At 66.7% G+C, this 56,438-nt stretch carries 51 protein-coding genes and 1 tRNA gene (2 of these 52 only partly in view); 22 read left to right on the top strand and 30 right to left on the bottom strand.

The window, feature by feature from the left end:
• A protein-coding gene (locus tag QRM60_RS19380; protein WP_285446866.1) for a S41 family peptidase crosses the window boundary here: on the top strand, positions 1 to 658 show its 3' end. 695 nt of this gene lie to the left of the window's left edge; only the last 658 of its 1,353 coding nucleotides appear in the window; its start codon lies beyond the left edge, outside the window; it ends in the stop codon at positions 656 to 658.
• Positions 659 to 807: 149 nt separating this feature from the next.
• Here QRM60_RS19380 and QRM60_RS19375 read toward each other — a convergent pair.
• The 4 genes from QRM60_RS19375 to dtd form a co-directional block, all read right to left on the bottom strand.
• Positions 808 to 883: transfer RNA gene (locus tag QRM60_RS19375), tRNA-Ile, on the bottom strand.
• 293 nt (positions 884 to 1,176) lie between these two features.
• The gene (locus tag QRM60_RS19370) at positions 1,177 to 1,422 is read right to left on the bottom strand and encodes a hypothetical protein (protein WP_012439399.1); all 246 of its coding nucleotides are present in this window, start codon (positions 1,420 to 1,422) and stop codon (positions 1,177 to 1,179) included.
• Positions 1,423 to 1,679: 257 nt separating this feature from the next.
• The gene (rpoD, locus tag QRM60_RS19365) at positions 1,680 to 3,554 is read right to left on the bottom strand and encodes an RNA polymerase sigma factor RpoD (RefSeq protein ID WP_285446865.1); all 1,875 of its coding nucleotides are present in this window, start codon (positions 3,552 to 3,554) and stop codon (positions 1,680 to 1,682) included.
• A 107-nt stretch (positions 3,555 to 3,661) separates the two neighbouring features.
• Positions 3,662 to 4,102 carry a D-aminoacyl-tRNA deacylase gene (gene dtd / locus QRM60_RS19360; protein ID WP_042595206.1) on the bottom strand — a complete coding sequence of 147 codons (441 nt, stop codon included), beginning with the start codon at positions 4,100 to 4,102 and terminating at the stop codon, positions 3,662 to 3,664.
• Positions 4,103 to 4,201: 99 nt separating this feature from the next.
• Here dtd and QRM60_RS19355 point away from each other — a divergent pair, with 99 nt between their 5' ends.
• Positions 4,202 to 5,116 (top strand): lauroyl acyltransferase, encoded by a 915-nt coding sequence (locus QRM60_RS19355; RefSeq protein WP_285446864.1) that lies wholly within the window; start codon positions 4,202 to 4,204, stop codon positions 5,114 to 5,116.
• Positions 5,117 to 5,255: 139 nt separating this feature from the next.
• Here the strand turns inward: QRM60_RS19355 and QRM60_RS19350 are convergent, their stop codons facing one another.
• Entirely contained in the window at positions 5,256 to 5,777 is a 522-nt protein-coding gene (locus QRM60_RS19350; protein WP_014506404.1) for a GNAT family N-acetyltransferase, read from the bottom strand.
• Between the two features lie 247 nt (positions 5,778 to 6,024).
• Here QRM60_RS19350 and ribA point away from each other — a divergent pair, with 247 nt between their 5' ends.
• The 3 genes from ribA to QRM60_RS19335 are packed head-to-tail and all read left to right on the top strand — an operon-like array spanning position 6,025 to position 9,273.
• On the top strand, positions 6,025 to 7,158 hold the full coding sequence (gene ribA, locus QRM60_RS19345; RefSeq protein ID WP_228944549.1) for a GTP cyclohydrolase II RibA: 1,134 nt from the start codon (positions 6,025 to 6,027) through the stop codon (positions 7,156 to 7,158).
• A 37-nt stretch (positions 7,159 to 7,195) separates the two neighbouring features.
• Positions 7,196 to 7,774: a PH domain-containing protein gene (locus QRM60_RS19340; protein ID WP_042595214.1), complete on the top strand. Its 579-nt coding sequence runs from the start codon at positions 7,196 to 7,198 to the stop codon at positions 7,772 to 7,774.
• Positions 7,771 to 9,273, top strand: a complete 1,503-nt coding sequence (locus QRM60_RS19335; protein ID WP_285446863.1) for a PH domain-containing protein — start codon at positions 7,771 to 7,773, stop codon at positions 9,271 to 9,273. The genes QRM60_RS19340 and QRM60_RS19335 overlap by 4 nt, the downstream gene beginning before the upstream one ends.
• Positions 9,274 to 9,301: 28 nt before the next feature.
• Here QRM60_RS19335 and QRM60_RS19330 read toward each other — a convergent pair whose 3' ends face one another.
• Entirely contained in the window at positions 9,302 to 10,360 is a 1,059-nt protein-coding gene (locus tag QRM60_RS19330; RefSeq protein ID WP_080869886.1) for a CDP-glycerol glycerophosphotransferase family protein, read from the bottom strand.
• On the opposite strand from QRM60_RS19330, the gene QRM60_RS19325 reads away from it, so the two are divergent.
• Positions 10,361 to 11,185: a glycosyltransferase family 2 protein gene (locus QRM60_RS19325; protein WP_285446862.1), complete on the top strand. Its 825-nt coding sequence runs from the start codon at positions 10,361 to 10,363 to the stop codon at positions 11,183 to 11,185.
• Here the strand turns inward: QRM60_RS19325 and QRM60_RS19320 are convergent.
• From QRM60_RS19320 to def, 5 genes are all read right to left on the bottom strand, one after another.
• On the bottom strand, positions 11,170 to 12,459 hold the full coding sequence (locus QRM60_RS19320) for an O-antigen ligase (RefSeq protein WP_285446861.1): 1,290 nt from the start codon (positions 12,457 to 12,459) through the stop codon (positions 11,170 to 11,172). The two genes, QRM60_RS19325 and QRM60_RS19320, sit on opposite strands and share 16 nt — an antisense overlap.
• A gap of 149 nt (positions 12,460 to 12,608) precedes the next feature.
• On the bottom strand, positions 12,609 to 14,330 hold the full coding sequence (locus tag QRM60_RS19315; protein ID WP_014506398.1) for a glycosyltransferase family 39 protein: 1,722 nt from the start codon (positions 14,328 to 14,330) through the stop codon (positions 12,609 to 12,611).
• 21 nt (positions 14,331 to 14,351) lie between these two features.
• Complete coding sequence (rsmB, locus tag QRM60_RS19310) at positions 14,352 to 15,662, bottom strand: 16S rRNA (cytosine(967)-C(5))-methyltransferase RsmB (RefSeq protein WP_285446860.1); 1,311 nt, start codon at positions 15,660 to 15,662, stop codon at positions 14,352 to 14,354.
• Positions 15,662 to 16,585, bottom strand: a complete 924-nt coding sequence (gene fmt / locus QRM60_RS19305) for a methionyl-tRNA formyltransferase (RefSeq protein WP_042595220.1) — start codon at positions 16,583 to 16,585, stop codon at positions 15,662 to 15,664. The genes rsmB and fmt overlap by 1 nt, the downstream gene beginning before the upstream one ends.
• Before the next feature lie 395 nt (positions 16,586 to 16,980).
• The gene (def, locus tag QRM60_RS19300) at positions 16,981 to 17,493 is read right to left on the bottom strand and encodes a peptide deformylase (protein WP_014506394.1); all 513 of its coding nucleotides are present in this window, start codon (positions 17,491 to 17,493) and stop codon (positions 16,981 to 16,983) included.
• Positions 17,494 to 17,624: 131 nt separating this feature from the next.
• Between def and QRM60_RS19295 the strand changes: the two genes are divergently transcribed.
• The 9 genes from QRM60_RS19295 to QRM60_RS19255 all read left to right on the top strand — a co-directional run bounded on the left by QRM60_RS19295 (position 17,625) and on the right by QRM60_RS19255 (position 27,192).
• Positions 17,625 to 18,761: a LysM peptidoglycan-binding domain-containing protein gene (locus tag QRM60_RS19295; RefSeq protein WP_011038832.1), complete on the top strand. Its 1,137-nt coding sequence runs from the start codon at positions 17,625 to 17,627 to the stop codon at positions 18,759 to 18,761.
• Positions 18,762 to 18,833: 72 nt separating this feature from the next.
• The gene (gene dprA, locus QRM60_RS19290) at positions 18,834 to 19,970 is read left to right on the top strand and encodes a DNA-processing protein DprA (protein WP_285446859.1); all 1,137 of its coding nucleotides are present in this window, start codon (positions 18,834 to 18,836) and stop codon (positions 19,968 to 19,970) included.
• Positions 19,971 to 20,013: 43 nt separating this feature from the next.
• The gene (locus QRM60_RS19285; protein WP_011038834.1) at positions 20,014 to 20,487 is read left to right on the top strand and encodes a DUF494 family protein; all 474 of its coding nucleotides are present in this window, start codon (positions 20,014 to 20,016) and stop codon (positions 20,485 to 20,487) included.
• A 40-nt stretch (positions 20,488 to 20,527) separates the two neighbouring features.
• Positions 20,528 to 21,268, top strand: coding sequence for a pilin (locus tag QRM60_RS19280; RefSeq protein WP_042595226.1), 741 nt, complete (start codon positions 20,528 to 20,530; stop codon positions 21,266 to 21,268).
• Between the two features lie 26 nt (positions 21,269 to 21,294).
• Positions 21,295 to 22,440, top strand: a complete 1,146-nt coding sequence (locus QRM60_RS19275) for an RDD family protein (protein ID WP_285446858.1) — start codon at positions 21,295 to 21,297, stop codon at positions 22,438 to 22,440.
• A 180-nt stretch (positions 22,441 to 22,620) separates the two neighbouring features.
• On the top strand, positions 22,621 to 25,116 hold the full coding sequence (locus QRM60_RS19270) for a DNA topoisomerase I (RefSeq protein ID WP_011038837.1): 2,496 nt from the start codon (positions 22,621 to 22,623) through the stop codon (positions 25,114 to 25,116).
• Between the two features lie 8 nt (positions 25,117 to 25,124).
• Positions 25,125 to 25,688: a Sua5/YciO/YrdC/YwlC family protein gene (locus tag QRM60_RS19265; RefSeq protein ID WP_115555221.1), complete on the top strand. Its 564-nt coding sequence runs from the start codon at positions 25,125 to 25,127 to the stop codon at positions 25,686 to 25,688.
• 122 nt (positions 25,689 to 25,810) lie between these two features.
• On the top strand, positions 25,811 to 26,551 hold the full coding sequence (locus QRM60_RS19260; RefSeq protein ID WP_115555220.1) for a DUF4124 domain-containing protein: 741 nt from the start codon (positions 25,811 to 25,813) through the stop codon (positions 26,549 to 26,551).
• The gene (locus tag QRM60_RS19255; RefSeq protein WP_115539475.1) at positions 26,548 to 27,192 is read left to right on the top strand and encodes a DUF4124 domain-containing protein; all 645 of its coding nucleotides are present in this window, start codon (positions 26,548 to 26,550) and stop codon (positions 27,190 to 27,192) included. Before QRM60_RS19260 ends, QRM60_RS19255 begins: the two co-directional genes overlap by 4 nt.
• 30 nt (positions 27,193 to 27,222) lie before the next feature.
• Here QRM60_RS19255 and QRM60_RS19250 read toward each other — a convergent pair whose 3' ends face one another.
• On the bottom strand, positions 27,223 to 28,581 hold the full coding sequence (locus tag QRM60_RS19250; protein WP_238151367.1) for a diguanylate cyclase: 1,359 nt from the start codon (positions 28,579 to 28,581) through the stop codon (positions 27,223 to 27,225).
• Between the two features lie 50 nt (positions 28,582 to 28,631).
• Positions 28,632 to 29,408 carry an SDR family oxidoreductase gene (locus QRM60_RS19245; RefSeq protein ID WP_115555218.1) on the bottom strand — a complete coding sequence of 259 codons (777 nt, stop codon included), beginning with the start codon at positions 29,406 to 29,408 and terminating at the stop codon, positions 28,632 to 28,634.
• Between the two features lie 103 nt (positions 29,409 to 29,511).
• Here QRM60_RS19245 and QRM60_RS19240 point away from each other — a divergent pair, with 103 nt between their 5' ends.
• The gene (locus QRM60_RS19240) at positions 29,512 to 29,727 is read left to right on the top strand and encodes a hypothetical protein (protein WP_040941930.1); all 216 of its coding nucleotides are present in this window, start codon (positions 29,512 to 29,514) and stop codon (positions 29,725 to 29,727) included.
• A gap of 69 nt (positions 29,728 to 29,796) precedes the next feature.
• Here the strand turns inward: QRM60_RS19240 and sppA are convergent, their stop codons facing one another.
• The 4 genes from sppA to QRM60_RS19220 all read right to left on the bottom strand — a co-directional run bounded on the left by sppA (position 29,797) and on the right by QRM60_RS19220 (position 35,181).
• On the bottom strand, positions 29,797 to 31,698 hold the full coding sequence (gene sppA / locus QRM60_RS19235) for a signal peptide peptidase SppA (RefSeq protein WP_042595239.1): 1,902 nt from the start codon (positions 31,696 to 31,698) through the stop codon (positions 29,797 to 29,799).
• An 84-nt stretch (positions 31,699 to 31,782) separates the two neighbouring features.
• The gene (locus QRM60_RS19230) at positions 31,783 to 33,159 is read right to left on the bottom strand and encodes an MATE family efflux transporter (RefSeq protein ID WP_285446857.1); all 1,377 of its coding nucleotides are present in this window, start codon (positions 33,157 to 33,159) and stop codon (positions 31,783 to 31,785) included.
• A gap of 374 nt (positions 33,160 to 33,533) precedes the next feature.
• Positions 33,534 to 34,136 carry a DUF3106 domain-containing protein gene (locus tag QRM60_RS19225; RefSeq protein WP_285446856.1) on the bottom strand — a complete coding sequence of 201 codons (603 nt, stop codon included), beginning with the start codon at positions 34,134 to 34,136 and terminating at the stop codon, positions 33,534 to 33,536.
• On the bottom strand, positions 34,123 to 35,181 hold the full coding sequence (locus QRM60_RS19220; RefSeq protein WP_285446855.1) for a hypothetical protein: 1,059 nt from the start codon (positions 35,179 to 35,181) through the stop codon (positions 34,123 to 34,125). The genes QRM60_RS19225 and QRM60_RS19220 overlap by 14 nt, the downstream gene beginning before the upstream one ends.
• A gap of 459 nt (positions 35,182 to 35,640) precedes the next feature.
• Here QRM60_RS19220 and QRM60_RS19215 point away from each other — a divergent pair, with 459 nt between their 5' ends.
• Positions 35,641 to 37,863 carry a primosomal protein N' gene (locus QRM60_RS19215; protein WP_285446854.1) on the top strand — a complete coding sequence of 741 codons (2,223 nt, stop codon included), beginning with the start codon at positions 35,641 to 35,643 and terminating at the stop codon, positions 37,861 to 37,863.
• A 612-nt stretch (positions 37,864 to 38,475) separates the two neighbouring features.
• On the opposite strand, the gene QRM60_RS19210 is transcribed toward QRM60_RS19215, so the two are convergent.
• From QRM60_RS19210 to QRM60_RS19200, 3 genes are read right to left on the bottom strand one after another with little or no spacing between them, the layout of a single operon-like run.
• Positions 38,476 to 39,108, bottom strand: coding sequence for a glutathione S-transferase (locus QRM60_RS19210; RefSeq protein WP_274342160.1), 633 nt, complete (start codon positions 39,106 to 39,108; stop codon positions 38,476 to 38,478).
• Positions 39,109 to 39,134: 26 nt separating this feature from the next.
• Positions 39,135 to 39,962, bottom strand: a complete 828-nt coding sequence (locus QRM60_RS19205) for an NYN domain-containing protein (protein ID WP_076056924.1) — start codon at positions 39,960 to 39,962, stop codon at positions 39,135 to 39,137.
• A complete protein-coding gene (locus tag QRM60_RS19200) occupies positions 39,959 to 40,465 on the bottom strand; it encodes a hypothetical protein (RefSeq protein WP_227971728.1) in 507 nt (168 codons plus the stop codon). The genes QRM60_RS19205 and QRM60_RS19200 overlap by 4 nt, the downstream gene beginning before the upstream one ends.
• Positions 40,466 to 40,584: 119 nt before the next feature.
• Between QRM60_RS19200 and QRM60_RS19195 the strand changes: the two genes are divergently transcribed.
• Positions 40,585 to 41,871 (top strand): NAD(P)/FAD-dependent oxidoreductase, encoded by a 1,287-nt coding sequence (locus QRM60_RS19195; RefSeq protein ID WP_042595249.1) that lies wholly within the window; start codon positions 40,585 to 40,587, stop codon positions 41,869 to 41,871.
• Positions 41,872 to 41,923: 52 nt separating this feature from the next.
• A complete protein-coding gene (locus QRM60_RS19190) occupies positions 41,924 to 42,538 on the top strand; it encodes a trimeric intracellular cation channel family protein (RefSeq protein WP_042595338.1) in 615 nt (204 codons plus the stop codon).
• Between the two features lie 196 nt (positions 42,539 to 42,734).
• Here the strand turns inward: QRM60_RS19190 and rpoH are convergent, their stop codons facing one another.
• From rpoH to rhlB, 6 genes are all read right to left on the bottom strand, one after another.
• Positions 42,735 to 43,610, bottom strand: coding sequence for an RNA polymerase sigma factor RpoH (gene rpoH, locus QRM60_RS19185; protein WP_285446853.1), 876 nt, complete (start codon positions 43,608 to 43,610; stop codon positions 42,735 to 42,737).
• A 200-nt stretch (positions 43,611 to 43,810) separates the two neighbouring features.
• Positions 43,811 to 44,536, bottom strand: a complete 726-nt coding sequence (gene ung, locus QRM60_RS19180; RefSeq protein WP_115555210.1) for a uracil-DNA glycosylase — start codon at positions 44,534 to 44,536, stop codon at positions 43,811 to 43,813.
• Complete coding sequence (locus QRM60_RS19175; RefSeq protein ID WP_014506371.1) at positions 44,533 to 45,375, bottom strand: response regulator; 843 nt, start codon at positions 45,373 to 45,375, stop codon at positions 44,533 to 44,535. The genes ung and QRM60_RS19175 overlap by 4 nt, the downstream gene beginning before the upstream one ends.
• 8 nt (positions 45,376 to 45,383) lie before the next feature.
• Positions 45,384 to 46,334 carry a permease-like cell division protein FtsX gene (gene ftsX, locus QRM60_RS19170; RefSeq protein WP_011038856.1) on the bottom strand — a complete coding sequence of 317 codons (951 nt, stop codon included), beginning with the start codon at positions 46,332 to 46,334 and terminating at the stop codon, positions 45,384 to 45,386.
• A complete protein-coding gene (ftsE, locus tag QRM60_RS19165; protein WP_003484499.1) occupies positions 46,331 to 47,017 on the bottom strand; it encodes a cell division ATP-binding protein FtsE in 687 nt (228 codons plus the stop codon). Before ftsE ends, ftsX begins: the two co-directional genes overlap by 4 nt.
• 75 nt (positions 47,018 to 47,092) lie before the next feature.
• Positions 47,093 to 48,814, bottom strand: coding sequence for an ATP-dependent RNA helicase RhlB (gene rhlB / locus QRM60_RS19160; RefSeq protein WP_285446852.1), 1,722 nt, complete (start codon positions 48,812 to 48,814; stop codon positions 47,093 to 47,095).
• Positions 48,815 to 49,012: 198 nt separating this feature from the next.
• Here rhlB and trxA point away from each other — a divergent pair, with 198 nt between their 5' ends.
• Together trxA and rho are read left to right on the top strand one after the other, a co-directional pair.
• Positions 49,013 to 49,354: a thioredoxin TrxA gene (gene trxA, locus QRM60_RS19155; protein ID WP_011038858.1), complete on the top strand. Its 342-nt coding sequence runs from the start codon at positions 49,013 to 49,015 to the stop codon at positions 49,352 to 49,354.
• Between the two features lie 216 nt (positions 49,355 to 49,570).
• On the top strand, positions 49,571 to 51,430 hold the full coding sequence (gene rho, locus QRM60_RS19150; RefSeq protein ID WP_162470831.1) for a transcription termination factor Rho: 1,860 nt from the start codon (positions 49,571 to 49,573) through the stop codon (positions 51,428 to 51,430).
• Between the two features lie 225 nt (positions 51,431 to 51,655).
• Here rho and QRM60_RS19145 read toward each other — a convergent pair whose 3' ends face one another.
• The 3 genes from QRM60_RS19145 to QRM60_RS19135 are packed head-to-tail and all read right to left on the bottom strand — an operon-like array spanning position 51,656 to position 55,266.
• On the bottom strand, positions 51,656 to 52,528 hold the full coding sequence (locus tag QRM60_RS19145; RefSeq protein WP_161962558.1) for a hypothetical protein: 873 nt from the start codon (positions 52,526 to 52,528) through the stop codon (positions 51,656 to 51,658).
• 60 nt (positions 52,529 to 52,588) lie between these two features.
• Positions 52,589 to 54,328, bottom strand: a complete 1,740-nt coding sequence (aceK, locus tag QRM60_RS19140; RefSeq protein WP_285446851.1) for a bifunctional isocitrate dehydrogenase kinase/phosphatase — start codon at positions 54,326 to 54,328, stop codon at positions 52,589 to 52,591.
• An 8-nt stretch (positions 54,329 to 54,336) separates the two neighbouring features.
• Complete coding sequence (locus tag QRM60_RS19135; protein ID WP_103700415.1) at positions 54,337 to 55,266, bottom strand: LysR substrate-binding domain-containing protein; 930 nt, start codon at positions 55,264 to 55,266, stop codon at positions 54,337 to 54,339.
• A gap of 102 nt (positions 55,267 to 55,368) precedes the next feature.
• Between QRM60_RS19135 and QRM60_RS19130 the strand changes: the two genes are divergently transcribed.
• Positions 55,369 to 55,593 (top strand): hypothetical protein, encoded by a 225-nt coding sequence (locus QRM60_RS19130; protein WP_115555206.1) that lies wholly within the window; start codon positions 55,369 to 55,371, stop codon positions 55,591 to 55,593.
• 77 nt (positions 55,594 to 55,670) lie between these two features.
• Here QRM60_RS19130 and QRM60_RS19125 read toward each other — a convergent pair whose 3' ends face one another.
• Positions 55,671 to 56,438, bottom strand: partial view of an NADP-dependent isocitrate dehydrogenase gene (locus tag QRM60_RS19125; protein ID WP_285446850.1) — the 3' end only. It continues 1,464 nt past the right edge of the window; the window shows 768 of its 2,232 coding nt (coding positions 1,465-2,232); its start codon lies off the right edge, out of view — the gene reads right to left on this strand; its stop codon occupies positions 55,671 to 55,673.

The following is a 56,438-nucleotide window of genomic DNA, read 5'->3' as shown; positions in this document are numbered from 1 at the left end:
CGAGCGGCTGTTCCGCTGCGAAATGCGGGGTACAGGCGCCGTGCTGACAGTGAGCACGTTCTTCTGGCCAGACAAGGCCCGCTTTTTCGCGTTTACGGAAGCATGCTTTACGAAAATGGCCAAAGAACAGGTCCATCACCTAGTTATCGACATTCGCGAAAATGGCGGTGGGGATGACGACATGTGGCGCGACGGCATTCTCCGCTATATCGCCGATCAACCTTATCGGCACGGTTCGCATTACATCAAACGCGTGCTTACACCAGGGCCGGGCGAAGTCGCCGGGCAGCTTGTGGAAGGAACGATCGAATCCATCGTGCAACCAGCAACCGCGGAAGCGGCGCACTTCACGGGAGAGGTCAACGTGCTGGTCGGCCCACTGACTTACTCCTCCGCAGTGCTGTTCTCCAATGTCGTCCAAGACTACCGCTTCGGGAACTTGGTCGGTGTCGGTCAATCGGTCAGGACGCGACAGAGCGGCGGCGTCAGGACCCTGATACTTCCGAACTCCGGCCTTGTACTGTCCTATCCACGCTTCGTGCTGGATCGCCCGTCCGGAGCTCGGCGACCGACGTGGCTGACGCCTGACAGACAGATCGCTGATGATCCGCTCAATCCACAAGCGCCGATTGACGCGCTGCTTCAGACTAGCGATTAAAAAAGACGATCAGGTCTCGCCCACGACCACACAACGCTACGACCATTCGCCCGCCGTCGTAAAACCTCCCAAGCACCGCTAATGTTCCCTGGGATTTTTCCAAAGCCCACAAAAAAAGCGCTCAGCTCGCCACTAAGCGCCTGTCTTAATGGTGGGCCCACCAGGATTCGAACCTGGAACCAAAGGATTATGAGTCCTCTGCTCTAACCGTTGAGCTATAGGCCCTGCGTCGCGCGGCTCGTCGGTGCTGCATGCATCAGCTACCCCAGAGTCGGCAAAGTTTACCTGCCCACCCGCTTCGCTGTCTGCTGCGTCTGCGCTTACCTGCAAAAAGCACAACCGCCCGGCTGTGCCACGCCCACAAAAAAGCCCAGCGGTTAGCTGGGCTTCTCTGTTGCGCAGCGCACATTTGGCACCGGCCGCTTCAGGCCAGCACTACAACGCGCTCATTGCCGCACTCGCTTATTGCTGCACCGGTTGTTCCGCTGCACTCGTGGTCCTCGACAACAACCAACCACTCACGCATCGGCCACTTCTTGCTGCGCATCCACCAGCGCGCGGCCGGTACGAAAGCCGTGCGCGATGGCGTCCTGGTAATTGTCGTACTCCACGTTCTGCTCGCTGATCCGTGGCAACCGTTTGCCGCGGGCAACGTACACATCCACCCATAGCGTCCACTTCGCACCGACAGACGCCTGTTCCACACGCACGCGGATCTCGCTGTCGCGGTAGGTGGTGGTTTCGAATCGGCTTTGCCTGCTCATGGTGGCGCTCTCGTGTCCGTTCGATTAGCACGGTAGGGCGTGGCGCTAGAAAAATACGTGAGTAATCGGGAAACGCGCCCTTAATGTTGCGGGCCTGTGTAGCTTCGTGCGCGCGCCGTGAACACGCCAGGCAGCGTGATTGGTGTACTGCCTGCGTTGATTCCTGCGAACTGCAGAGCGTGGATGCCTACCCATAACGCAACAGCCCCGCATGAGCGGGGCTGTTGTGGAACCGAGGTGCGCTGACCGCTACGCGATCAGTCGATGTCCAAGAACGACCGCAGCTGTTCCGAACGGCTTGGGTGACGCAGCTTGCGCAACGCCTTGGCCTCTATCTGGCGAATCCGCTCACGCGTGACATCGAACTGCTTGCCGACCTCTTCCAGCGTGTGATCGGTGTTCATGTCGATACCGAAGCGCATGCGCAGCACCTTGGCTTCCCGCGGGGTCAGGCCGGCCAACACGTCCCGCACCGTCTCGGAAAGATTGATGTTGGTGGTGTTGTCGATCGGGGACTCCACGTTGGTGTCCTCGATGAAATCGCCCAGATGCGAATCCTCGTCGTCGCCGATCGGGGTTTCCATCGAGATCGGCTCCTTGGCGATTTTCATCACCTTGCGGATCTTGTCCTCGGGCATGTCCATTTCCTTGGCCAGTTCCTCCGGCGTGGCCTCGCGGCCGAACTGCTGGAGCATCTGGCGGGAAATGCGGTTCAACTTGTTGATCGTCTCGATCATGTGCACCGGAATACGGATGGTGCGCGCCTGATCGGCGATCGAACGGGTGATGGCCTGACGGATCCACCACGTTGCATACGTCGAGAACTTGTAACCGCGACGGTATTCGAACTTGTCCACGGCCTTCATCAGGCCGATGTTGCCTTCCTGGATGAGGTCGAGGAACTGCAGGCCACGGTTGGTGTACTTCTTGGCGATGGAGATAACCAGACGCAGGTTGGCCTCGACCATTTCCTTCTTGGCCTTGCGCGCCTTGGCTTCGCCGTAAGCCATCGCACGGCTGATCTCCTTGATCTCGCCCAGGGTCAGGTAGTTGGCCTTTTCCATCTCGATCGAGCCCTGCTGCTCAGACACGATCTGGTCCTTGACGTCGCGCAGCGCGGACGACCACTTCTGCTTGCGTTTGAGGGCGTCTTCCACCCATTCCAGGTTGGTCTGGTTGCCTTCCCATGAGCGGATGAAGTCCTTGCGCGGCATGCGTGCCACGGTGGTCGCCAGGTGCAGCACCTTGCGCTCGTGGTCCTTGATGCCGTTGACCACGCCACGCAGCTGGGTGACCAGCGCGTCGGTCAGCGGCAGCGGCAGCTTGAGCGTGGTGAAGATGGCGGCCATGTCTTCGCGCGCCTTGACCACCAGCTTGTGCTCGGCGCCGTTCTTGGCATAGATCTTCTTGAACTTGGCGTATTCGTTGGCCAGGTTCTCCATGCGCGTGGCGACTTCCACCGGGTCCGGACCGGTCGGGCCGGCCTCTTCCTCGGCAGCGTCGTCGTCGCCGTCTTCATCGGCGTCTTCGTCGACCGCATCTTCGTCGACAGCCACCGGGCCGGCAGCAGCCAGCGCTGCGGCGGCAGCGTCGGCTTCTTCGATCAGGTCGTTGAAGCCGACCACGATCTCGGCCAAGCGCTTCTTGCCTTCCTTGTGCGCTTCATAATCGGACAGCAGCAGCTCGGTCGACAGCGGGAACGTACCCAGTGCGGCCTGAACCTGGCTCAGGCCCTCTTCGATGCGCTTGGCGATGGCGATTTCGCCTTCGCGGGTCAGCAGCTCGACCGTGCCCATCTCGCGCATGTACATGCGCACCGGGTCGGTGGTGCGACCACCTTCGGTGTCCAGCGCGGTCAGCGCGGCGGCGGCTTCTTCGGCGGCGGTGTCGTCAACCTCGCGGTTGCCGGTGTTGCCATCGTTGAGCAGCAGGGTTTCAGCATCGGGGGCAACTTCATGGACATCGATGCCCATGCCGTTGATCATGCTGATGATGTCTTCGATCTGCTCCGGGTCGACCAGGTCGTCGGGCAGGTGGTCATTGACTTCGGCGTAGGTCAGATAGCCCTGTTCCAGGCCCTTGCTGATCAGTAGCTTGATGTCGGATTGCTGGGCAGGACGTTCGTTGGCCATGAGTGCTCGCGCCACCGGCTTTGAGATTGGAAAGAGAACCTAGCATTATACCAGCGTGAAGCCCGGTCTGCCGGAATCAAGACAGGCAGCTGGTTGAGTGAGGCGCGCTAGGGCCTGAGAAGGAAGGTCACCGGGCCGTCATTGACCAGGTCGACAACCATATGGGCACCGAAGCGGCCGGTTTCCACCCCGCCAGAATGTTTTTCGCGGCAGATCGCCACCAATTGATTGAACGCCCGTTCAGCCTCTTCTGGCGGCGCGGCGCTGCTGAAGCTCGGCCGCATACCGGCCTTGGTGTCGGCAGCCAGGGTGAACTGGCTCACCAGCAGCAGCCCACCGCCGGTGTCGGCGAGTGAGCGATTCATCTTGCCGGCCTCATCGGAAAACACCCGGTAGCCCAGCAGGCGTTCGGCCAGGCGGCGCAGCTGTGGCGCGGTGTCGCCGGGCTCGATACCGATCAGGGCCAGCAACCCGGGGCCGATCTGTCCGACCACCTGCGCATCGACCGCGACCGAGGCCCGGGTGACGCGTTGGATCAGTGCAAGCATAGGCAACACCTCAGTCAGTCGGGCGGCACGAGCATGCCGAGTGCGGCCAGTGCTGTCACGTACGGGTCATCGCCGGCCGCGCTGTTTAGAATTGCCCGGATGAAACCTGATGTCCGCGCCCGCTTGTTGTATGTCACCGCCGCCACCGTGGGCCGGCTGCCCTGGCCGTTGCTCAAGCGCGTAGCCGCCACGCTGGCCTGGAGCTGGCGCAAGCTCGATGCCCGCGAAAGCCGCGTGGCGCGGCGCAACCTGGAGCTGGCCTACCCGGAACTGGCACCGGCACAGCGCGCGCAGCTGCATGCGCAGATCCTGCGCTCCACCGCCCGACAGACCCTGGAAGTGCTGCGCACCTGGACCCGCCCGCCGGCCGAGAACCTGGCGCGGCTGCAGCGCAATGGGCAGGAGCTGTACGACGCGGCGCTGGCGTCGGGCCGCGGGGTGATCGTGGCGGCGCCGCACTTCGGCAATTGGGAATTGCTCAATCAGTGGCTGTCCGAACGCGGCCCGATCGCCATCGTGTACCGCCCGCCGGATTCCGATGCCGTGGATGGCTTCCTGCAATTGGCGCGAGGCGGCGACAACGTGCGCCAGGTGCGCGCGGAAGGCCCGGCGGTGCGCCAGCTGTTCAAGGTGCTCAAGGACGGTGGCGCGGTCGGCATCCTGCCCGACCAGCAGCCGAAGATGGGCGATGGCGTGTTTGCGCCGTTCTTCGGCATCCCGGCCCTGACCATGACCCTGGTCAACCGGCTGGCCGAGCGCACCGGCGCCACCGTGCTGTACGGCTGGTGCGAGCGCGCCGGCGACGATCTGCAATTCGCCCTGCATGTGCAGCCGGCCGAGCCGGCGGTGGCCGACCCCGACCCGGTGCGTGCGGCCACCGCGCTCAATGCCGGCATCGAACGGATCGCCCGCCGTGACCCCGCCCAGTACCAGTGGACCTACAAGCGCTACACGCTGCGTCCGCCGGGCAGCGGCGAGCCCAATCCGTATGCGACCGAGCGGCATCCGCATTGAAGTGCGGCGCGCGCTTGCGAGAAACGCTCTGCCTTGCGCGTGCTGAGCCAGCGCTTAGCCGCGAGCGTCCATTTCAAAACAGATCAGGCGCCGCAGCAGCGCCTTCCGAGTGCTCTCGGCCTAAGTCATCGCTCCCAGCTCAATCGTCGTGCGGGTCGCTCGGCGTGCTGAGGATGCGTTGATAGAACGCCAGGTCGAGCCAGCGACCGAACTTGAAGCCGGCTTCGCGCACGGTGCCGGCATGGGTGAAGCCAAACTGTTCGTGCAGCGCGATGCTGGCCGCATTGCTGGCGTCGATGCCGCCGACCAGCACATGCACGCCACGCGCCTGCGCCGCGTCGATCAGCAATTGCAGCAAGGTGCGCCCCAGGCCTTTGCCGCGATGGTCGCGGTGCACGTAGATCGAATGCTCCACGCTGTACTTGAACGCCGGCCAGGCGCGAAACGTGCCGTAGCTGGCAAAGCCCATCAAGGTGCCATCGGCGTCTTCCACGCCAATCACCGGAAAGCCGCCGGCCTGCTTGGTGGCGAACCAGCCCACCATGCTCTCCGCGGGGCGTGGCCGGTAGTCGTACAGCGCCGTGGAATGGGCGATGGCATCGTTGAAGATGTCCAGGATCGCGCCGGCGTGGCGCGCATGGCTGCAGTCGACGATGTGCATGGCATCCAGGCAGAGGCAAGGGTTGGACGGATTAAAAAGCATTGCCGGGCGATGAACAACGCGGCAGTGGTGCAACCAATGGTGGCCCCGCCTGCCACACAGTCCAGGTCCGCCACAGACGCAGCGTTCCATCCGCCCGTGGCTACCGGCGCTCGCCGGGCACGCGACAATGGCCCAGGCACGCAGCGTGTGGTTGCGCTGGTGCCCGCCTTGAAGCGGTCGTGGCAGTCCCCATTTGGAGTCGTGCATGAGCAGTCCCTCTCCCTTCCCCAGCGCGCAACCCTTCGGTGACCCGGCCGCGATCCGTTGCGAGCGCGCCGCCTCCGAACTGCGTGCGGGCCGCCCGGTACTCATCACCGATGCGCAGGGGCACACCCGCGCCGTGCTCGGGCTGGACAGCAGCACGGCGCAGTCGTACGCGGCCTTCGCGCGCGCCGCGCAGGGCCGGCATTACCTGTTCGTGACTCCCACCCGCGCACAGGTGCTGGGCCTGGTGGCCCCGCAGGGTGCGCGTGTGGCGCTGGCCAGCCACGATTACGACCAGCTCGCCGCACTCGCCTATCTGCGCGATACCCCGGTGCCGTCGCAGTGGACCCCGGGCGATGCGCTGGACGCCGGCGCGGTGGAGATCGCACGGCTCGGGCTGCTGCTGCCGGCGATGCTGGCGGTGGAGTTGCCCGGCGAGCAAGACCGCGCCGCCTTCGCCGGCTGCCAGTCACTGGCGCTGGACGACCTGGACAGCGGCTGCGCCACCTCGGCGGCGGCTGGCTACGAACTGGTCACCCGCAGCCCGGTGCCGTTGCGCGGCCTGGGCATGAGCGAGTTCGTGGTGTTCCGCGGTGGCGTGGCGCAGCGCGATCAAGTGGCGATTGTGGTGGGCCAGCCGGATCTGGGCAGTGCGGTGCCGGTGCGCGTGCATTCGTCCTGCCTCACCGGCGATCTGTTCGGCTCGCTCAAGTGCGACTGCGGCGACCAGCTGCGGCACGGGCTGGCCAAGCTCAAGGAGCTCGGCGGCGGCGTGTTGCTGTATCTGGACCAGGAAGGACGCGGGACCGGCATCGCCTCGAAGATGCGCGCGTACGGCTATCAGCACGCCGGGCTGGATACCATCGATGCCGATGCGCAGCTGGGCTTTGGCCCGGATGAGCGCCGCTATGGCAGTGCGGTGGCGATGTTGCGCGGCCTGGGCATCAGCCGGATCCGCCTGCTGACCAACAACCCGACCAAGGCCGAGCGGCTGCGCGCCGCCGGCATCGTGGTGGAAGACCGCATCCCGGTCACCGGCGACATCACGCCGGAGAACGAGCAGTACCTGCGCACCAAGGCGGCCCGCGCCGGCCACGCGCTGGATGTCGACGCGCTGATCCTGGCGGCCCAGTAAGCCGGCTGCCGGGTGCGCGCCCGCGCGGCGCCCGGCTATGCTGGCGGACCGCTTCCCGCAGGCCCGCCGCGTGCACGACGCCCCACCCCCGCTTCCCGACGACCTCCACGCCACGCCCGCGCCGGCCGAGCCCGACACGGTGGACCACGCCCAATGGCAGCCGTTGCCACGCCGCGGCGCCTATGTAGCCGGGGTCAAGGGTGCGCTGGGCATGAGCGTGGCCTGCCTGTTCGCACTGGGCGTGTTCGGCGTCGCGCTGCAGGCCTGGCAGTACTGGCCGGCAATGGTGGTGGCCGTACTCCTGGCGGCCGGGCTGGGTGCGTGGCTGGCCCTCAAACGCCACCGGCTGACGCGCTGGAAGCTCGACAACCACGGCCTGGCCTTGCAGCGCGGCCACCTGTGGCAGAGCGAAACGCGGATCCCGATCACCCGCGTGCAGCATCTGGACCTACGCCGCGGCCCGATCGAGCGCGCCACCGGCCTCACCACGCTGGTGGTGCATACCGCGGGTAGCCGGCTCAACGCCGTGGGACTCTCCGGCCTGGACCAGCGCGATGCCGAACGGCTGCGCGACCGCCTCGCCCACCAGCTCGACCACGACGACGACGCCCTGTGAGCGCGATTGATGCGTCAACCGATGACGAGCAGCGGCTGCACCCGTTGTCGTGGCTGTTCGTGTTGCTGCAGCAGATCCGCCAGTTCCTGATCCCGCTGGCGGCGTTGATTTTATTCGGCAGCCGCGATGGCAGCCGCGACTCGGCCGATCACCTGGCTACCGGCATCGTGATCGCAGTCCTCGTCGCCATCTCGGTGCTGCGCTACTTCACCTACCGCTACCGCATCGGCAGTGATGGCGTGGCGATCCGCAGCGGCCTGCTGGAGCGCAGCCGGCGCGACATCCCGTTCGCCCGCATCCACAACGTGGTGGTGCACCAATCGCTGCTGCACCGGCTGGCCGGCGTGGCCGAGGTGCGTCTTGAATCGGCTGGCGGGCACAAGCCGGAAGCGGAAATGCGCGTGTTGCGGCTGGATCAGGCGCTGGCGCTGGAAGACCTGATCCGCCGCCGCGCGCACACCGCCGAGCCGGCCACTGCACACCGGGCGCCCGAGGTCGGCACCTTGCTGCGCCTGCCCACCAGCGAGGCGATCCGCCTGGGGCTGATCTCCAACCGCGGCATGGTGGTGGTCGCCGCCGGTTTTGGTGTGCTGTACCAGATGATTCCGCGCCGCACGGTGTCCAACTTCGTCGAACACAACGGCGAACTGGCTTATCGCTATGTGGCGCAAATCCATCCCGGCACCGCCGTGACCGCGACGCTGGTGGTGCTCGGCATGCTGGTGGTGCTGGCCGCGATGCGGGCCTTGTCGGTGGCGCTGGCCGTGGCGCAGTACCACGGCTTCCACCTGAGCGAATCCGAGCGCCGCCTGACGGTGGAACGCGGTCTGCTGACCCGCATCCGTAGCAGCGTGGCGCTGCGCCGCATCCAGTCCTGGACGCTGTACGAAAGCCGCCTGCATGCCCTGTTCGGCCGCCGCCAGCTGCGCGTGGATACCGCCGTGGCCACCGGTGACAACGACGGGGCTGCGCTGAAGGAACTGGCGCCAATCGCCGAGCCGCAGCGCTGCGACGCCCTGCTGCAGCAGCTGTTGCCCGACGTTGCCTGGCCGCCTGCGGCGTGGCAGCCGGTGGCCACGCATTGCTGGTGGCGGCTGAGCCTGCCCACACTGCTACTGGTGCTGCCACTGACCGCCGTGCTGGCCTGGCGTTTCGGTGCGCAGGCGAGCTGGCTGCTGCTGTGGCTGCCCTGGAGCGCCTTCAAGGCCTACCGCCAGGTGCAGCGCATGGGCTACGCGCTGGATGCGCGCTACGTGGCGGTGCGTGGCGGCTGGTGGAAGCGCTGGTGGCGGCTGGCCGAACTGGACAAGTTGCAGGCCCTGCAACTGCAGCGCTCGCCGCTGGACCGGCTCTCCGGCACCGCAACCTTGTTGCTGGATACCGCCGGTGCCAGTGCCACCGGCCCGGCCTTGCGGCTGCGCTTCGTCCCGCTGGCCCACGCGCAGGCCTTGCAGACCCAGCTCGGCGCCGCGTTGACGCGTCGCAAACTCCGCTGGTGATGGCGGCTTGCGATGGACGCGCTAGTGATCAGCGCCGCGACGGGCCCCAATAGCCAAGCGCGCGACGAATCTGCAGAGCCCGCCATTGCGCCCCCAGCGGTTTACGGCGCAAACGGCCCATCTCGCCGGCGATAAAGTCCTCGGTGGCGGCGATCACGCGCTCGGACGACAGCCCATCGCGAAACGGATGGATCGCATCGGCGTATGCGGCCAGCGCCGCACGCAGACCGTTCTCTGGCTGCAGCGCGCGCGCCAGCCACTGCGGCAATTCCTCGGGCTGTTGGAAATCCAGCATGTGCGGCTGCGGCACACGGTTGCGGAAGGTCACCACCGGTTTGTGCTGCACCACGAACTCGGACACGATCGAAGAGGTGTCCGAGACCAGCACATCGGCAGCACGCTGCGCGGCCATGACCTCTTCGGGTTCAACAAAACGCGCATTGGGCCCGGCCAGCGCGCGATAACGTTCGAACAGCGCCGGTGCACATTTGGGGTGCAAGGTGAGCAGCCAGTAATGCGTGCCGCGTGCGATGTCCGCGGCAATCTGGTCGTACAACACCGGCGCGGCGCTCAGCCGCTCGGTAAAAGTGGAGCCGAACAAGATGACCGGGCGCCCGTCAGCCGGCGCGCGCAATGCGGCGCTGCGTCCGCCGTCATCGCGAAACACCGGGTCCAGTTTGGGCCAGCCGGTCTCGGCCACCGCGAAATGCCCTTCGCGCTGCGCCAATGCACGAAACGGCGCAGTGGTGGCCGGGCCTTGCGTGCAATACAGATCGAACAGCCCGCGCACGCGGAAATGCCCCCGGTTGTCTTCGCGTTTTTGCACGTTGAAGCCGTGAAACAGCTGCACCTTGGCGCCGGACACGAACGGCGGCACCCAGTTGGCGGCACTGAACACCGCACGTGGGCGCAGCGCCAGCGCTTGCCGCAGGCCAACCTCGCGCACGCCCGGCACCTGCAGCCCGCGCGCACCATCTTCGAACCAGGCCGACACCGACTGGCCGGAGGCCTGTAATGCCTGCGCCAATGGCGCCAGAATAGGCAACGCGTAACGCTCCGTTGCGAACAGCAGGTATTCGGCCATCACATGTCCTCATCGACCGCCCCAGACGAACGGCCTCGCATTTCCGCCTGCATTATCGCGTTCAACGAAGCCGATCGCCTACGCGACTGCCTGACCTCGCTGGCGTTCTGCGATGAGATCGTGGTGGTCGACTCCGGCTCCACCGATGCCACTGCCGCCATTGCCAGCGCACACGGCGCGCGCGTGCTGCACCGTGCGTTCGACGGCTACCGTAGCCAGAAGGCATTTTGCGTGGCGCAGGCCAGTCACGACTGGGTGCTGTGCCTGGACGCGGACGAGCGCGTGAGCGATGCATTGCGCGCCTCGATCCTCGCCGCGCGCGATGCCGGATTCAACGCGGCGGCCGGCTATCGCTTCGCACGCCTTTCCGAGTATTTCGGGCGCTTCCTGCGCCACGGCAATGCGTATCCGGACCGCGTGCTGCGGTTGTTCGACCGGCGCCGCGGCGGCTGGCGCGGCAAGCGCGAGATCCACGAAGCCGCCAGCGTGGATGGCACCGTGGCCACCTTGCGCGGTGACCTGATCCACCACCCCTACCGCTCGCTGATGCAGCAGCTCGGCAAGACCCAGCGCTATGCGCAGATGATGGCCGAGTACGACTACGCCCGTGGCAAACGGGCGACCTGGAGCAAGCTGGTGCTCGCGCCGACGTGGCGCTTCTGGCGCGGCTATCTGCTGCGCGGTGGTTTTCGCGATGGCTGGCACGGGCTGATTTACGCCTACGTACGTGCGAACTACGTCCGCCAGAAGACCATCATGTTGTGGCTGTTGCAGCAGGGCCAACCGGTGCAAGACCCGCCGCGCGCATCTGATCAGCGCGCGGACTGAGCCACTGGCGATGCGGCAGTGGCATGCTGCTGCGCCTGACGCGCGGCAAGCCCCGCCAGGATGCCCACCATCGCCGCATAAAAGCTGGCCGAGACCTGATGGGCGAACATCGATTGGGTCAGCCCGCACAGCGCGTAGCTGATCACGATCATCACGCCTGCCGCGGCCGGCCCACGAAACTGGCGCTGCCCGCTGCGACGGTGCAGGCGCACGAACATCCATAGCGGCACGCCGTACACGGCAATCAGCAACAGCAACCCAGGAATGCCCTGGGTGGCGCCCCACTCGGCCAGATCGTTGTGCGCGTGGCCCAGATGGCAGCGCAGCAACCAGGTGTCGCCCGCGCACAGTGGCAGCTCGCGCATTGCATCATCGAAGCGCCCGACGCCAACACCCGTCAACGGATGCGCCTGCAAGGTGTCCCAGGCCACATGCAAGCGCTCGATACGCGCACCGGCCGACGAATCGGCATCGCCGACTTCGTAGCGCTGAAAATCACTTTGCAGCTCGCCGATGCGCAGCTGTTCGGTGAGCCCCGGCACGCTGAGCACCAGGCCAACGCACACCACCGCGCCGCCGACGAACGCCAGCAACCGCATGCGTGCGCTCTGCCAGGGCGCGCCCCAGACCAACACACCCAAGGTCACCAGCAACGACAACCACACGCCACGGCTACCGCTCAGCACGATCACCGCCACCGCCGCCACCGCCGCGCCCAGCAACCAGCGCACCTGGCCATTCGGGCGGCAGAAAATGGCCACCACCAGCAACATCAGTGCAACGTCGGCGAAGACAATCGCGTTGGTCCAGCCCTCTGCGCGCTCGGCACCGTTCATCACCTGCAACATCGCCACCAGCATCGCCGCGAACACGCCGGCCAGCGCGCCGCGCCACAGCCATACCTGCCGCGGCTGCAGTGCATACGCCCACAGCGCTGCCCACGGCAGCACCAGAAAGCGCGAGCGGTTTTCCACATCGCGTACGGAAGGCTCGAACAACACGATCGACAGCACCGACATCGCAATCACCACCGCGGTCAGGCCGGTCAGCACCCGCAACGACCAGCCCTGCGTGGCCAGACCCGCGCGCAGGCTGCGCCACCCCAGCAGCGTGCCGCCCAGCAGGCACACGCCGAACGGCAGCAGGCCGCTGGGCATGTTCACCACCAGCGCTGTGAGCACGAACACGCCCAGCTCGGCCAATCCCAGCGCGGCGCGCGATGCGACAGGAACGGCGGGCGACAGGGGCGGGTGCGGTGAGGGCAAGGAATTCATCAGGTGTGGGTGGCGAAGGAGGGGTGCAGTCGCAAAGCGGCGGCAAAAAGGCAGGCCAAGCTAACGATGCGGCGCATGAATCGAGGCTAGACGACAATGCACGGCGTCATTGACCGCATCACGACTGCGCAGTTGCGGTATGGACACCCTCATTCGGTGTCCAGGTTGCCCTGCTCCTTCGCTTCGACCACCTTCTCGGTCGCATTGGCCACGCACGGCCCATGCACGGCACTGCCCGGCACCAGCCACCATTTGCGCCGGTTGGCCACGCCCACCACCTGGCTGGCAGTGCGATCGACGCAGCCCAGCAGCGCGGTTTCCTGCACCAGCAACCAGCGCTGGGCCGGCTGCTGCGCCTGCCAGGCCACGCCCTGCTGCAGCTGCGTCTCCCAGGGCACCTTGAAGCCGAACGTCTGTGCCGGCCGGTCGGCCATCAGCAGGTTCTGCTCTTTCCATGCCACCAGACCGAGCTGCGCCTGCGGCCCGATCCGGCGCCCGGCCTCGCGCATCACCGCGCCGGCCGAGCTGGAGTCGTTGAAGATCGGGTAGCAGATGAGCCCGAACGCCACCCACCACGCGCCGAGCAAGGACGCCACCGCCAGCGCGGAGCGCCGCACGCGCAGCAACAGCAGGCTGGCAGCGCCCCACAGCGACACCGCCAGCAGCACCCAGCCCAGCGGGTCGGTGGCTTCGCTGCCCACGCCGCGGCTGTCCATGATCTTCTGCTCGAAGCCCGGGTGGCCGATCAGCATCGCCAATCCGCCTGCGCCAAAGGCCACCGTCAACAGCAGCGCAAATCCGAACAGCACCCGCTGCACGCCAACGCGGCGCAACAGCCCCGGTGCCAACGGCGCCAGCGCCAGACAGAACATCGGCAGTGCCGGCAGGATGTAGACGTCGCGCTTGCCATTGGGAATGGTGAAGAACACCAGCACCAGCAGCCACCAGGCCAGCGGCAACAGGTAGCGCGGATCGCGTCGCCGCAGCCGACGCCGCCAGGCCGGCACCGCCCAGGGCAGTAGCAGGATCACCGGCAGCCACATCGTGGCCATGCCCTTGAGGTGGTACCACACCGGTTGCGCGTGATCCCACGAGTTGGCGTAGCGCTTGGCGGTTTGCCGCAGCAGGATGTCGTTGAGGTAGACGCGGTACTCGGGCTCGCCAGCCGTCAACGCGGTGACCACCATCGGCACGAACCACAGCAGGATCGCGACGAAGAAAAACACCGGGCCAAGCCAGAACCGCTTGTCGCGCACCCGGACTTGCACGCCGGGCCAGCCACGCAACGCGGCGATACCGGCCGGAATCAGCATCAGCAGCGCGATCACGCCCACGCCCTTGGTGATGACGCCCAAGCCTGCGGCAAACCAGCCCAGCGTCCACCAGCGCCACGCGGGCCCCAGCAGCAGGTGCCGCAGTAGCCCGTAATTGGCCAGGGTGATCCAGAACACCACCAGCGGATCGATCTGCGCCTTCTTGGCCTGAAACGTGAAGTGCAGCGTGAACAACAGCATCCACGCCGCATAGGCGCCGACTCGCCGCGTCCACAGCCGCCGGCCCAGGTCGTACACACAAGCCAGCGTGCCCAGCGCCGCCAGCAACGACGGCAGCAGGAACGCCACCCGCCAATTGCCCAGCAGCGTGTAGAACGCGGCCTGCAGCCACATCAGCATCGGCGGCTTGTCCGAATACAGCTCGTTGCCGCGATGCGGGAACAACCAGTCGCCGCTCAGCACCATCTGCTTGGCGACCAGCGCAAAGCGCGGCTCGTCCGATGGCCAGGGGTCACGCAGGCCCAGTCCGGCGCCGATCACCAGCACCGCGGTGATGGCGAGCAGCCAGACATCCTTGGAAGCGCGGGTCTTGAGCATGGCGATGTCTGCGAACGCGGATCAGGAAGCTTTTAGCAAAAGCGCGTAGAAAAAACCGTCGCACTGCTGTTCGCCAGGAAAGCGCTGCCGTCCCGCACCGGCGGCATGGCCGAATTGCGCGCCCAGCGGATGCGCCTGCGCATCGGCGGTGCGCTGGAGGAAGGCCTCAATCTGCGTCTGGTTTTCGCGCTTGAGCAGCGAGCAGGTGGTGTAAAGCAACTGCCCGCCAGGCCGCAGGGTGTGCCAGCAGGCATCCAGCAGACGGGCCTGCAGGGCGCACAGCGCATCGATGTCGTCTGCCCGCCGATGCAATAGCACGTCGGGCTGGCGGCGCACCACGCCGGTGGCCGAACACGGCGCATCCAGCAGCACCGCATCGAACGGCTGCCCATCCCACCAGGCGGCGGTATCAGCCGCATCGGCGGCGTGCAGGCGCACCGTGCGATCGGGCGCGGTCCGCTGCACGGTCTGCCGCACACGTTCCAGACGGCGCGCATCCACATCCAGCGCAGTGAGCTGCAACTGCGGGTGACGCTCGAGCAAGTGCGCTGCCTTGCCACCGGGCGCGGCGCAGGCATCGAGCACCCGCGCTGCGGGTGCCAGGGCCAGCGCATCGGCCACCTGCTGCGCCGAGCCGTCCTGCACCGACACATCGCCTTGCGCAAAACCGGGCAGCTGGCTCACCGGCACTGGGGTGTCCAGGCGCACGGCATCGGCCAGCACCGGGTCGGTGTGCGCGGTGATGCCCTGCTCGGCCAGCCGCGCAACATACTCGGCAGGACTCACACGGGCGCGCTGTACACGCAGCCACATTGGTGCCATGCGCGCACTTTCCACAAAGATCGCTTCGGCCTGGTCGCCCCAGTCCGCGCGCAATTGCTTGCGCAGCCACGACGGCCAGCCGGCATCGTCGGCAACAGCGGGAAAGCCCTCGCGTTGCGCGCGCCGCAGCACCGCGTTGACCATGCCGGCCTGACGCGGGCGGCCCAGCGCGCGGCAGGCCTCCACAGTGGCCGACAAGGCGGCGTGGGCGGGCAACTGCAAGACATCCAATTGCGCGAAACCGGCCATCAGCAGCGCCTTGAGCTCGGCATCGCGCGGCGGCAGCGGGCGCTCCAGCCATTGCCGCAATGCCACGTCATAGGCCGGGCGGCGGCGCAGCACCGCAAAACAGATCGCTTCAACCAGGGCACGGTCGCGCGGATCACTGACGCCCGGCAACGCGGCGGTCAGCTCGGCTTTCAGCGAACGCCCCTGATCGAATACCGCTGCCAGGATGCGGGCAGCGGCCAGGCGCGAGGCAACACCGGCTGCCGCGGTATCGGCGGCCATCAGCGCAGCGCCGGCAGGTCGCGCCGCGCGTTGAGGTAATCGGCGGCGGTGATCGCCTTGCCGCCTTCGCGCTGCAGCACCCGCACCCGCAGCGCGCCCTGGCCGCAGGCGATGTCGATGCCTTGCTTGCTGGCCGCCAACAGCGTGCCCGGCGCCTGCTGATGCGCCAGGTCCAGCGCCACCGCGCCATGCAGACGCACGCGTTCGCCAGCCAGGATCGCTTCGGCTACCGGCCATGGATTAAATGCCCGCACACGCCGCGCCAATTCCTCGGCCGGCTGCGCCCAGTCCAGGCGCGCCTGCGCCTTGTCCAGCTTGTGCGCGTAAGTCACGCCCTCGGCCGGCTGCGGCTGTGCGACCGGGCGGATGCCGGCACGCAACAGACCCAGGCCATCGGACAGCACCTGCGCGCCCAACGCGGCCAGGCGATCATGCAATTGCCCGCCGGTTTCCTGCTCGCCAATTTCGATGCGCTGCGACAACAGCACCGGGCCGGTATCCAGGCCGGCTTCCATCTGCATCAGACAGACACCGGTTTCGGTGTCGCCAGCCTCGATCGCACGCTGGATCGGCGCGGCACCACGCCAGCGCGGCAGCAACGAGGCGTGCACGTTCCAGCAGCCATGCGTGGGCGCCGCCAGCACGGCCTTGGGCAGGATCAAGCCATACGCCACCACCACCATCAGGTCCGGCTGCAGCGCGCGCAAGGTGGCCAGGGCCTCGGGCGAGCGCAGCGTCTGCGGCTGAAAGACCGGGATACCGCGTGCAATGGCGTCCAGCTTGACCGGCGATGGCGTCAGCCCGCGGCCGCGGCCTGCAGGGCGATCCGGCTGGGTATACACCGCGACCACTTCATGCCGCTGCGCGGCTGCGCGCAAGGAGGCGACAGCGAAGTCCGGCGTACCGGCGAAGACAATTCTCATAGGGCTGGGATTTGGGAGTCGGGATTGGGGATTCGCAACGGCAGATGTGCTAGCCGGGACGGTGGCGGCATGGAACTGATAGATGGGGTAGACAGTTGCGCGGGCAGGTTTGGCGACTGGCGCCGAAAGCGGCATTGCCCGGCATCGATAGGCGCGGTGAGAAGCGGGAATTGCGAACAGCAATTCGATAACCGCGACGGGCAGCGGCTTATCCAATCCCGAATCCCGAGTCTCAAGGCTCTGCACACGCGGACTGGGGCAATGGCGATTCGACGACTCACGCCAAGAAACAGATCACACCAGGATCCGCGCCCGAAGATTTGAAACAGCGGACTCAAAGACCAGCAAGAACCCGCTTTTGCCAATCCCGGATCACAAATCCCCAATCCCGGCCCTCACGCCACATGCTTGCGCAGTTTGGCCAGTTTCTTGCGGACCATCTCGCGCTTGAGCGGCGACAGATAGTCCACGAACAGCTTGCCGTCCAGATGGTCCATTTCGTGCTGGATGCACACCGCCAGCAGGCCATCGGTGCTCAGCTCCTGGGCCTGCCCCTGGCGGTCCAGATAGCGCACGGTGATCGCATCGGCGCGGCTGACATCGGCAAAGATGCCGGGCACCGACAGGCAGCCTTCCTGGTACACCTGTTCGCCCTGCCTGGTGACGATCTCGGGGTTGATGAACACCTGCGGGGCATCCTTCTCCTCGCTGACGTCGATCACCATGAAACGCTTGTGCACGTCCACCTGACTGGCAGCCAGGCCGATGCCGGGCGCCTCGTACATGGTCTGGAACATGTCATCGAGCAGGGTCTGAAACGCCGGGCTGACGACCTCGGCCGCATCGACCGGCACGGCCTTGGTGCGCAGCCGCGGATCGGGAAATTCGAGAATGGGGAGCAAAGCCATGGGATTACCCGTCAAGGAACACCGGCGCTGGGCCGGCAAGACGGCGTCATTCTAGCGCAATGCTTGCGTGGCGCCCCGGTTTCTGGACTATAGTGCGCGGACCTGTTGGGGAATCAGGCAAGAAGGCACTCATGTTGAACCGACTTCGTACGGTCGTCGCTGCGGCGATGCTGACCGTCGCGACCTACGCTGCCGCGCAAGCGGTGGGCGAACATCCAGATACCTACGTGGTCCGCAAGGGGGATACCCTTTGGGATATCGCTGGCCGCTTTCTGGAAAAACCGTGGCTGTGGCCGGAAATCTGGCAGGCCAATCCGCAAATCCAGAATCCGCATCTGATCTACCCGGGTGACGTGATCAGCCTGGCCTACCTGGACCGCGTCGCCAAGGGCACCGTACAGCCCGGCCCGCGCCAGGAAGCACCGATCAACGCCATTCCGCTGGCCGACGTCGAGCCGTTCCTGAAGAACCTGCGCGTGGTCGAAGACTTCGACGAGCTGCCGTATGTGGTGGGTCTGGAGGACAGTCGCTCGCGTGCCACCAAGGGCCAGCTGGCCTACGTGGTCGGCCTGGACGAGGCTCAGCCCGGTCAGCGCTACGCAGTGGTGCGCCCCACCGTGAAGTTCAGCCTGCCCAAGCACAACGAAGAGTTGGATGCGGCTGGCAACATCACGCAGGGCGCGGGCAACATCTGGAAGAGCTACATCGCACCCAGCACCCGCCGCGAGTTCCTCGGCTATGAGTTGACCCAGGTCAACATCGGCACGATCACCCGCAGCGCCGCCGCCGGTAATTCCAAGGCGGCCACCCTGTTGTTGCAGGACAGTGGCCGCGAAGTGCGGGCGGGCGATCGCATCATCGCGGTCGAAGCACAGCCCTACGATCTGCAGTTCATTCCACATCCGCCGTCCGAACAGGCGGTGCAGACCGAACTGCGCGTGCTGGCCATCGCCGATGCGTTCACCGCAGGCGGCACCCGCGACGTGATCGCCATTTCCGGCGGCGCCCGCGAGGGCATCGACAACGGCACGGTGTTCTCGATCTGGCGCAAGGGCCGCACGGTCAGCGACCGCGTGAAGCATTCGCGCTTCTCGCGTGCAGATGATGGGTTCAGCGGTCCGTCCAGCTCCACGGTCGGCCTGCCGGACGAATATGCCGCGCATGCGATGGTGTTCCGCACTTACGACCGGGTCAGCTATGCGCTGGTGATGGAAAGCGTCAAGCCGACCGGCCTGGGGTATTTCGTGAAGCATCCCGACGCGAAGTAACGGGAAAAATCCGACGTACCAACGCGACGGCGCCCGAGGGCGCCGTCGTCGTTTGCGGCCTACGCTGCCGGCATGGACCTGACCGAACCCGACCGCCGCGCCCTGCTCACCTTACTGCTGGCTGGTGGACGCAGCCCGCCACGCCGCGCGCTGCTGGACGCCTTCGACGCCCCCTCCCAGATCCTGGCTGCCGGCCCGGCCACCTGGCGGGCTGCCGGCTGCGATGCGCTCCAGATCGCCAAGCTGCAAACGCCTGACACCCCGACATTGGACGCCGCCTTGCGCTGGTGCGCGCAACCAGGCCATCACCTGATCGGCTGGCGGGACGCGGACTACCCTGCACTGTTGCGGCATATCGCCAATCCGCCCTTGGCGCTGTTCGTGGACGGCGACCCCGCCGCGTTGTGGCACCCCTGCGTGGCGGTGGTCGGCAGCCGGGCGGCGAGTGCAGGTGGCCGCGATCACACGCGTCACTTCGCCGCCAGCCTGGCCAATGCCGGGCTCGGCATCGTCAGCGGGATGGCGGCTGGGGTGGATGCGATCGCACACGAGGCCGCGCTTGCCCGTGCCGACGGCATCACCGTGGCGGTGGTCGGCACCGGCCCGGACGTGGCGTATCCGGTGCAGCATCATTCTCTGCGCGACCGGATTGCCGCGCGCGGCGCGGTGGTCAGCGAATACCTGCCAGGCACGTGCGCGGTGGCGGCGCACTTTCCGGCACGCAATCGCATCATTGCCGGGTTGGCGCTGGGCACGCTGGTGGTGGAGGCGGCGATGCGCTCAGGCGCCCTGATTACCGCCCGGCTGGCAGCCGAGGCCGGCCGTGAGGTCTTCGCCCTGCCCGGCTCGCTGCATAACCCGCTTGCCCGCGGCTGCCACCACCTGATCCGGCAAGGCGCCACGTTGGTGCAGGAGCCGGCGCAACTCGTCGAAGGGCTACGCCTGCTGTCCGGCGAGCTGGCCGATGCCTTGCGCCAGCGCCTCACCGCCCCCACTGAACAGGCCAAGACGGTGCCGCAGCCCACCCCGCGGCGCTCCGATCCCGACTACCAGCGCTTGTGGCACGCCCTGGGCCACGACCCAACCCCTATGGATTCATTGCTCGAACGCACCGGATTGACGGCCGCCGCGCTGTCCTCCATGCTGCTGATCATGGAACTGGAGGGAGACGTGGTCACCGAGCACGGTCGCTATACCCGCAATCCCTAGTTTCTTCACCTCCACAGCGTCGCGCGACGCAGGCCGAGGGGCAATGAAAGAGAGCATTCTCGATGTACTGCTGTACCTGTTCGAACATTACTTCAGCGAAGATGCGGACCTGGTCCGCGACCGTGATTCGCTTCAGAACGGCCTGATCCAGGCCGGCTTCAGCCCTGCCGAAATCAGTAAAGCCTTCGATTGGCTGGACGCGCTCGCCGAGCAGCGGCCAAGTGTCGCGCGTCCGCATGTCGACGGCCCGGTGCGGATCTACCACGGCCCAGAGTTGGACAAGCTCGACGTCGATTGCCGGGGCTTTCTGCTGTTCCTGGAGCAGCACCGCATCCTGGACGCCGACCAGCGCGAGCTGGTGCTGGACCGCGCCATGGCGCTGGACCAGGACGAGCTGGATCTGGACGATCTCAAATGGGTCGTATTGATGGTGCTGTTCAACCAACCGGGCGCCGAAGCGGCCTACGCCTGGATGGAAACGCAGATGTTCCTCGACGAGCCTGAACCCGTACACTGAAGGCAGAAGCCGCGACGGACGCGCGAGCGAGGGGACGGGGATGAGCAGTTGGTATTACGCCGATGGCAGCCGCCAGCGGCGTGGCCCGGTGGACGTGGAGGCGCTGCGGGACTTGTACCGCGACGGCCTGATTGCGCTGGATTCGCTGGTCTGGCGCGAAGGTATGCCTCACTGGTCGCCGTTGGCTGCCTGCGCCGCAGAATTGGGCCCACCGATCGCCACCGACGTGGCGTCATCGCCGCTGCCACCGCCGTTGCCGCCCGCCGCTGTGGGCAAGGCTTCGGCACGCACCGCTTTTTCCGCACTCCCTCATTCGACACCCGTCGCTACCTCGCGCAGCGGTGCCGGCTGGGCGATCGGGATTGCGGTCGGGTCAGTGATTGGCGTGGTTGGACTGGCGTTTGTGTTCGGCATCGTCGCCGCGATCGCACTGCCGGCCTACCAGGACTACACCGCGCGCGCCAAGGTCAGCCAAGCCATTGGCGCGTTGGCACCATTAAAGCCGCAGATCGCCGAATTTCTGGAGCGCGAAGGCCGCTGCCCGACCAATGACGACGCCGGCTTCCATCCGCCGGAACACTATGCATCGGGGACGCTGGGCATCGTGCGCATCGGCCACTTCGACACGGCCCAGTGCGGCGTGGAGGCCTTGCTGCACATGCCGGACAACGCCAAGCTCGACGGCAAACCGCTGTGGCTGGATCTGGATCAGGACGCCGGCAGCTGGGACTGCAGTTCCGAGATCGACGACAAATTTCTGCCGCAGGATTGCCGCGGCTAGGCAACGGTTTTGACCAAGGGGACAGTATGACGCAGTGGTATTACGCCGACGCGCAGCGGCAACGCCAGGGACCGGTGGACACGGACAAGCTCCGTGCGCGCCTGGAACAGGGGGTCATTGATCGTTCCAGCCTGGTCTGGCGCGAAGGCCTGGCGCAATGGGTGACGCTGGCGGAGGTGGCTGCCGAACTGGGGCTGGAGACACCCGCCGCAACGCCCGAGACGGCATCCGCGTTCACGCCTGCGCCGATCACTGCAGACCCTTCGCCTGGCGCCGCGACCAGTGCCGAACGGATGCCAGAGGCCGGGTTCACGCCGGTCACGCCCCAGACCACGCAGCCAGACCACGTGCCGGCCGCACCCATTTCCACTCCCGTGGACGCCGGTAGCGTCACCAGCTCCGCGCCGTCCCCTGGCGCCTGGTCGGCGACTACTGCAGCCGAGCCCACCCAGCACCAGCCAGCCACCAACGCGTCCCCAGCCACACCGGCCCAGGCGACACCGTTGCCGGCCGCCTGGGACATGCCGGCGACCTCGCTCGGGGTTGCGCCGGTCGCGGACGCACCGATCGTCTACGCGGGCCTGTGGCGCCGGGTGGCCGCCAGCGTGCTGGACAGCTTCATCACCACGTTTGCGGTCTATCTGATCGTCATCCCGGTGGTCCTGGTGCTGTCGATCGGCCTGGGCGCCTCTAGCTCGTCGTCGAGCCTGGAGGGCGCGGGCGGCACCGTGGCGATCATGATCCTGGCCTATGGCATCGGCCTGCTGATCCCAACGATTTACTTTGCGTGGATGCAGTCCAGCCGCCATCAGGCCAGCCTGGGCAAGCTCGCCTGCGGCATCAAGCTGGTGAACGGCAACGGTGGCCGGGTCAGCTTCTGGCGCAACATGCTGCGCTACCTGGCCTACATGCTGATCACGGTGCTGACGCTGGGCATCGGGGCGATCGTCTCGGCCTTCATGGCCGGCATGAGCGCACGCAAACAGGCAATTCACGACAAGGTCTGCGACACCCTGGTGGTGGACCGCTGGGCCTACACCGACACGCCGGAACGCCAGCAGGTGGGCCTGGACACAGTCACCATCGTGGTGCTGGCGATCTACGCAGTGATGCTACTGATCTCCATTGTGTTCGGCGTCCTGTTTGCGGTGATCGCCATCAACCAGAGTTGACAACCGCGGCGCTGGCCGCTTGACACGGCGGCGCTCGCCGTGATCTTTCTAATAAGAGAACTGAACGCCCGGGCACCTTCCCGGGCGTCGACGTGTGCGAAACAGCCGATCTGCTTCCCTCGACCGGCCAATTAGGCCACGCTACCTGCCCCCCGGGCTCCGCCCCAAGAATTTGCCACCATGCCCAAGCACCTGCTCATCGTCGAATCGCCCGCCAAGGCCAAGACGATCAATAAATACCTCGGCAAGGACTTCACCGTCCTGGCCTCGTATGGGCACGTGCGTGACCTGGTTCCCAAGGAGGGCGCCGTGGATCCGGACAACGGGTTTGCGATGCGCTACGACTTGATCGAAAAGAACGAGAAGCACGTCGAGGCGATTGCCCGGGCTGCCAAGAGCGCCGACGACATCTATCTGGCGACCGACCCGGACCGCGAGGGTGAGGCGATCAGCTGGCATATCGCCGAGATCCTGAAAGAGCGCGGGCTGCTGAAGGACAAGACGATGCAGCGGGTGGTCTTCACCGAGATCACGCCCCGCGCGATCAAGGAAGCCATGCTCAAGCCGCGTGCGATCGCCGCCGACCTGGTGGACGCGCAGCAGGCACGCCGTGCGCTGGATTACCTGGTCGGTTTCAACCTCTCGCCGGTGTTGTGGCGCAAGGTGCAGCGCGGGCTGTCGGCCGGCCGCGTGCAGTCGCCGGCGCTGCGCATGATCGTCGAACGCGAGGAAGAGATCGAAGCCTTCATCGCCCGCGAATATTGGTCCATCGATGCGCACTGCCGGCATCCCTCGCAGCCGTTCAATGCGCGCCTGATCAAGCTGGACGGGCAGAAGTTCGAACAATTCACCGTCACCGACGGCGATACCGCCGAGGCGGCGCGCCTGCGCATCCAGCAGGCCGCGCAAGGCGTGCTGCACGTCACCGATGTGGCCAGCAAGGAGCGCAAGCGTCGCCCTGCCCCGCCATTCACCACCTCCACGCTGCAGCAGGAAGCCTCGCGCAAGCTCGGCTTCACCACCCGCAAGACCATGCAGGTGGCGCAGAAACTCTATGAAGGCGTAGCGCTCGGCGACGAAGGCTCGGTCGGTCTGATCAGCTATATGCGTACCGACTCGGTGAACCTGTCGCAGGACGCACTGGCGGAAATCCGCGACGTGATCGCGCGCGATTTCGGCACCGCCTCGCTGCCGGATCAGCCCAACGCCTACACCACCAAATCCAAGAACGCGCAGGAAGCGCACGAAGCGGTGCGCCCGACCTCGGCATTGCGCACGCCGGCACAGGTGGCGCGCTTCCTGTCCGATGACGAGCGCCGTTTGTATGAATTGATCTGGCGCCGCGCAGTGGCGTGCCAGATGATTCCGGCCACGCTCAATACCGTCAGCGTGGATCTGTCGGCCGGCAGCGAGCACGTGTTCCGCGCCAGCGGCACCACCGTGGTGGTGGCGGGCTTTCTGGCCGTGTACGAAGAAGGCAAGGACACCAAGAGCAGCGAAGACGAGGACGAAGGCCGCAAGCTGCCGCTGATGAAGGCCGGCGACAACATCCCGCTGGACCGCATCGTCACCGATCAGCATTTCACCCAGCCGCCGCCGCGCTTCACCGAAGCGGCGCTGGTCAAAGCGCTGGAGGAGTACGGCATCGGTCGGCCGTCCACCTACGCTTCGATCATCCAGACCCTGCAGTTCCGCAAGTACGTGGAAATGGAAGGCCGCAGCTTCCGCCCGACCGACGTGGGCCGTGCGGTGTCCAAGTTCCTGTCCGGGCACTTCACCCGCTACGTGGACTACGACTTCACCGCCAATCTGGAAGACGATCTGGATGCGGTCTCGCGCGGCGAAGCCGAGTGGATCCCGTTGATGGAGAAGTTCTGGGGCCCGTTCAAGGAACTGGTCGAGGACAAGAAGGATTCGCTGGACAAGACCGACGCCGGCAGCGTGCGCGTGCTCGGCGCCGACCCGGTCAGTGGCAAGGAAGTCAGCGCGCGCATCGGCCGTTTTGGGCCGATGGTGCAGATCGGCACGGTTGAAGACGAAGACAAGCCCACCTTCGCCTCGCTGCGGCCGGGCCAGAGCATCTATTCGATCTCCATCGAGGATGCGCTGGAACTGTTCAAGATGCCGCGCGCCCTGGGTCAGGACAAGGATCAGGACGTCAGCGTCGGTATCGGCCGCTTCGGGCCGTTCGCCCGCCGTGGCAGCGTGTACGCGTCGCTGAAGAAAGAGGACGACCCGTACACCATCGACCTGGCGCGAGCGGTTTTTCTTATCGAAGAGAAGGAAGAGATCGCGCGTAACCGGGTGATCAAGGAATTCGACGGGAGCGACATCCAGGTGTTGAACGGGCGCTTTGGCCCGTACATCAGCGACGGCAAGCTCAACGGCAAGATCCCCAAGGACCGCGAGCCTGCCTCGTTGACCTTCGAGGAAGTGCAGCAGCTGCTGGCCGATACCGGCAAGCCGGTGCGCAAGGGCTTTGGCGCCAAGAAGGCCACGCTCAAGAAGAATGCAGTGAAGGATTCCGCCAAGGAAGCCAAGGACGCGGCCAAGAAGACGGCGGCGGTCAAGAAAGTCGCCACCAAGACCGCAGCCAAGAAGGCGCCTGCGAAGAAGGCCGCCAAGAAGGCGACCAAGCGCGTGGTCAAGAAAGCCGTCAGCAAGGCGGCTGGCTGAGTCAGCGCATGCCGCACGCACCGGATCTGGACGCTGCCGTTGCCACCCTCGCCCGCGGGGGCGTCATCGCCTATCCCACCGAAGCGGTGTGGGGGCTGGGCTGCGATCCGCGACAGGAGTCCGCCGTGCTGCGCCTGCTGGAGATCAAGCGCCGACCGGTGGACAAGGGCGTGATCGTGGTCGCGTCCGGGCTGGACGTGTTGCAGGACTGGATCGATATTGCTGCACTGGGCAGCGAACAGCTGACCGCGGTGCTGGCGCAATGGCCCGGCCCGCATACCTGGATCTTGCCGGTGACCGCGCAGGCGCCGCGCTGGGTCACCGGCGATCACGACGGACTGGCCGTGCGCATCAGCGCCCATCCGGTGGTTGCGGCCCTGTGCAGGGCCTGGGGGGCGCCGCTGGTGTCCACCAGCGCCAACCTGGCCGGTGAGCCGCCCGCGCGCAGTCGCGCAGCGCTGGACCCGGCCCTGCTGGCCCGCATCGACGGCTTGCTCGACGGCGAGGTCGGCGGTCTGGCGCAGCCCACCCCGATCCGCGACGCCCGCACCGGGCAGATCCTGCGCGACTGACGCTGGCGTCGAAACACCGCGCCGGTCGCCGCACGTAGCCGCCGCCTGGACGAGCGGTTACGCGTTCAGCGCGGGGCCTGCCGCCTCTTTGCCAGAGCCCATAACGCGCGCACACTGCGTGTATGCGCCTGATCCCGACCTTCCTGCTGCTGGCCGCCACGCTCACCGCGCAGGCCGCGCCTGCCACCGCCACCAAGCCCGATCCGAACGTGCGGATCTACCGTTGCGTCAGTAGCGCCGGCACCGTGGCGCTGCAGGATGCGCCGTGCAGCAGCGGCCGCCAGCAGGTGCTGGATCTGCAACGCCCGCAAGACCCGCCACCGCAGCCGCCACGTGCGGCGCCGGTTGCCGCAACGGTCGCGCCACCGCCGCGTGAAGTACGCATCGTCACCGTGCAGCCGCCGCAGCCGATGTACGAGTGCGTGACCGACGAAGGCACCCGCTATACCAGCGACAGCCCGGAGGGCAATCCGCGCTGGGTGCCGACCTGGGGCCCGGCCTACGTGTCGGGTGATCCGTACCGCCGGCCGCCGGGCATCCGCCCGCCGGGGCCACGGCCAGCCGGTGCCAGCGGTGCGATCCAGGCCGGCGGTGATGGCGGCTACCGGGGTGGGCGCGGCGGCTATGGTGGTGGCGACTACGGCAATGGCTACGGCGGCACGGTGATCGTGCCCTACGGCAATGTGCAGATCCGCGACGAATGTCACGCCCTGCCCGAGCAGGAGGTCTGTGCACGGTTGGCCGACCGCAGATGGGAGCTGATCCGTCGCTATAACAGCGCCCTGCAGAGCGAACGCGTGGACCTGACCCGTGAGCAGCGCGGCATCGATGCGCGCCTGCAGCGCGACTGCGGCGGCGCATGAGCCGCTGGGGCTGGGTGATGCTGGTGCTGGCGTCCACCGCCAGCGCGCAGGAAGTGGCGATCTACCGCTGCACCGATGCCCAAGGCGCGCTGACGGTGCAGAACATGCCCTGCCCGAAGGGCGTGCAGCAGCAGAAGAAACTGATGACCGCCCCAGCTGCCATGCCGTTGCCGTCCAGTGCAGCGGCGCCGGTGTCGGCCCGTCCTGTGCCTGCCCGCGCGGCCACGCAAGCGCCGCCTGCAGTAGCGCCTGCACCGCCAGCGCCGGCCGCTGTGCCGACGGCCACCACCGCCACCTCGTCACTGCCACCGCCGCCGCTGTTCGAATGCACCGCGCACGACAATGGCCGCTACTTCACTGAAGAGAGCGAGCCGGCCACGCGCTGCCTGCCGATGCAGGTCACCAACCTGGCCGGCGGCCCCGCGCAGGGCGGCGGCAGCGCTTGCGAGGTGGTCACCGACCGCTGCGCGCCGGTGCCGGACCAGAGCCTGTGCGCGGCGTGGCGGCAACGCGCCGAGCAAGCCGAAGCCGCGTGGCGCTTCTCCGACGAAGCCCAATCGGCCGCGCGCAAGCAGCGCTACGACCAAGCGCGGCGGGTGATGGACGAGAGCCGCTGCGCCGGCACGCCCGCGACGCCCTGAGCCACGCGGACACCGCCTGTTGGCAGGTGTCTAGGCCGGCGCCAGTGCCACCCGATTACGGCCCTGGTTCTTGGCCTGGTACAGCGCGCGATCGGCGCGCGCCATCACCGCCTCACGCACCTGAGCATCCTGCACCTGGCACTCCTGCGGCTGCAGCGCCGTGACTCCGATGCTCAAGGTGATGCGCGCGCACGGGCTACCCGCATGGCTGATCGGCATGGCCGCGAGTCGCTCCTGCAGTCGCCGCGCAACCTCCGCCGCGCCTGGCAGATCGGTATCGGGCAGCAGCAGTGCGAATTCCTCACCGCCATAGCGGGCCACCACGTCCTCGCCGCGCGTGACCACGCTGCGCAGCGCGGCGGCAATGTCCCGCAGGCACTGGTCGCCCTGCGGGTGGCCGTAGCGGTCGTTGTATTGCTTGAAGTAATCGACATCCAGCATCAGCACCGACGCGCCGCGCGTGCCGTCGCGCACCGCCGGCAGCAGGCGCTCGAAGGCGCGATCGAAGCCGCGCCGGTTGGCCAGCCCGGTCAGGTGATCGTTGCGGGCGGCACCAAGCAATTGCGCATTGGCCTGCTCCAGCTGACGGTTGGCCTCGGCCAGCGCCTCGGTGGTTTTGGTCAGCCGCCACTGCACGCGCAGGTGCTCGCTGATGTCGGTCAACGCGGTGGTCAGCGCAATCAGCCGGCCCTCCAGATCGCGCACGCCGCGCACCCGCACGTGGTAGCTGCGGTCCTGCCAGTCGAACACCTGGTCGGGCACGTCGTGCCCGGCAGCGAGCCTGGCGAACGCGTCAGCCTGCTCGGCCGCTGCTTGCGGAAACACCTCGGCCACGCGCATGCCGATCATCTCCTGCACGCTGCGCCCGGCGATGGCCGCCATCGCCTCGTTCACCGCCAGATAGCACCCGGCACGGTCGATCAGACATAACGCCACCGGCGCGGCGGCATACAGCGCCTCCAGCTGGAACAGACGCTGATTGGTGGCACTGTCGTCGGGGCCGCCGGCAATCGGCGTGACGTCGCGGTCGATGCCGCGATAACCGCGCAGCGCGCCCTGGGCATCGAACAGCGGAATTCCGCTGGTTTCCAGCATCACGGTGCGGCCATCGGCACGCACGTTGCGGTTGAGCAGGCCCTGGAACGGGCGACGCGCTGCCACGATTTCGGCAAACGCCACGCCCACGCGCGCCGCTTCGGCCGGCTCCATCAGATCGAACGGCGTGCGCCCCAGAATCTGCTCGGGCGTATAGCCCAGCAACCGCTCGCAGGCGCGCGAGCAGAAGGTGTAGCGCGCCTGCGCATCCACCTCCCAGATCCAGTCGCTGTTGTCGTGCACGATGTCGTGCAGGTGCGCGAGCGGATGCTGCGGCATGGGCGCGTCAGCCACGGCCAACTCCGGCGTGCACCGAACAGAAGCTGCGGGCTAGCGGCGTTGCGCTAGAACCCATGACGCAGGAAGCCGCCATCCACCGCGATGCATTCACCGGTGATGTAGCTGGCCGCCGGCAGGCACAGGAAACCGACCGCGGCGGCGACTTCTTCCGGCTCCCCGATGCGGCGCATCGGCGTGCGTTCGATCACCTGCTCGTAGTAGTCCGGATCGGACAACGGGCCGGAGGTGCGCCGGGTGCGGATGTACCACGGCGCCACCGCGTTGACGCGGATGCCGTCCTCGGCCCATTCCACCGCCAGGTTGCGCGTCATCTGCTGCAGCGCCGCCTTGGTCATGCCATACGGCGCGCCGCTGCGCACATGCGTGATGCCCGACACGCTGCCCACGTTGACGATCGCCGAGGCGGCGTGCCGGGTCAGCAATGGGTGCGCATAGCGCGAGAGTTCGAACGCGGAAAACACGTTGGTTTCGAAGATGCCGCGCCATTCGTCTTCGGTGTAGTCGATGGCCGCGCGGGTGATGTTGCCACCGGCATTGTTGATCAGCAGGTGTAAGCCATCGGCGCGATCTTCGACCCAATCCAGAATCGCGCGGCGCTCCTCGTCGTCGGAAACATCCGCGGCCAGGCCGTGCAGTTCGCGCTCAGGAAACTCTTCGGCCAGCTCGTCGCGGGCCTGCGCCAGCGCATCGGCATCGCGCGCCACCATCAACAGGTCGGCGCCGAAGCCGAGCAATTCGCGTGCGATGGCCAGGCCAATGCCGGCACTGGCGCCGGTGATCAGGGCGGTCTGTCCATCCAGCCGCCAGCGGTGCGCTGTCACGTGGGGTGTCCTTTGAATACGCGGGAAACGGGCTGTGCGGTGCGGTTGGCGCACGCGTACGGCCGGGGCGTAGGATACCGCCACCCCGAGCGAGGTCACGACGATGAAGATCCACTGGGCCGTACTGGCCTGTGCCACGTTGACGTTGGCCGCCTGCCAGCGGCCGCAACCCGCGCCGACCGAGCAGAAACCCGAACCGCAGGCCACCGCCCTGCGTGACCACATCCAGCAGCCGCTGGACAAGGCGCGCGGCGTGCAGGCCGCCACCGATCAGGCCGCCGCACAGCAGCGTGCAACGATCGACGCGGCGACGCAGTAACCGCTGAAAACGACAACGCCGGCGCGAAGCCGGCGTTGTCATGACTGCCGCCCTCGAGGGGAGGCGGCATCAGAACCCGCAGAAGCAATACGCCAGCGCCTTGACCGGCGTGCCGCCCGCCTTGCTGTCGTGCACGGCGTCTTCGACGAAGCGCAGCTGGGTGTCCACTTCCGGCAGCGAGCGTGCCAGCAGCGCACGCGCCATGCCCGAGTCGCTCAGCATCCACGCGCCCAGGCGGCTGCCCGCAAACCCGCTCATGAATTGCGAGAACGGCGTGGCGGCCTTTTCCACGTAGCGCACGCGGAACTTGCCCTTACTCAGCTTGGCGCGCGATGCCGCATCGGCCACCGCTTCCTGCATGCCGCCAAACGCGTCCACCAGACCGTGATCCTTGGCCTGCGCACCACTCCAGACGCGGCCACGGGCAACCTTGTCGATGGCCTCCACCGACTGGTGCCGCGCCTGCGCCACCTTGCCGGTGAAGTCGGCATAGCCCTTGTTGATCACCGCCTGGATGACCTGGCCGGCAGCCGGGTCCAGCGGGCGGGTGATGTCGAAGGCGCCGGCAAAACGCGTGGTGCCCACGCCATCGGTATGCACGCCGATCTTGTCCAGCGCGCGGGTGAGGTTGGGCACCATGCCGAAGATGCCGATCGAGCCGCTGATGGTCGACGGGTCTGCATAGATGCGATCGGCATTCATGCTGATCCAGTAGCCGCCCGACGCAGCCAGGTCGCCCATCGACACCACCACCGGCTTGCCGGCCTGCTTCAACGCGACCACTTCGCGACGGATCTGCTCGGAGGCAAACACCTCGCCACCGGGCGAATCCACGCGCAGCACCACCGCCTTGATTTCCTCGTCGTCCCGCGCCTGGCGCAGCAACGCGGCAGTGGATTCGCCACCGATGCGGCCTGCCGGCTGCTCGCCGCCGCTGATCTCGCCCGCAGCCACCACCACGGCCACCTGCGGGCGGCTGTCCATCGGCGAATGCTGGGCCTGCAACTGGGTGAGATAGCTGCCGAAATCGATGCTGCGGAAGCCGCCATCGGCATCGTTGTCGGCCACGCCGCGTTCGGTCAGCAACGTGTCGACCTGCTCGCGCGTCTTCAGCCCGTCCACCAGCTTCTGCTGCAGCGCGAACTTGGCCAGATCGCCACCGGCGGCGGTGACGCCTTCCGGCAGCGTGTCGATGCCGGCCGCCAGCTGCGCTGGCGACAGCTTGCGTGCGGTGGCCACGTCGGCCAGGTAGCGCTGCCACACATCGTTCATCCAGAACAGGTCCGCTTCCTTGGCGTCGGCGGAGGCCGCATCCAGGATGTACGGCTCGGCGGCGGACTTGTATTCGCCCACGCGGAACAGGTGCACGTCCACGCCCAGCTTGTCCTGCAGACCCTCGCGGAAATACTGCCGGTAACGCCCCAGACCTTCGAGCAACACGCTGCCCATCGGGTCGAGATAGACCTCGTTGGCCTGCGCGGCCAGCAGGTACTGGCCCTGGCTCATGCTTTCGCTGAAGGCGACGATCTGCTTGCCGGACGCGCGCAGCCCCTGCAACGCCTTGGCCACCTCGCGCTGGGAGGCGAAACCGGACGGCTGCAGCTTGTCCAGGTTCAACAGCACCCGCTCGATCTTGCTGTCCTTGCCGGCGGCCTCGATCACCCGCACCAGGTCACGCAGCTGCACTTCTTCGGCGCTCTTGTCACCGACCGCCTTGGCCAGCGAACGGCTCACCGGGTCGGCACTGAACTGCTCCACCAAGGTGCCTTCCGGTGCGATCACCAAGGTGGTGCGCGCAGCCAGCGGTTTGGTGCCATCGCCACGGGCGATCGCCACCACAAACAGCAGCAGCAACAGGAACAGGAAGCCGAAGAACACCAGGTTGAAAATCAGGCGTCGGGTGAAATTCATCACATCCCACAGGCCGACAAAAAACGTGGCGATGGGATTGCGACGCACGGGGTGGTTCATGGAAAACTCCGTCGGAAAGACGCGATGGATCGATCGTTGCGCCCAGCATACCGGCTGCGCGCAGTGCAGGGCATGCGCAGGAAGTCAGGGTGCCGGGTCGGCAGTCAGCCGCCGGCTGGTCTGGCGGAAGCGCAAGCCCATCAGGATCGCGGCGGCGGTCAGGCCCAGAATCAGCCCGATCCACATGCCTTGCGGCCCCCAGCCCAGCCCCAGGCCGAGCCCGGCACCGAGCGGCATGCCTAAGCCCCAGTACGAAAACATCGCCAGGAACATCGGCACGCGCGTGTCCTTGAGCCCGCGCAAGGCGCCGGCCGACAACACCTGGATGCCGTCGGGAAACTGGAACGTGGCCGCGAACAACAACAGCACCGATGCCAGCGCAGCTACTGCGGCATCGTTGGTATACACACCCACGATGGCATCGTGACCGAGCAACAGGATGCTGGCAGACACCGCCTGCGTGCCCAGCACGATGGCGTAGCCCGCCCAGGCCGCGCGGCGCATGCCCAGCGGATCGCCACGGCCGACCGCGTGGCCGACGCGCACGGTGGTGGCTTCGGCCACGCCCATGGGGATCATGAAACACAGCTGCGAGACGTTGATCGCGATCTGGTGCGCGGCCGCTTCGGTGGAGCCCAGCCGCCCGATCAACAACGCGGTGACGATGAACAGCCCACCTTCCATCAACACGGTGATGCCGATCGGCAAGCCGGTGCGCAACAGATCACCGATCGCCCGCCAGCGCGGGCCTTCAAGATGGGTGAACAACTCCAGATGCGCGAAGCGCCGCGAACGCCACAGATACAGCGCAAAGGCAATCGCCTGCACCCACATGGTGATGGCCGAGGCCATGCCCAGCCCCTGCGCACCATGCTCGGCAAAGCCGAACTTGCCGTAGGTCAGCACGTAGCCCAGCGGCGCCAGCACCAGCAGCCCGCCAAAGCCCAGCAGCATGGTCGGCAGCGTCCAGTGCATGCCTTCGCTGAGGTAGCGCATGCAGAAGTAGAACGTCAGCGCCGGCCCACCCCAGCGCACCGCGTGCAGGAAGTCGGTGGCGCCGGGCACGATGTCCGGCGCGATCCCGAAGGTAGGCAGCAACGGCGGCACCGCGGTGAGAAAGCCGAACATCAGCGCGCCCAGCCCCAGCGACAGCCACAGCGCTTGCCGGAACAACGGTCCGATCTCGCGTTCGCGCCCGGCACCGAGCAACTGCGACACCGAGGCGGTGAGCGAGATCAATGTGCCGATCGGCACCAGCATCGGCAGCCACAGCAACGAGGTACCGATGGTGACCGCGGCCAGCGTGGCGGTGCCGTGGTGGCCGGCGATCACGTTGTCGACAAAACCGATCAGGCCGGTGGAGACATGGCCGAGCACCAACGGCAGCGCGAGCAGGCCAGTGGTACGCACTTCCGCTGCAAAGCGTGGCGTTGCCGACGGGGAGGAGTGAGGGACAGACATTGCAGAACCGATCGCCACGCGGACTACGGCCGTGCCTGGCGGCGCTGGCACCGGGTCGCGTGGGGGCGGCTATCTTACCTGCACTTGCCGTGCGGGCCATGCGTGGCGAGCGTAGCGCTGACCAGCGCAGTGACGCCTGTCGCCAGTGCTGGCGCTGCGGGTGAAGGTGCGGCGCTGCAACGTGCGCGGAGTGCGTGTGACGCGCGTTTGAGCAATCAGGGGCAGGCGCCTGGACCGCGCGCCTCGGAGGCCCCTGGCAGCGGAGCCGTAACGGCGGCGTCGGTCGACACCCGATGACCCCGCACGCGGGCTGCCTGACGCCCACGCGCTCACCGCGCGAGTGGGACTACGGCCGCCACGAGCGGCCCCTCTAATCAGCGCGCCAACTGCCGCTTCAGCCAGGTCGACCGCGTTGCCGCCGACTCGGCAAGCAAGGCATCGCGCAAGGCATCGCGTTCCTGCGGCGGGGTGCGCTGCGCCAGCACCGCCAGTTGCTCCAGCTGGCCGGCATCCAGGCTGCGCAGGACACCGAGCAGTGCATCGCGCTGGGCGACGGGCACATAACCGATCAGCGGCTGCAGTTGCGGATAGAAGTTGCCCAGCTGCGAGCCCAGGCGCCAGCCATCGCGATGCAGCCGGTCCATGGCGCCGAACTGCGTGCGCAGCGCACGCTGCTGATCGTCCGGCAAGGCCTGCAGGCGCTCACGCGCTTGCCGCAAGACCACCTTGTCGGTGGCGGTCAGTGCCTTCCAGGCCGTGTAGCGGGCGCGCAGCTCGGTGCGCTGGGCGGGCGTCAGCGCATCCCATCGCGCCCGCTGCTGCGCAGCGCTGGGAATGCTCCGGGCCGGCACGGCGGGCGCTGCCGGGGCAGCCACCGGCCCGGCCGGCGTTTCGTCCAGTGCCGCGGGCAACGACTGCGCCCCTGCGGCACCGGCCATGGCAGCCAGCCATAGGCCGCACCACTTAGTTTTGGTCATCGACCGTCTCCAGTTCGCTCGACGGACGTTCGGCCGCAGTGGCGTGGGCGCCGGATTCGTCCGGTGGCACGGGGTGCCCGGCGGCGTACCAGGCGTACAGGTCCGCCGAGCGCGCCAGCTCCAGATCAGAGTCGGCAAGCATTGCCTGGTCGCGCGCATCCAGGCCGGGCGCAGCGACGGCATCGGGAAGGTTGGCGGCCGGTAATTCCTCCACCAGCACCGGGGCTGCGTCGGTGACATGCAGGACGCCCGCGGGCGCCTGCGACACCGGCTCCGGCGGCAAGGCGGGGCGGCGATGCGTCCACCACCACCCGAGCGCTCCCACCAACAGCACCAGCGCCACAAGCGCCAGCGCGATGCCGGCATGGCGGCGGTTGATGCGTGGCCACGTCCATTGCCGGCGTGCGGCACGGGCGCGCGGGCGCCGATCGGCGGGCCGTTCGCTGCGCGCGGGAGCCGATGCCGCCGGGCTGGAGGCGCCGTCCTGCGCCGGCTGCAACGGCATGCCGGCCAGGGCCGACTCCCGCAATTGAGTCAGCCGGCTCAATTGCCCAGGGCTCAACTCACGCAATTCGGCCTGAGCGGCCTCGGCCAATGCCCGCCAGGCCTGCGCATCCGGGTTACCGGCCGCATCGCGGGGGCAGGCACGCGCCAGCGCAGCCTGGTACGCGGGGGTCTCCATGCCCTGCACTTCGCTGGCGTCGGCTTCCTGCAGCCCGCCGACGATACGCAGCAGCAGCGCCAGGCGGTCAGCCGACTGCATCCGGCCCAGGGCGGTGAAGGGTGGCAACCAGGTGCCGGGCATCGGCTCGCGCCGCAGCGGCGGCGCGGCCGCCAGCAGGCTCCAGAAGCGCATTGGCCAGCCTGCCATTGGCCGCCCGGCGGCTTGCCCACTGAAGGCACGCAGCGCGGCGGCCAGGGCCCGCTCGGCGGCGGCGTCATCGCCGCATTGCAACTGCGCCAGCACCAGTCCCCGGCGTTCGACACCGCGCAAAAAGGCTGACAGCGCGGCGGGGGTGACGGGGGCGTCGGGGACTACGGTCATGAGAACTCCAGCATCGGCCGGCATGATACCGACGCAAATGATCCCCGCCGATGGCTTGACAGATCCACACACCGTTGCTCCTGCCGTGGCCGCCGCCCACGCACGTTGTGCACAGCGGCAGACATGCCGATACGCCGCCGTCTGTCAACTGTTGGTTTTTCCGTGTTGCATTCTTGTTTCACGCCTAAGTATTTGATACTTATAGATTTATGGTAGATGGCGAAAAAATGTCCAACGGGTTGCCAAGGCTAGTGAATCCGCCTTCACGGCGTGGAGCACGAGACTAATTCACAGGCTTATCCACAGGCAGTGTGGATAAACCGGTTTCTCCAACCCTCACATGGGTTTACGTCGGATTTATCACTTCGGTCACAGAAAGCTGCCGCAACTGAACAGGCCGCTCCGGGCTGCGCGGTGCGCTCCGCTGCCGGCACTGGACAGGGTCGTTAGACTGGCCGGATGTCCGCTCCAGTCACCACCTTGCGCGTCGCCCTGCCGGTGCCGCTGCCGCAATTGTTCGATTACCTGCCCCCCCAAGACACCGACGTGGACGGTTCGGACCGGGTCGGCTGCCGGGTGCGCGTGCCGTTTGGGCCGCGCGAGCTGATCGGGGTGGTCGTCGCACCAGGCCAGCAGCCGTCGGCCGAGGGGCTGCGCGCGGCGCTGGACTGGTGCGACGACACACCGCTACTGGTCGATGAGCTGGCCCGTTCGTTGCACTGGCTTGCCCGCTACACCCATGCACCGCTGGGCGAGGCCCAGGCCAGCGCCCTGCCCGGCCCGCTGCGCCGGGGCGAACCATTGGCCGACACCCATGCCTGGGCCTGGCAACTCACCGAGGCCGGCCGCACTGGTGCCGGTAGCCTACGCGCCGGTAGCCGCCCGGCCCTGCTGGCCGCGCTGCTGCTGGCCGGCCCGCTCACCGAAGAGCCGCTGGAGCAGCAGCTGCCGCAGTGGCGCGAGGCTGCCCGCAACCTGGCCAAGCGTGGCTACGCCGAGCGCGTGGCGGTGGCCGCCGACACGCTGCCGGCGCGCCCTGGCACCGGGCCGCAGCTCAACGACGAACAGCAGGCGGCCACCGACGCCATCCGCGCCGGCAGCGGCTTTGCCACCTATCTGCTTGACGGCGTCACCGGCAGCGGCAAGACCGAGGTCTACCTGCAGGCGATCGCCGATTGCCTGGCCGCCGGCAAGCAGGCGCTGGTGCTGGTGCCGGAAATCGGCCTGACCCCGCAGACGCTGGGCCGCTTCCGCGCGCGCCTGGGCGTGCCGGTGCATGCGTTGCATTCCGGGCTCTCCGACGGCGAGCGTGCGCGGGTGTGGGCCGCGGCCTGGCGTGGCGAAGCCAAGCTGATCGTCGGCACGCGCTCGGCGGTATTCACGCCGCTGCCTAACGCCGGCTTGATCGTGATCGACGAGGAACACGACGGCAGCTACAAGCAACAGGACGGCATCCGCTACCACGCACGCGACTTCGCCCTGGTGCGTGGCAAGGCGCTGGATGTGCCGGTGATCCTGGGCAGCGCAACGCCATCGCTGGAAAGCCTGCACAACGCCTACAGCGGCCGCTATCGGCATCTGCGGCTGTCGCGCCGCGCAGGCGACGCGCGGCCGCCGCGCGTGCGCGTGCTCGACGTGCGCAAGCGCCCGCTCAAGGACGGCCTGTCGCCGGAGGTGCTGGCCGGCATCGGCGCCACCCTGGCGCGCGGAGAGCAGGTGTTGGTGTTCAAGAACCGGCGCGGCTATGCGCCGGTGCTGCTGTGCCATGACTGTGGCTGGACCGCCGCCTGCCAGCGCTGCAGCACGCCGCTGCACCAGACCCCGATGACCGTGCACGCCGGCGGCCGCCGCCTGCAATGCCACCACTGCGGTGCGCGCCAACCGGCGCCGCTGGCCTGCCCGGCCTGTGCCAGCCTGGCGTTGCAGCCGCAGGGCATCGGCACCGAGCGGCTGGAGGAGCGCCTGGTCGAGGCCTTCCCGGATGCGCCGGTGGTGCGCATCGACCGCAGCACCACCCAGCGCCGCGACGCGCTGGAAACCCAGCTCGCCCGCCTCGGCACCGACGCCGGCATCCTGGTCGGCACCCAGATCCTGGCCAAGGGCCACGACTTGCCCCGGCTGACCATGGTAGTGGTGGTGGGCATAGACGAAGGCCTGTTCTCCGCCGACTTCCGCGCCGCCGAGAAACTGGCCCAGCAACTGATCCAGGTCGCCGGCCGCGCCGGCCGCGCCGATCGCCCCGGCGAGGTGTGGTTACAGACCCATCACCCCGAGCATCCGTTGCTGCAGACCCTGGTCAACGGCGGCTACCACGCGTTTGCTGATGCCGAACTGCAGCAGCGCGAAGCGGCCGGCTTCCCGCCCTTCGCGCATCTGGCCTTGTTCCGTGCCGAAGCCAAGGATGTGGCCGCGGCCAATCAGTTCCTGATCGCGGTGCGCGCGCTGGTCGGCGAGCAGGCACCAGCCCCCTCGCCGGCCATCGCGCCGGTGGAATGCTACGGGCCGATGCCGGCGCCGATGCCACGCCGCGCCGGTTTCCAGCGCACCCAACTCCTGCTGTCGGCAGCGCAACGCTCTGCGCTGCATCGGGTGCTGGACGCGCAGATGCCCGTCATCCATGCCTTACCGCAAGCGCGCCGGGTGCGCTGGTCGCTGGATGTGGACCCGATCGATCTGTATTGAGGCCGGGGTCGAGGCGCCTGACTGCAAACGAACACGCGCTTGGTAGGAGCGCGCTGGCGCGCGATGAAGCGTTACCGGTAATGCCCCATCGCGCGCAAGCGCGCTCCTACCAAAGATGCTGCCACTCCGCGTCCTCATGTCCCGCAACATCCGTCCGCTGAAGGTGCGTTGGTCGTTTATTGCGTCCGTTGTCGAGACGCCTGCCCTCAAACAGACACACGCCCGGTAGGAGCGCGCTGGCGTGCGATGAAGCGTTCCTAGTAATACCCGATCGCGCGCAAGCGCGCTACTACCAAAGCTGCTGCCACGCCGTTTTCCGTGTGTCGCAGCATCCGCGCGTTGCAGGTGCGGTGGTCGCTGGATGTGGACCCGATCGATTTGTATTGAGGCAAGGGTCGAGGCGGCTAACCCGAGACAGACACATGCTCGGTAGGAGCGGGCTTGCGCGCGATGAAGCGTTCCCAGTCATGCCACATCGCGCGCCAGCGCGCTCCTACCATCGCGGGCGCTACACGTATCCCAATGTGCCGCAGCATTCGGCTCGTATCGACGCATCCGACGGTGCTCGGCCCCTCGCACCTTCAATGGCTCAAGATCAGTACGCTTGCTAACTCAAGTCAGCGGCGTCATCACGCCACGCTGGTAGGCCGGCCGCGCACGCAATCTTTGATACCAGGCGTGCAGATGCGGCAACTCGGGCCGTTCGATTGGTATCTCGAACCACGCGTAGATAAAGCTGCCCAACGGAATGTCACCCATCGCAAAGTCGTCGCCGGACAGATACGGCTGCTGTGCCAGCGCAGCGTCGGCAACTGCGAGTAGCTCACCGGAGCGTTGAAGCGCTGTGGCAATCCGTGTGGCATCACGTTCGGCCTGCGGTGTGCGTAACACGCCCCAGAACAGGTCACGAAATACGCCGGCAAAGGTCGACGTGGTCCAGTCCATCCAGCGGTCGCCCAGCGCGCGCGTGGCCGGTGAGTGCGGGTACAACGCCGGTGCATAACGCGCCGCCAGATAGCGCACGATCGCGTTGGATTCCCACAGCACCAGCGCACCATCCTGCAGCGCCGGCACCAGCCCGTTCGGATTCAATGCGCGGTACGCAGGCGTGTCGTTTCCGCCGAATGCGCCGCCCACCTCGATCGAGGTATACGCCACACCCGCCTCTTCAAGGCACCACAGCACCTTGCGGACGTTGCTGGAATTGCGCCGCCCCCACAACGTGATGCCATCGCCCGCTGGCACGTGTGCGGTCGCCATGCGTTCGTCGGTCATTTTTCCACCGCCGGCTTCGGCGCACTGCGTGCACCACGCGTCCCGCGTTTGGCCGCGGCCGGCGCGGGGGCCGCAGCAGCAAGGGGTTGTTTGGGGCGATTGCCCTTGGGCACATCGCGCACCCACAACGCCTGTTCGTCCTGCTTGATCTCGAACAAACCGATCGCGCGCACCAGATCGCTGAGCTTGCGGTAGCCGTAGTTGCGCGGATCGAACGAGGCCTGATTGGCCACCTGCTTGCCGACGGCCCCCAGATGCGCCCAACCATCGTCTTCGCAGGCGCTATCGATCGCGTTACGCAGCATCTGCACCAGGCGTGTATCGCCGCGCAGCGCGGTGGCATCCTTGCGGCCCGCGGCGGTGTCGCTGGCCGCGGCAGCCTGCTCGCCGAGTGCTTCGACATAGGTGAATTTGGAACACGCATTGACGAACGGCGCCGGGGTTTTCTTCTCGCCAAAGCCATACACCTTCATGCCGTCGGTGAGCAGGCGCATCACCAGCGGGGTGAAGTCCGCATCGCTGGAGACAATCGCAAACCCGTCCAGGTTGCGCGCGTACAGCAGATCCATCGCATCGATCACCATCGCCATGTCCGAGGCATTCTTGCCGGAGCTGTAGGCAAATTGCTGGATCGGGCGGATCGCGTATTCGTGCAATGCCGCTTCCCAGCTCTTCAAGTGCGGGCTTTTCCAGTTGCCATACGCGCGGCGCACATTTGCGACACCGTAGCGCGCCACTTCCGCCAGCACTACATCGATCTTGCCGGCTGGCGCGTTGTCGGCATCGATCAGCAGTGCGATGCGTTTATCGGGATTGTCGATCATGTCTGCTCCTCGAAAGACTCGGCGGATTCGATTTCAGTCTCGCTGTCGCTGTCGGACGCCTGCTCCGCCGGCAGCGTGTACTCGCTACCATCGTGCATGGTCAGCACGCCCTCGGTCAGGATCTCGCGCTCGGCACCGTCACTGACCCAGGTCGCACTGACCTTGCCACGCCCGCGATCGCCAGTGACGGAGAACACGAATTCGTCACCGCCAGGCGCCGCACCAGTAGCGAGAACATCGACCTCCATGGTGTCGATTTTCCCGATGTGCTGCTGCACCACCGCGTCGGCCTGCAGCGCGGCCTGGGCCTGCTCGGAAAAGATCGACCACCCGGCGACCGCGATCCAGGCGATCACGCCCAGCACCACCACACCGAACGTCATCACACCGCCCAGCACGATCAGCAACGCAACGGTCGCGGGGCTGCGCTGAGAAACGCGCGCAGGCGCAACGGCGGCAGGTGGTGATGCGAGCGGCGGCAACGGCGGCGGCAAGGTGGACATACGGTGACCAGGTGAGCGAGATGCGACATGATGCCGCAGGCGGGCCCTGCCCGACGCGCCACATTCATTGCCGCTGTTGCATCCTTGCGTGCCCACGTTGCGATCCATCGGACCTGACGATGACCTCATCCCCCTCCCGAGCGCCGCTGCATCTGGTCGTGGTCGGCGGCGGTTTTGCCGGTTTATGGGCAACCCGCGCGCTCGCCGATCCGGACATCCGCATCACCCTGATCGACCGCCAGAATCACCACCTGTTCCAGCCGCTGCTCTACCAGGTGGCCACCGCTGGCCTGTCGGCGCCTGACATCGCCGCGCCGCTGCGCCACATCCTGCGTGAGCAGCGCAATGTCGAAGTGCTGCTCGGCGATGTCGCCGATATCGCCACCGACCGCCGCGCCGTGGTGCTCGCCGACGGCAACACCGTCAATTACGACATGCTGCTGCTGGCCACCGGCGCCACCCACGCGTATTTCGGCAACGATCACTGGGCCGAGCACGCGCCCGGTTTGAAGACCCTGTATGACGCGCTGGTGCTACGCCGCAAATTGCTGCTCGCCTTCGAGCGCGCCGAAGCCGAATCCGACCCGGCCGCGCGCGCGGCCTGGTTGAGTTTTGCGGTGGTTGGCGGCGGCCCGACCGGGGTCGAGTTGGCCGGCACGCTGGCCGAAATCGCCCGCCACACGCTGAAGAACGAGTTCCGCCATATCGATCCGCAGCAGGCCCGCGTGCGCCTGGTCGAGGCCGGGCCGCGCGTGTTGCCGTCCTTCCCGGACGACCTCACCGACAAGGCGCGCAAGCAGCTCGAACGCCTGGGCGTGGAGGTGCACACCGGCACGCCGGTGACCAACATCGATGCGTTCGGTTATCAGTTGGGCGACACCTTCGTGCCGGCGCGCACCGTGGTCTGGGCCGCTGGCGTGGCCGCCTCGCCGTTGGCGCGCACCCTGGGCGTGCCGCTGGACCGCGCCGGCCGCGTGCTGGTGGAACAGGACCTCAGCGTGCCCGGCCACCCGGAGATCTTCGTCGGTGGTGATCTGGCCTCGGTACAACAGGACGGGCGGCCCGTGCCCGGCGTGGCGCCGGCGGCCAAGCAGATGGGCAAGCACATCGCCAAGGCGATCCGCGCACGCCAGCGCGGCCAGGCCGCGCCGGCCTTCCGTTACCAGGACTTCGGCAACCTGGCCACGATCGGGCGCATGGCCGCCATCGTGCATGTCGGCAAGCTCAAGCTCTCTGGCATCGTGGCCTGGTGGTTCTGGCTGGCCGCCCACGTCTACTTCTTGATCGGCTTCCGCAACCGCTTCGTGGTGCTGGTGAACTGGGCCATGGCGTACTGGAGCTACCAGCGCGCCGCACGCATCATCTTTGGCGGCACTGACCAGCCACCGCCCAGCAAGGACGGATGACAGCCGGCGGGCGGTGCGCGATGCTGTGCCGCCCGCTGTCGACCGTTGTGCCGTGGCTACTGCCTTGTTCCTGCTGGATCTGCTCGGCACCTTCGTGTTTGCGCTCAGTGGCGCCACCGTGGCGGTGCGCAACCGCCTGGACCTGTTTGGCGTGCTGGTGCTGTCCTGCGCAGCGGCGGTTTCCGGCGGCATCGTGCGCGATGTGCTGATCGGTGCCACGCCGCCGGCAGCGCTGGTGCACCCGCACTATCTGATCACCGCCTGCCTGGCCGGTATCGCCGGCTTCTACTGGCACACCGCCGTGGAGCGCCTGCGCAACCCGGTGCAGCTATTCGACGCCGCAGGGCTGGCGCTGTTTGCGGTCTACGGCACCAGCAAGGCGCTGGATTATCAGCTCAGCCCACTCAGTGCGACGCTGCTCGGCATGCTCAGCGGCATCGGCGGCGGCATCGCCCGCGACCTGCTGGTCGCGCGCACCCCGGTGGTATTGCAGGCCGAACTGTATGCGGTGGCGGCGCTGGCCGGCGGCGGCCTGGTCGCGATCGGCCATGTTCTCGGCCTGCCGCAATCCTGGTCGCTGACCGCCGGCGCCGGCGTGTGCTTTGGCCTGCGTTTCATGGCGATCCGCTACGGCTGGCATCTGCCGGTGGCACGGCTACCGGAGTAGCGCTGCGCGCAACCGGCGTTGTTCCAACGTGACCTGACGATTCGTAACGGCTGCCGTTGCGGCCGTGCTGCGTGCAAGGCGTTGCTGGGCCGATGAGACATCAGCACACAAACGCACTGCTTGCCGTGCCACGCCCGCAACGAAAAACGGCCCGGAAGACCGGGCCGTTTTGTCTCACTGGCAATGTCACACCGGATCAGGCGACGAACAGCGCCTTCATCTTCTTCAGCGCGTTCGCTTCGATCTGGCGAATACGCTCGGCGGACACGCCGTACTCGTCAGCCAGCTCCTGCAGCGTCACCTTGGATTCGGAATCCAGCCAGCGACGCTTGACGATGTCGCGCGAGCGCGTATCCAGGCCGGCCATGCCTTCGCGCAGCAACTGCAGCTGATTGTCTTCGCTGTCGTGCCGCTCATAGGCCTGCGACGGGTCTTCCTCGTTGGCCACGAGGTAGCTCACCGGCGACGGCGGGCCGTGGTCATCGTCTTCGTCCGGTGAAGCGTCGAAGCCGATATCGCGACCGGACAAGCGCGACTCCATCTCCATCACTTCACGCTCGGAGACGTTCAAGTCCTTGGCAACCGCAGTCACTTCGGAGGCATTGAGCCAGCCCAGGCGCGTCTTGGACTTGCGCAGGTTGAAGAACAGCTTGCGTTGCGCCTTGGTCGTGGCGACCTTGACGATGCGCCAGTTCTTCAGGATGAACTCGTGCATCTCGGCACGGATCCAATGCACCGCGAAGCTGACCAGGCGCACGCCCATTTCCGGGTCGAAGCGCTTGACCGCCTTCATCAGGCCGATATTGCCTTCCTGGATCAGGTCGCCCAGCGGCAGGCCGTAGCCGTTGTAACCGCGGGCCACGTGCACCACGAAGCGCAGGTGGGAGTGGACCAATTCGCGCGCTGCGTCCAGATCCAGCTCGTCGCGGAAGCGGCGGGCCAGATTCTGTTCCTCATCGACCGACAGCACCGGGATCTGGTGCACGGCACCGATGTAGGCGTCCAGCGAACCGAGCGCACTGGGAATCGGGAGATTGTTTGCCACAAGGGCAGTCGAGGTGATCTGGTTCATAGGGCACCATCTTAGCAGTCGAACTATTGGACTGCTGGGTACAGAAAAAGTTCCAGCGTTCCATTTATAGGACGTTCGGGTTTCCGGCACCGGTGCTGTTCCAATCCGTGCCGCCTCGATTCAGGTGCCTACGCTACCACCGTCACCGCTCGCGGATCGTGACAAAGCGCCTACTTGCCAGGCGCGACGGCCCAGCCCGTTCAGCCGCCGGCGAGGCTAAGATCCAGCGCCGCGCGCGGCGGCAACGACCAGTCGATCGGGCTCAGCCCGCGCCGCTGCAAATGTTCGTTGGTCTTGGAGAAATGTTTGCAGCCCAGGAAGCCGCGGTGGGCCGACAACGGCGACGGATGCGGGGCCTTGAACACGCGGTGGCGCGCCTGGTCGATCATCTTGCCCTTGGACTGCGCGTAACTGCCCCAGAGCAGGAACACCAGGCCCTCGCGCTCGTGGTTGAGGGTTTCCACCACATGGTCGGTGAAGCCTTCCCAGCCCTTGTTCTGGTGCGCGCCGGCACGGCCCTGCTCCACCGTCAACACCGCATTGAGCAGCAGCACGCCCTGGCGCGCCCACGGCATCAGGTAGCCATGGTCGGGGCGCGGAATGCCCAGGTCGTCCTGGATTTCCTTGTAGATGTTCAGCAGCGACGGCGGCACCGGCACCCCGGGCAGTACCGAAAAGCACAGCCCATGCGCCTGGCCTTCGCCGTGATACGGGTCCTGGCCAAGCACCACCACCTTGACCTGCTCGAACGGGGTGGCATCGAAGGCGGCAAAGATCTGCGGGCCGGGCGGGAACACCCTCGCATTGGCGGCCTTGCGCTGGCGCAGGAACGCGGACAGCTCCTGCATCTGCGGCTGCAACAACCACTCCCCCACCCGCGCCTTCCACGACGGTTCCAGCTGGATACGCCCCTCGCCTTCGGTCATAGCGTGACGGCCTGATCCTCCAGGCGCGCCAGCCGCAGCTGGAACAGCACCTTGGTCACCAGCAGGCGTTCTTCGATGGGCTTTTGCACCAGGTCGTTGGCGCCGGCCCGCAGCAGCTCCGACTGGTTGCGCGGGTTGGTGTCGCCGGTCATCACCAGCACCGGCAGGCGGCGCTTGCCGTAGGCGAAATCGATGCGGATGCGCTCGACCACATCGCGCCCGTTGAGCTCGCCCTTGAGGGTGACGTCGGTCAGCACCACGTCGATGCGCCGCTCGGTGCGGCCCAGCGATTCGGCGGTGAGCAGCGCAAAGGCGTCTTCGGCAGTGAGCACATGCACCACCTTGAGGCTCTGGCGCTCGAGCATGCGCTTGGTCGCTTCGGCCACCACGCGGCTGTCTTCGATGTACAGCACGGTGGCGCCCACCACCGGCTCGGGCTGCACGTAGCCGCGGATGAAGGTCGCCAGCGCCTCGTGGCCCAGCGCCTTGTCGAAATAATCGGTGACGTACTCGGTGAAGCGGCGCTCCACCAGATGCTGCTGCGCATCGCCGGAGACCACGATCACCGGCACATAGGCCTGGCCGGCCGCTTCGCGCACGCTGCGCGCCAGCGTCAGGCCGTCGCCATCGGGTAACGACAACGAAGTGGTGACCAGATCCACCGCACCGGCCTCCAGCGCATCGCGTGCTTCGGCGATGCTGGCGCAGCCAATCACCTGCACATTGGGCAAGTCGCGCTTGAGCACGTCGGCAATCAGCTTGCGTACCAGCTTGGACCCATCGACCACCATCACACGCGGTGCGTCGCTGATCAGGTGTTTGAGATCTGGTGGATGCATGGCAGGTCTCAGGTCTCGGTGGGGCGGGTCTGACGGAGGAAGTGGCCGGTGACCAGCCAGGCACCCAGCCAACCCAGCACCAGGGTACCCACCAACACCATCGCAGAATGCAGCAGATCCAGTCCGTGCAGGGTAAAGGAACTGCCGTAGCTGTCGGCCAGCGTGGCCAGCGGCGTACGCAATGCAAACCCGGAAGCGGCGATCAGAGCAAGCGCGACCGCGCCGGCGCCCAGCCCGTACCACGCACCCAGATACAGGAACGGGCGGCGGATGAAGCCATCACTGGCACCCAGCAGCTGCAGCACGCCGATCTCTTCGCGCCGCGACTGGATATCCAGCCGCACGGTATTGCCGACCACCAGCACCGCGCCAATGCCGAGCAGGGCCGAGAGCACCTGCACCAGCCGTTCGCCGAAGTGCAGCCAGCCATCCAGGCGCTTGCGCCACAGCGCGTCGTGTTGCACCTGATCGGTCTGCGGCAAAGCCTGCAAGGCGGCGGCCAGCTGCGCATCGTCGGTGGCATCGGCCGGGGTGACGATCAGCAGCGTGGGCAGCGGGTTGTCGCCGAGCGCATCGATCGCTTCGTCCAGCTTGGCGTTCTCGCGCAGGTCGGCCAGGCCTTGCGCGGGCGTGCGCACCGCCACCTGGGCGATGTCCGCACGTGCACGCAGCTCGCCGGCCAGGCGCTCGGCCGCGTCGGCAGCCACGTCCACCTTGAGGAACAGATTGATCTCGCGCGACTGCTGCACGCTGCCGGCCAGCAGCTTGACGTTGTCCAGCGCGATCGACAGCCCCAGCGGCAATGCCAGCGCCAGCGCCATCACCACGATGGTGAGCAAGGTGGCCCAGGGCTTGCGCATGGCGCGGCCCAGGCTGAAGGCGATGCTGTGCAGATGGTGGTCGATCCACACGCCGAACCGCGAGGGGGCCACCGATTCGGTATTGGCGAGCTTGCTCATTCGGCCAGGTCCTGCGGCGAGATGTCATCGACCAGGCGGCCGTGGTCCAGGATCAGCACGCGCTTGCGCATCTGCTTGAGCAGCGCCAGGTCGTGGCTGACCACCAGCACGCTGGTGCCGCGCGCCGGCAGCTCGGCAAACAGCTGCATGATTTCCGCGGCCAGTGCCGGATCCAGGTTGCCGGTGGGTTCGTCGGCCACCAGCAGGCGCGGTTCGCCCACAATGGCACGGGCAATGCCCACGCGCTGCTGTTCGCCGGCCGACAACTGCGAAGGCAGCGCCTTCTCGCGATGGGCCAGGCCGATCCGTTCCAGTGCCGAGCGCACGCGCTTGCCGATTTCCGCACGGCGGGTGCCGCGCAGGATCAACGGCAAGGCGACGTTTTCGGCAATGCTGCGATCGTTGAGCAGGCGGTGATCCTGATACACCGCGCCCACCTGGCGGCGATGCAGTGGAATCTGCCGGCCACGCACCTTGAGCAGGTTGCGTTCTCCCAGCAGCACCGCGCCCTGGCTGGGCCGCTCGCTGAGATGGATCAATTTGAGCAAGGTGCTTTTGCCGGCGCCGGAGTGGCCGGTCACGAACAGCATCTCGCCATCGGCCACTTCGAAGCTGACATCGGTCAGCGCCTGGTGGCCACCGGCGTAGTGCTTGCTGACGTTGTCGAAACGCAGAACGGTCATCCAGCGATTATGCCGGAGCGTCAGCGCTTGCGTCGCATCGCCGGTGCACGGCGATGCGATCTATGCCGCAATACCTCAGCTGCCGGAGACCAACGAACGCAGCCTGCGTCCGATGCGGCTCAGCAACGACGGGCTGCCCGACGGCTTGGCTGCGGCACGTACCGGCTTGGCCACCACCTGGGTGGGTTTGCGCGGCGCGGCGGGGGCCGGCACGGGCGTGGATGCCACCACCGGCTCGGCACCTTCGACCGGGCGGCCATTGCGACGCCGACGGCGCTTGCGCGGTGCGCGCTCGCCTTCGGCCGCCGTGACGGCAGGGGTTTCTGCGGCAGCAGCGATAACCACCGGCGTCTCGCTGGGCGCCGCGGCCGGATCGGCCTCGCCTTCCACGCGCGGCTTGCGACGCGGCGGACGCGGCTTGCCATCGGCACCGGCGCCGTCGCGACGACCGCCGCCACTGCCGCTACGCGATGCGCCACCGGGACCGCTACGGCCACCGCCACGACGCGCTTCGTCGGCCGCACGCTGCTCGCGCGCCTCGCGGAAGATCGCACCGACGCTTTCGCCCTCGGCATCGCCAACGTCGTCGCCTTCCACCGGCGCACGCGCAGCGCGCGGCAACGGGGTCAGCAACTCGGAGGTCACCGGTTCGACCGGGATCTTCTGCTCGATGTAGGCCTCGATGTCCGGCAGGCTCATCGCGTAACGCTCGCAGGCGAAGCTGATCGCATCGCCCTCCTCGCCCAGGCGCGCGGTGCGCCCGATGCGATGCACGTAGTCTTCGGCGTCGAACGGCAGGTCGTAGTTGTAAACGTACTTGACGCCATCGATGTGCAGGCCGCGTGCGGCCACGTCGGTGGCCACCAGGATTTCCAGCTGGCCCTTCTGGAAGCGGTTGAGCAACGACTCGCGCTTCTTCTGCGGCACGTCGCCGGACAACACGCCCACGCGGTAGCCGTGCCGCTCCAGGGTGCGCGCCACCCGCTCCACGAACGCCTTGGTGTTGACGAACACCATGGTGCGCGCGCCTTCGCTGCGCGACAGCAGGCCCAGCAGCAGCGTCTGCTTCTCTTCGTCGGAGGGGAAATAGATGCGCTGACGCACCCGCGCGGCGGTGATGGTCTCGGTCTCCACGACGAGCTTTTCCGGCTCGTTCATGTGCTCATAGGCCAGCTCCAGCACGCGGTGGCTGAGCGTGGCCGAGAACAACAGCGTCTGGCGGGTGCCGCGTTCGGGCATGCGCCGCAGCAGGAAGCGGATGTCCTTGATGAAGCCCAGGTCGAACATGCGGTCGGCTTCGTCCAGCACGCAGATCTCGCAGGCATGCAGCGAGACCACCTTGTGCTGCTTGACGTAGTCGATCAGCCGGCCCGGGGTGGCGATGATCACGTCCACGCCCTGCTGCAGCAGCTCGCGCTGCTTGTCGTAGTCCACGCCACCGTAGACCAGCGCAAAGCGCAGCCCCAGGTCGGCGCCGAACTTCACGGCGTCCTTGTGGATCTGGATGGCCAGCTCGCGGGTGGGCGCCAGGATCAGGGCGCGCGGGTCTTCCGGCTTGCGGTCGGCCAGCGCGGGGCGGATCAGCAGGCGGTTCATCACCGCGACCAGGAACGCCAGCGTTTTGCCGGTGCCGGTCTGGGCCTGGCCGGCGACGTCGCCGCCCGGCAGGGCGACCGGCAGGGTCAGCGCCTGGATCGGCGTGCAGCGCGTAAACCCGGCGCTCTCCAGCCCGGCGACCAGCGCCGGATGCAGGTCGAACGAGGAAAAAGTCAAATCGGTCAGCGGTTTGTCGCTCATTATTCCGTCTTCGTGAGGCGCCCTGGGCAGCCCGGGCGCGGCTTGCATCGATGCCGACAGCGTCGCAAACTGCGGCTCTTGTGGCGGACAGCGCGGCTTCAGGACTGACACTTGATTCAGTCGCGCAATGCCCCAGTTTACCGCAATGTGGCGGCCTGCCCGGTCGGGTAGGCCGTTTTGGTTTCCAGGAGACCCAACGTGAGCGACAAGGTTCAACATGTCGGCGATGCCGACTTCGATACAGCTGTACTGCAATCCGGCGAACCGGTCCTGGTGGATTTTTGGGCCGAATGGTGCGGCCCGTGCAAGATGATCGCCCCGGTGCTGGACGATCTGGCCGATACATACCAGGGCAAGCTCAAGGTTGCCAAGGTCAACGTGGACCAGAACCGCGCTCTGGCCATCAAGTACCACGTGCGCTCGATCCCGATGCTGTTGCTGTTCAAGGACGGTGAGGTCCAGGCAAGCCAGATCGGGGCAGTTGGCAAGGGCCAGCTGACCCAGATGATCGACAAGACCCTGGGCGGCGCGGCCGCCTGAGTGACAGGGCGTCCAGCCATGGGCGCCCTGCGTTTTGCCGGCAGTTAACTCCTGCTTTGGCAGACGCTTGCGCCGCTCTGCGCGGCGGTGGTAGTGTCAGTTGATCCGGCACACGTTCGTGCGCCGCCGTACCCCTCTAGAAACCTCTTCTAGACTCCCATCACCACAGTTCGCCCCCCAGCCGGGCGCTCGCACTCTTAGCGAGGAATCAAGCACTTGTCCGAGAATCCTTCCTCCGATACCGGGAGCGTTGACGCCCCCGTCGAGAAGCGTGTGCGCAAGCCACGTGTCAGCAAGACCGCCGTCGCCCATGACGACGCCGGGTCGCAACAACCCAATCTTCCCTTGCCCAGCAGCCCCGCTCCCGAGGCTCCGCGCCCCGCGCAGACCCCATCGCCCGCAGCCGAATCGGCGCCGGCGCAGTCGTCTGGCGATGGCGGCGCAGCCCAGGCGGCGCATGCTGGCGAGCAGCACGGCGAGTCCCGCGAGGGCGGCCAGTCGCAGCAGCAGCGCTTCAACCAGGCGCAGCAGCAGCAAAACCAGAACCAGGCGCAGAGCCAGGGTCAGGGTCAGCAGCGCCAGCAGCAAGGCCAGGGTCAGAACCAGGGCCAAGGCCAGCAGGGTCAAGGTCAAGGCCAGAATCAGGGCCAGGGTCAGAACCAGCAGGGCAACCGCCGTGACCGGTTCCGCAACCGTCGCGACCGTGGCCGCGACCGCTTCGGCAATGAGAGCGAAGGCGGCATGCCGTCGTCCGATGGCAGCAACGAGCCGTTCATCGCGCGTCCGCATCCGGCCGTGCCGGAAGGTTTCCCGGCGTACTCGCTGAGCGACCTCAAGCGGATGCCGGCGCAGAAGCTGCTGGATATCGCCGACCAGCTCAACATCCAGGAAGGCGTTGCCCGCGCACGCAAGCAGGATGTGATCTTTGCGCTGCTCAAGGTGCTCACCCGCCATGGCGAAGGCGTTGCCGCCGACGGCGTGCTGGAGATCCTGCCGGACGGTTTCGGCTTCCTGCGTGCCGCCGAGGCCAGCTACCTGGCCGGCCCGGACGATACGTATATCTCGCCGAGCCAGATCCGCCGCTTCAACCTGCGCACCGGCGACCATTTGTCCGGCCGCATCCGCTTCCCCAAGGACGGCGAACGCTATTTCGCGCTGTCGATCGTGGACACCATCAATGGTGAGCCGCTGGAAGCGAGCAAGAACAAGGTGCTGTTCGAGAACCTGACCCCGCTGTTCCCGCGTCGGCGTTTCCGCCTGGAACGCGGCGATGGGTCCACCGAGGACATCACCGGCCGCATCCTCGATCTGATGGCACCGCAGGGCAAGGGTCAGCGTGCGCTGATCGTCTCCCCGCCAAAGGCCGGTAAGACGATGATGATGCAGCAGGTGGCCACGGCCATCACCACCAATCATCCCGAAGTGCACATGATCGTGCTGCTCATCGACGAGCGCCCGGAAGAAGTGACCGAAATGCAGCGCACCGTGCGCGGCGAGGTCATCTCCTCCACGTTCGACGAGCCGGCCGCGCGCCACGTGCAGGTTGCCGAGATGGTGATCGAACGGGCCAAGCGCCTGGTCGAGCACAAGAAGGACGTGGTGATCCTGCTGGACTCCATCACCCGTCTGGCACGCGCCTACAACAACGTGGTGCCGAGCTCCGGCAAGGTGCTCACCGGTGGTGTGGATGCCAACGCCCTGCATCGCCCGAAGCGCTTCTTCGGTGCGGCACGTAACGTGGAAGAAGGCGGTTCGCTGACCATCATTGCCACGGCGCTGGTGGAAACCGGCAGCAAGATGGACGAGGTGATCTACGAAGAGTTCAAGGGCACCGGCAACAGCGAAGTGCATTTGAACCGCCGCATCACCGAAAAGCGCGTCTATCCTGCGATCGACATCAACCGCTCGGGCACGCGCCGCGAAGATCTGTTGATCGAGCCGGAGCTGCTGCAGAAGATCTGGATCCTGCGCAAGCTGCTGCATCCGATGGACGAAATTGCCGCGATGGAGTTCCTGCTGGACAAGATGAAGACCACCAAGTCCAACGACGAATTCTTCAGCTCAATGAAGCGCTGAGTTCAGTTGGTTGGTGTGTTACGAAAAAGCCCCGCGTTGCGGGGCTTTTTTTGGGCCGAATTAATTGGCTCAGGCGTGAGGCCACCGCGACTTTCAACTCGTGCTCTGCGGGGCTTGATCGGTAGCACTGCGTGGCACCATCTCTTGAGCCCTGGGCGCCTGGCGTACCTATCGATCCAGTCCACCCGCATGCCGCCACGCCGCAGCGACACGGCCCCCGATTGCTCAGCCGCCTTGCAGCGGCGTCAGCAGCCGCACGCCTTCGCCACGTACCGAGAACAGCCCGCTGTCGGGCAATGCATCCGGACTGTCAGTGGCCGACGCCAGCACGCCTTGCTCGCTCCATGGCGCGCTTTGGCGTGGGCCTGGCAGATAGGACCGCCAGCTGGCCTGCCGTTTTCTCAGGTCGCGTATCGAGTCGGTGATATCGAAGCTCACCGGCACGCGCATGGTCCAGTAGGGCGCTGCGCGCTCGGGCCCATCGCTAGGCGGATCGAAAGTCCACGTGCGTGCCTTGGCGATTGACGCGTCGGCAAGCATCTTGCGCACGCGCTCGCGCTTGGCTGCGGGAATCGACACGGTGAGGTTGACCTGCTCTGCGACAAGATCCGCCACCTTGCCGTCGCGGCCGATCTTCAGCAGCAGATACACGATCCCGGTCGCGCCATCCTGAAACGCCGCCTTGGGATAGCTGGGTGGTGTCATGTCCTTGGCACGCACGCTGCTGCCGTCGCTGGCCTCTCCACCGAAGTGAGCGCTGCGGATCGAAACCAGATACTGATTCTTCTCGCCAGGCTTGGCGACCAGCAGCAGACGCATCGGCAGCGTGGTTGGCAAGGCGGTGCCACTGTCGGTGACCGGATCGAAGCGCCACCCCGCAATCGACTGCCTGATCCGGCTGCGCACGGCAGGCGGCAAGCTGTCTTCATTGGTCAACATCACCGCAGTGACCGTGCCATCCGGCGTCAGCGTCAATTCGCCCGCAACATTCATGCTGGCCTCGACCTGTTCTGCCGCCTCGCTCGTGCGCGCCGCTACCTGGCCAATCGACAGCATCCCCAACATCGCTACCAGCCCCAACCGTTGCATCCACTGCATGACCACACTCCATTCGTCTTGGAACGTCCTTTTACCAGCCGCCGGCCACAAACGGAATCGTCATACCAGCTTTTGGGCGTCCGCATACGGCGGTGTGTCCGGGTAATCGTCTTCCCGCAGGCGTGCCTGCAGGTCGCGCCACCACTGCGGGTCGAACAGTTCGGGATGGGTGTGCTTGACCGCTTCCAGCTGCGAGGACGGCAGGCCCATGAACAACGCAAAGCGCTCGGGAAACACGTCGCGCGGACCGACGTGAAACCAGGGCTCGGCTGCCATCTGTTCTTCATAGTTGGTGGGCGTGGGCCAATCGCGGAAGGTGCATTCGGTGATCAGGCACAGCTCGTCGTAGTCGTAGAACACCGCGCGCTGGTGCCGGGTGATGCCGAAGTTCTTCAGCAGCATGTCGCCGGGGAAGATGTTGTTGCGCGCCATATCCTTGATCGCCTGCCCGTAGTCCAGCGCGGCGGCATGCGCGGCGGCGGGCAGTTGCTCGCGCAGATACAGATTGAGCGGACGCAGGCGGCGCTGCACGTAGCACAGCGCGATCAGCACATCGTCGCCGTCTTCGCTCAGGCTCATCGCACAGCTGCTCTGCAGATCCTGCAGCAGTGCAGGCGAGAAACGCGCCTTGGGAAACCGCAGAAACCGGTATGGCTGCGCATCAAGCAGGCGACCAATGCGGTCGAGCTGAAACACCAGCTCGTACTTACCTTCGACCTGCGCGCGGCTCATGGTCTTGGGATATGCGAAGCGGTCGCGAATCAACTTGAACACCAACGGATAGCTGGGCAGCGTAAACACCACCATGACCATCCCCGGCGTGCCGTCGGCATGCACCAGCTGTTCGGCTGGATGGGCCTGGAAGTGTCGGAAAAACGTGCGATACCGCTCGGTCTTGCCCTGCTTGGCACGCCCCAGCATCGTGTACAGCTCGTCGATGGGCTTGTGCGTGAGCAGGCTGCGCAGGAATACCACTGCATCGCCGACGGTGGTCAGATCCGCCTGAAAATAGCTGCGGGAATTACTGAACAATTGCGCGACATCGCTGCGGCGCGTCAGCACCGCTTCGGCGCGTAGCCCGGCATCGTCGTTGACCAGCGCAATCACACACGGCGAAAACCGATGTTCGCCGAACACGCGCCCGACTAGATACGCACGACGTTCGCGATAGAACACCGTCTCCAGCAGCTCGACGCTGCGCACCGGGTGCTCGCCCCAATGGGCAAGGTCGTCCAGCAGCCGCACCGCGATTGCCGCCGCGCAGCGGGTCCGGTGCGCATACGGCACCTCAAATGGATAATCGCCGAGCACACGCACCAGCATCTCGGTCAACCGGCCAGGCGAGACCGCGTAGGTATGCCGCGCCACCGGCACGGTGATGGCATCGGTGGGCTCGATATCCAGCGCAATGAATTCGATCTGCGCATCCACGCCCTGGGTGCGGAAGTAACGCCGCGTCAGCGTGTTGTAGAAGGTCTTGTACAACTCCTGGTCGATCAGGCCGGTGAGCAGCTCCGCGTAGTGGGTGCGGGCACGCATCCACAGCGCGCGATCGTGCGCCTGCCCCAGCAACACCGCGCGCAGGCGCAACATGCATTCGCTGATGTACTGATCGTAGAGCGCAATCCGCGCCACCGCATCTTCGCGTGCGCCGCTCCAGTCGCGCGTTTCGAAGCGCTGCCTGGCACGCGCGGTGATCTGCGAGAACTGCGCGTGGTAGTCCTGAAACGCCTCATAGACAGCACGACCGATCGCCAGCGCGCGGCGCTCGGATTGCGGTGGTAACGATAGTTGGTTCATGGCTGTCCTCAGCGCTTGCGACGGCGTGGCGTGGGAACTGCGGATGCCGCCTGCTGCGCGTGCGCCGCATGCTCGCGCGCCTGCTCCTGCAGCCACGCGCGGAAGGCGAGAAAACCGCGATGCGAGGCCGAGCGCGCCGGATACACCAGGTAATGCGACCAGCTGGTCTTGAGCCGTTGCGCAGACAAGGCCACCAGCTGGCCGGACGCCAGCAACAACCGCGCGCGCGTTACCCGCCCCAGTGCAACACCTACACCATCCAGCGCGGCACGATGGTGCGCTTCGGATTCGTCCAGCACCGCCGCATAGCGGCGCGGTGCTTCGCCGCCGAAGGTTGCAAACCAACGCAGCCAGTCGCCATCCGGATCGCCCAGCAGCGGCCAATGATGCAGTGGCTGCGCATCGACCCCGCCCATGCGCGCGATCAGCGCGGGGCTTGCCATGGGCACCAGCCACTCGTCGAACAAGGGTTCGGCGATCAAGCCCGGCCAGTGCCCGGCACCGATGCGCATGCCGGCATCCACCTGCTGCTGGCGTTCGAAGTCCACCAGCCGCTCGCTGGAGAACAGGTTGATCTCGATGGTGGGATGCAACGCAAGAAATCCACCCAGACGCGGCACCAGCCAGGCCGAGGCCATCGACGGTGTGATGCTCAGGGTCAACGTGTCTTCGCGGCGCGCAGCGAACGGCTGGAACGCTTCGGCAATGGCATCCAGATGCGGTGCGATGCGATCGAGCAACTGCTGCCCCTGCAGCGTGGCACTGACGCCGCGTGCGTGCCGTTGCAGCAATGGATACCCCAAGCGTTGTTCGAGCGAACGCACCTGGTGACTGAGCGCGCTGACGGTGAGGTGCATCGCCGCCGCCGCGCGCGACAGATTGCCCAGACGCACGGCACTGACGAATCCCTGCAATGCGTGAAGCGGCGGACGCGACATGGCTCACCCTTGAATGAAATTCAACGCCGACTTGCAAAAGCCTCGCTTTTGCCACGCCCAGCCTGCACCTACTGTGGCTTTCACTCAAGTGGGAGCAGGATCATGCGCATCTTTACCGACTTGCTGTTCCAGCACGGGCACATTGCCGACGTGACGCTTGCACAGCAATTGGCAGAGCCGGACACGGCGCTGGATGCAGCTGCGCAGGCAGCGCAACCTGCCTCGGTCGCGCCGGACGCTGCGCGCCAGCAGCGTGCCGAACACCGCATGGCGCGGCGTGCACGCCGGCTGGTGCGGGCGATGACGGCGTTGTCGCCATTTCGCTGAAACAACAAGGCCCGCCTCTTGCCGAGGCGGGCCTTGGAGGTAGCACTGACTAACGCACCGACAGGCGGTGCGCGGGATCAGGCCTTGAGCGTGGCCAACACGTCGTTGAAGGTCTTGCTCGGACGCATCGCCTCGCTGACCTTGGCCAGATCCGGGTGGTAGTAGCCACCGATCTCCACCGGCTTGCCCTGCGCGCCGTTGAGCTCGGCCACGATGGTGGCTTCGTTCTCGGTCAAGGCCTTGGCGAGCGGTGCGAACTTGGCTTGCAGCGCGGTGTCTTCGGTCTGTGCGGCCAGGGCCTGTGCCCAGTACATCGCCAGATAGAAATGGCTGCCGCGATTGTCGAGCTCGCCAACCTTGCGCGCCGGCGACTTGTTGTTGTCCAGGAACTGCCCGTTGGCCACATCCAGCGCTTTCGCCAGCACGGTGGCGGACGGGTTGTCGTAACGGTTGCCCAGGTGCTCGAGCGAGGCGGCCAGGGCCAGGAACTCACCCAGCGAATCCCAGCGCAGGCAGTTCTCTTCGACGAACTGCTGCACGTGCTTGGGCGCCGAACCACCGGCGCCGGTCTCGAACAGCCCGCCACCGGCCATCAGCGGCACGATCGAGAGCATCTTGGCGCTGGTGCCCAGCTCCATGATCGGGAACAGGTCGGTGAGGTAGTCGCGCAGCACGTTGCCGGTGACCGAGATGGTGTCCTGGCCCTTGCGGATGCGCTCCAGCGAGAAGGTGGTGGCCTCCACCGGCGGCAGGATGCGGATGTCCAGGCCGTTGGTGTCGTGATCCTTCAAGTAGGTTTCGACCTTGGCGATGACCTGCGCGTCGTGCGCGCGTGCCTTGTCCAG

The sequence above is a fragment of the Xanthomonas sp. fls2-241-TYG-148 genome, from assembly GCF_030208815.1.
In the GTDB taxonomy this organism is placed as follows: domain Bacteria; phylum Pseudomonadota; class Gammaproteobacteria; order Xanthomonadales; family Xanthomonadaceae; genus Xanthomonas; species Xanthomonas campestris.
The sequence above is the reverse complement of the archived record's forward strand: the minus strand, read 5'-3'. Positions and strand labels throughout refer to the sequence as shown.

What these genes read in the sequence shown, in the direction of transcription:
- QRM60_RS19370 (WP_012439399.1), bottom strand. Translation starts at nt 1,422, where the DNA reads ATGAGCAGGCAAAGCCGATTCGAAACCACCACCTACCGCGACAGCGAG.
- rpoD (WP_285446865.1), bottom strand. Translation starts at nt 3,554, where the DNA reads ATGGCCAACGAACGTCCTGCCCAGCAATCCGACATCAAGCTACTGATC.
- dtd (WP_042595206.1), bottom strand. Translation starts at nt 4,102, where the DNA reads ATGCTTGCACTGATCCAACGCGTCACCCGGGCCTCGGTCGCGGTCGAT.
- QRM60_RS19355 (WP_285446864.1), top strand. Translation starts at nt 4,202, where the DNA reads ATGAAACCTGATGTCCGCGCCCGCTTGTTGTATGTCACCGCCGCCACC.
- QRM60_RS19350 (WP_014506404.1), bottom strand. Translation starts at nt 5,777, where the DNA reads ATGCACATCGTCGACTGCAGCCATGCGCGCCACGCCGGCGCGATCCTG.
- ribA (WP_228944549.1), top strand. Translation starts at nt 6,025, where the DNA reads ATGAGCAGTCCCTCTCCCTTCCCCAGCGCGCAACCCTTCGGTGACCCG.
- QRM60_RS19340 (WP_042595214.1), top strand. Translation starts at nt 7,196, where the DNA reads ATGCTGGCGGACCGCTTCCCGCAGGCCCGCCGCGTGCACGACGCCCCA.
- QRM60_RS19325 (WP_285446862.1), top strand. Translation starts at nt 10,361, where the DNA reads ATGTCCTCATCGACCGCCCCAGACGAACGGCCTCGCATTTCCGCCTGC.
- QRM60_RS19320 (WP_285446861.1), bottom strand. Translation starts at nt 12,459, where the DNA reads ATGAATTCCTTGCCCTCACCGCACCCGCCCCTGTCGCCCGCCGTTCCT.
- QRM60_RS19315 (WP_014506398.1), bottom strand. Translation starts at nt 14,330, where the DNA reads ATGCTCAAGACCCGCGCTTCCAAGGATGTCTGGCTGCTCGCCATCACC.
- rsmB (WP_285446860.1), bottom strand. Translation starts at nt 15,662, where the DNA reads ATGGCCGCCGATACCGCGGCAGCCGGTGTTGCCTCGCGCCTGGCCGCT.
- fmt (WP_042595220.1), bottom strand. Translation starts at nt 16,585, where the DNA reads ATGAGAATTGTCTTCGCCGGTACGCCGGACTTCGCTGTCGCCTCCTTG.
- def (WP_014506394.1), bottom strand. Translation starts at nt 17,493, where the DNA reads ATGGCTTTGCTCCCCATTCTCGAATTTCCCGATCCGCGGCTGCGCACC.
- QRM60_RS19295 (WP_011038832.1), top strand. Translation starts at nt 17,625, where the DNA reads ATGTTGAACCGACTTCGTACGGTCGTCGCTGCGGCGATGCTGACCGTC.
- dprA (WP_285446859.1), top strand. Translation starts at nt 18,834, where the DNA reads ATGGACCTGACCGAACCCGACCGCCGCGCCCTGCTCACCTTACTGCTG.
- QRM60_RS19285 (WP_011038834.1), top strand. Translation starts at nt 20,014, where the DNA reads ATGAAAGAGAGCATTCTCGATGTACTGCTGTACCTGTTCGAACATTAC.
- QRM60_RS19280 (WP_042595226.1), top strand. Translation starts at nt 20,528, where the DNA reads ATGAGCAGTTGGTATTACGCCGATGGCAGCCGCCAGCGGCGTGGCCCG.
- QRM60_RS19275 (WP_285446858.1), top strand. Translation starts at nt 21,295, where the DNA reads ATGACGCAGTGGTATTACGCCGACGCGCAGCGGCAACGCCAGGGACCG.
- QRM60_RS19270 (WP_011038837.1), top strand. Translation starts at nt 22,621, where the DNA reads ATGCCCAAGCACCTGCTCATCGTCGAATCGCCCGCCAAGGCCAAGACG.
- QRM60_RS19265 (WP_115555221.1), top strand. Translation starts at nt 25,125, where the DNA reads ATGCCGCACGCACCGGATCTGGACGCTGCCGTTGCCACCCTCGCCCGC.
- QRM60_RS19260 (WP_115555220.1), top strand. Translation starts at nt 25,811, where the DNA reads ATGCGCCTGATCCCGACCTTCCTGCTGCTGGCCGCCACGCTCACCGCG.
- QRM60_RS19255 (WP_115539475.1), top strand. Translation starts at nt 26,548, where the DNA reads ATGAGCCGCTGGGGCTGGGTGATGCTGGTGCTGGCGTCCACCGCCAGC.
- QRM60_RS19240 (WP_040941930.1), top strand. Translation starts at nt 29,512, where the DNA reads ATGAAGATCCACTGGGCCGTACTGGCCTGTGCCACGTTGACGTTGGCC.
- sppA (WP_042595239.1), bottom strand. Translation starts at nt 31,698, where the DNA reads ATGAACCACCCCGTGCGTCGCAATCCCATCGCCACGTTTTTTGTCGGC.
- QRM60_RS19230 (WP_285446857.1), bottom strand. Translation starts at nt 33,159, where the DNA reads ATGTCTGTCCCTCACTCCTCCCCGTCGGCAACGCCACGCTTTGCAGCG.
- QRM60_RS19225 (WP_285446856.1), bottom strand. Translation starts at nt 34,136, where the DNA reads ATGACCAAAACTAAGTGGTGCGGCCTATGGCTGGCTGCCATGGCCGGT.
- QRM60_RS19220 (WP_285446855.1), bottom strand. Translation starts at nt 35,181, where the DNA reads ATGACCGTAGTCCCCGACGCCCCCGTCACCCCCGCCGCGCTGTCAGCC.
- QRM60_RS19215 (WP_285446854.1), top strand. Translation starts at nt 35,641, where the DNA reads ATGTCCGCTCCAGTCACCACCTTGCGCGTCGCCCTGCCGGTGCCGCTG.
- QRM60_RS19205 (WP_076056924.1), bottom strand. Translation starts at nt 39,962, where the DNA reads ATGATCGACAATCCCGATAAACGCATCGCACTGCTGATCGATGCCGAC.
- QRM60_RS19200 (WP_227971728.1), bottom strand. Translation starts at nt 40,465, where the DNA reads ATGTCCACCTTGCCGCCGCCGTTGCCGCCGCTCGCATCACCACCTGCC.
- QRM60_RS19195 (WP_042595249.1), top strand. Translation starts at nt 40,585, where the DNA reads ATGACCTCATCCCCCTCCCGAGCGCCGCTGCATCTGGTCGTGGTCGGC.
- rpoH (WP_285446853.1), bottom strand. Translation starts at nt 43,610, where the DNA reads ATGAACCAGATCACCTCGACTGCCCTTGTGGCAAACAATCTCCCGATT.
- ung (WP_115555210.1), bottom strand. Translation starts at nt 44,536, where the DNA reads ATGACCGAAGGCGAGGGGCGTATCCAGCTGGAACCGTCGTGGAAGGCG.
- QRM60_RS19175 (WP_014506371.1), bottom strand. Translation starts at nt 45,375, where the DNA reads ATGCATCCACCAGATCTCAAACACCTGATCAGCGACGCACCGCGTGTG.
- ftsX (WP_011038856.1), bottom strand. Translation starts at nt 46,334, where the DNA reads ATGAGCAAGCTCGCCAATACCGAATCGGTGGCCCCCTCGCGGTTCGGC.
- ftsE (WP_003484499.1), bottom strand. Translation starts at nt 47,017, where the DNA reads ATGACCGTTCTGCGTTTCGACAACGTCAGCAAGCACTACGCCGGTGGC.
- rhlB (WP_285446852.1), bottom strand. Translation starts at nt 48,814, where the DNA reads ATGAGCGACAAACCGCTGACCGATTTGACTTTTTCCTCGTTCGACCTG.
- QRM60_RS19145 (WP_161962558.1), bottom strand. Translation starts at nt 52,528, where the DNA reads ATGCAGTGGATGCAACGGTTGGGGCTGGTAGCGATGTTGGGGATGCTG.
- aceK (WP_285446851.1), bottom strand. Translation starts at nt 54,328, where the DNA reads ATGAACCAACTATCGTTACCACCGCAATCCGAGCGCCGCGCGCTGGCG.
- QRM60_RS19135 (WP_103700415.1), bottom strand. Translation starts at nt 55,266, where the DNA reads ATGTCGCGTCCGCCGCTTCACGCATTGCAGGGATTCGTCAGTGCCGTG.
- QRM60_RS19130 (WP_115555206.1), top strand. Translation starts at nt 55,369, where the DNA reads ATGCGCATCTTTACCGACTTGCTGTTCCAGCACGGGCACATTGCCGAC.